The 57,671-nt window shown below is 61.3% G+C and carries 49 protein-coding genes (1 of these 49 running past the window's edge); 31 read left to right on the top strand and 18 right to left on the bottom strand.

Annotated elements, in window-relative coordinates; translation table 11 throughout:
* Nucleotides 1–402 carry part of the coding region annotated (locus Q4Q11_RS09170; RefSeq protein WP_498569297.1) for a DeoR/GlpR family DNA-binding transcription regulator on the top strand (this coding region is incomplete at its 5' end). The annotated region extends 380 nt beyond the left edge of the window, so 402 of the 782 annotated nt are shown.
* 138 nt (nt 403–540) lie between these two features.
* On the opposite strand, the gene Q4Q11_RS09165 is transcribed toward Q4Q11_RS09170, so the two are convergent.
* Nucleotides 541–1,485 (bottom strand): LysR substrate-binding domain-containing protein, encoded by a 945-nt coding sequence (locus Q4Q11_RS09165; protein ID WP_498569296.1) that lies wholly within the window; start codon nt 1,483–1,485, stop codon nt 541–543.
* Between the two features lie 117 nt (nt 1,486–1,602).
* Here Q4Q11_RS09165 and Q4Q11_RS09160 point away from each other — a divergent pair, with 117 nt between their 5' ends.
* Nucleotides 1,603–2,625 carry a YeiH family protein gene (locus tag Q4Q11_RS09160; protein WP_498569295.1) on the top strand — a complete coding sequence of 341 codons (1,023 nt, stop codon included), beginning with the start codon at nt 1,603–1,605 and terminating at the stop codon, nt 2,623–2,625.
* Here Q4Q11_RS09160 and Q4Q11_RS09155 read toward each other — a convergent pair.
* The 6 genes from Q4Q11_RS09155 to Q4Q11_RS09130 all read right to left on the bottom strand — a co-directional run bounded on the left by Q4Q11_RS09155 (nt 2,588) and on the right by Q4Q11_RS09130 (nt 13,250).
* Nucleotides 2,588–4,429 (bottom strand): GGDEF domain-containing phosphodiesterase, encoded by a 1,842-nt coding sequence (locus tag Q4Q11_RS09155; RefSeq protein WP_112503467.1) that lies wholly within the window; start codon nt 4,427–4,429, stop codon nt 2,588–2,590. The genes Q4Q11_RS09160 and Q4Q11_RS09155 overlap by 38 nt on opposite strands.
* A 265-nt stretch (nt 4,430–4,694) precedes the next feature.
* Entirely contained in the window at nt 4,695–6,479 is a 1,785-nt protein-coding gene (locus tag Q4Q11_RS09150; RefSeq protein ID WP_113213645.1) for an IlvD/Edd family dehydratase, read from the bottom strand.
* A 7-nt stretch (nt 6,480–6,486) separates the two neighbouring features.
* Complete coding sequence (locus Q4Q11_RS09145; RefSeq protein WP_498569294.1) at nt 6,487–7,371, bottom strand: NAD(P)-dependent oxidoreductase; 885 nt, start codon at nt 7,369–7,371, stop codon at nt 6,487–6,489.
* Nucleotides 7,372–7,754: 383 nt separating this feature from the next.
* Complete coding sequence (locus Q4Q11_RS09140) at nt 7,755–10,952, bottom strand: efflux RND transporter permease subunit (RefSeq protein WP_113213497.1); 3,198 nt, start codon at nt 10,950–10,952, stop codon at nt 7,755–7,757.
* Nucleotides 10,953–11,081: 129 nt separating this feature from the next.
* A complete protein-coding gene (locus Q4Q11_RS09135; RefSeq protein WP_113213498.1) occupies nt 11,082–12,269 on the bottom strand; it encodes an efflux RND transporter periplasmic adaptor subunit in 1,188 nt (395 codons plus the stop codon).
* A gap of 168 nt (nt 12,270–12,437) precedes the next feature.
* The gene (locus Q4Q11_RS09130) at nt 12,438–13,250 is read right to left on the bottom strand and encodes an alpha/beta hydrolase (protein WP_112503456.1); all 813 of its coding nucleotides are present in this window, start codon (nt 13,248–13,250) and stop codon (nt 12,438–12,440) included.
* A 234-nt stretch (nt 13,251–13,484) separates the two neighbouring features.
* On the opposite strand from Q4Q11_RS09130, the gene Q4Q11_RS09125 reads away from it, so the two are divergent.
* Nucleotides 13,485–14,396 (top strand): LysR family transcriptional regulator, encoded by a 912-nt coding sequence (locus Q4Q11_RS09125; RefSeq protein ID WP_112503453.1) that lies wholly within the window; start codon nt 13,485–13,487, stop codon nt 14,394–14,396.
* Nucleotides 14,397–14,487: 91 nt separating this feature from the next.
* On the opposite strand, the gene Q4Q11_RS09120 is transcribed toward Q4Q11_RS09125, so the two are convergent.
* Nucleotides 14,488–14,946: a carboxymuconolactone decarboxylase family protein gene (locus tag Q4Q11_RS09120; protein WP_498569293.1), complete on the bottom strand. Its 459-nt coding sequence runs from the start codon at nt 14,944–14,946 to the stop codon at nt 14,488–14,490.
* 133 nt (nt 14,947–15,079) lie between these two features.
* Here Q4Q11_RS09120 and Q4Q11_RS09115 point away from each other — a divergent pair, with 133 nt between their 5' ends.
* A complete protein-coding gene (locus Q4Q11_RS09115; protein WP_113222814.1) occupies nt 15,080–15,964 on the top strand; it encodes a sigma-70 family RNA polymerase sigma factor in 885 nt (294 codons plus the stop codon).
* Nucleotides 15,965–16,062: 98 nt separating this feature from the next.
* On the opposite strand, the gene Q4Q11_RS09110 is transcribed toward Q4Q11_RS09115, so the two are convergent.
* A complete protein-coding gene (locus Q4Q11_RS09110) occupies nt 16,063–16,284 on the bottom strand; it encodes a helix-turn-helix domain-containing protein (protein WP_498569292.1) in 222 nt (73 codons plus the stop codon).
* Nucleotides 16,203–16,823: an AraC family ligand binding domain-containing protein gene (locus tag Q4Q11_RS09105; RefSeq protein ID WP_498569291.1), complete on the bottom strand. Its 621-nt coding sequence runs from the start codon at nt 16,821–16,823 to the stop codon at nt 16,203–16,205. The genes Q4Q11_RS09110 and Q4Q11_RS09105 overlap by 82 nt, the downstream gene beginning before the upstream one ends.
* Before the next feature lie 137 nt (nt 16,824–16,960).
* Here Q4Q11_RS09105 and Q4Q11_RS09100 point away from each other — a divergent pair, with 137 nt between their 5' ends.
* The 7 genes from Q4Q11_RS09100 to Q4Q11_RS09070 all read left to right on the top strand — a co-directional run bounded on the left by Q4Q11_RS09100 (nt 16,961) and on the right by Q4Q11_RS09070 (nt 24,104).
* Complete coding sequence (locus Q4Q11_RS09100; RefSeq protein ID WP_113213501.1) at nt 16,961–17,920, top strand: DMT family transporter; 960 nt, start codon at nt 16,961–16,963, stop codon at nt 17,918–17,920.
* 97 nt (nt 17,921–18,017) lie between these two features.
* A complete protein-coding gene (locus Q4Q11_RS09095) occupies nt 18,018–18,740 on the top strand; it encodes a GntR family transcriptional regulator (protein ID WP_112503440.1) in 723 nt (240 codons plus the stop codon).
* A 102-nt stretch (nt 18,741–18,842) separates the two neighbouring features.
* Complete coding sequence (locus Q4Q11_RS09090) at nt 18,843–20,123, top strand: cysteine desulfurase-like protein (RefSeq protein ID WP_112503823.1); 1,281 nt, start codon at nt 18,843–18,845, stop codon at nt 20,121–20,123.
* Nucleotides 20,124–20,278: 155 nt separating this feature from the next.
* A complete protein-coding gene (locus Q4Q11_RS09085; protein WP_498569290.1) occupies nt 20,279–21,055 on the top strand; it encodes an HpcH/HpaI aldolase family protein in 777 nt (258 codons plus the stop codon).
* A 195-nt stretch (nt 21,056–21,250) separates the two neighbouring features.
* On the top strand, nt 21,251–22,459 hold the full coding sequence (locus tag Q4Q11_RS09080) for a pyridoxal phosphate-dependent aminotransferase (RefSeq protein ID WP_113213503.1): 1,209 nt from the start codon (nt 21,251–21,253) through the stop codon (nt 22,457–22,459).
* Nucleotides 22,460–22,539: 80 nt separating this feature from the next.
* Entirely contained in the window at nt 22,540–23,337 is a 798-nt protein-coding gene (locus Q4Q11_RS09075) for an ABC transporter substrate-binding protein (protein WP_112503434.1), read from the top strand.
* 92 nt (nt 23,338–23,429) lie between these two features.
* Nucleotides 23,430–24,104: an amino acid ABC transporter permease gene (locus tag Q4Q11_RS09070; protein ID WP_113336704.1), complete on the top strand. Its 675-nt coding sequence runs from the start codon at nt 23,430–23,432 to the stop codon at nt 24,102–24,104.
* Between the two features lie 9 nt (nt 24,105–24,113).
* Here Q4Q11_RS09070 and Q4Q11_RS09065 read toward each other — a convergent pair whose 3' ends face one another.
* A complete protein-coding gene (locus Q4Q11_RS09065) occupies nt 24,114–24,629 on the bottom strand; it encodes a MarR family transcriptional regulator (RefSeq protein ID WP_112503428.1) in 516 nt (171 codons plus the stop codon).
* A gap of 97 nt (nt 24,630–24,726) precedes the next feature.
* On the bottom strand, nt 24,727–26,295 hold the full coding sequence (locus Q4Q11_RS09060) for a phytoene desaturase family protein (RefSeq protein ID WP_498569289.1): 1,569 nt from the start codon (nt 26,293–26,295) through the stop codon (nt 24,727–24,729).
* Between the two features lie 390 nt (nt 26,296–26,685).
* Between Q4Q11_RS09060 and Q4Q11_RS09055 the strand changes: the two genes are divergently transcribed.
* From Q4Q11_RS09055 to Q4Q11_RS09045, 3 genes are all read left to right on the top strand, one after another.
* On the top strand, nt 26,686–27,468 hold the full coding sequence (locus Q4Q11_RS09055; protein WP_113336707.1) for a cyclase family protein: 783 nt from the start codon (nt 26,686–26,688) through the stop codon (nt 27,466–27,468).
* 71 nt (nt 27,469–27,539) lie between these two features.
* A complete protein-coding gene (locus Q4Q11_RS09050) occupies nt 27,540–29,129 on the top strand; it encodes a phytoene desaturase family protein (protein WP_112503420.1) in 1,590 nt (529 codons plus the stop codon).
* Between the two features lie 24 nt (nt 29,130–29,153).
* On the top strand, nt 29,154–29,660 hold the full coding sequence (locus tag Q4Q11_RS09045; RefSeq protein WP_112503418.1) for a MarR family transcriptional regulator: 507 nt from the start codon (nt 29,154–29,156) through the stop codon (nt 29,658–29,660).
* A 186-nt stretch (nt 29,661–29,846) separates the two neighbouring features.
* On the opposite strand, the gene Q4Q11_RS09040 is transcribed toward Q4Q11_RS09045, so the two are convergent.
* Both Q4Q11_RS09040 and Q4Q11_RS09035 read right to left on the bottom strand, forming a co-directional pair.
* The gene (locus Q4Q11_RS09040) at nt 29,847–31,406 is read right to left on the bottom strand and encodes an indolepyruvate oxidoreductase subunit beta family protein (protein ID WP_113213508.1); all 1,560 of its coding nucleotides are present in this window, start codon (nt 31,404–31,406) and stop codon (nt 29,847–29,849) included.
* Nucleotides 31,407–31,415: 9 nt separating this feature from the next.
* Nucleotides 31,416–33,569, bottom strand: coding sequence for a thiamine pyrophosphate-dependent enzyme (locus tag Q4Q11_RS09035; RefSeq protein ID WP_498569288.1), 2,154 nt, complete (start codon nt 33,567–33,569; stop codon nt 31,416–31,418).
* Nucleotides 33,570–33,924: 355 nt separating this feature from the next.
* Here Q4Q11_RS09035 and Q4Q11_RS09030 point away from each other — a divergent pair, with 355 nt between their 5' ends.
* From Q4Q11_RS09030 to Q4Q11_RS09005, 6 genes are all read left to right on the top strand, one after another.
* The gene (locus tag Q4Q11_RS09030) at nt 33,925–35,460 is read left to right on the top strand and encodes an ABC transporter substrate-binding protein (RefSeq protein WP_112503411.1); all 1,536 of its coding nucleotides are present in this window, start codon (nt 33,925–33,927) and stop codon (nt 35,458–35,460) included.
* Between the two features lie 220 nt (nt 35,461–35,680).
* Entirely contained in the window at nt 35,681–36,688 is a 1,008-nt protein-coding gene (locus Q4Q11_RS09025) for an ABC transporter permease (RefSeq protein ID WP_113213510.1), read from the top strand.
* Complete coding sequence (locus Q4Q11_RS09020) at nt 36,681–37,574, top strand: ABC transporter permease (protein WP_498569287.1); 894 nt, start codon at nt 36,681–36,683, stop codon at nt 37,572–37,574. The genes Q4Q11_RS09025 and Q4Q11_RS09020 overlap by 8 nt, the downstream gene beginning before the upstream one ends.
* Nucleotides 37,571–38,443: an ABC transporter ATP-binding protein gene (locus Q4Q11_RS09015; protein WP_498569286.1), complete on the top strand. Its 873-nt coding sequence runs from the start codon at nt 37,571–37,573 to the stop codon at nt 38,441–38,443. The genes Q4Q11_RS09020 and Q4Q11_RS09015 overlap by 4 nt, the downstream gene beginning before the upstream one ends.
* Nucleotides 38,440–39,291: an ATP-binding cassette domain-containing protein gene (locus Q4Q11_RS09010; protein ID WP_498569285.1), complete on the top strand. Its 852-nt coding sequence runs from the start codon at nt 38,440–38,442 to the stop codon at nt 39,289–39,291. Before Q4Q11_RS09015 ends, Q4Q11_RS09010 begins: the two co-directional genes overlap by 4 nt.
* A gap of 69 nt (nt 39,292–39,360) precedes the next feature.
* A complete protein-coding gene (locus tag Q4Q11_RS09005) occupies nt 39,361–39,924 on the top strand; it encodes a VOC family protein (RefSeq protein ID WP_113213514.1) in 564 nt (187 codons plus the stop codon).
* Nucleotides 39,925–39,949: 25 nt separating this feature from the next.
* Here the strand turns inward: Q4Q11_RS09005 and Q4Q11_RS09000 are convergent, their stop codons facing one another.
* Nucleotides 39,950–41,572 carry an AMP-binding protein gene (locus Q4Q11_RS09000; protein ID WP_498569284.1) on the bottom strand — a complete coding sequence of 541 codons (1,623 nt, stop codon included), beginning with the start codon at nt 41,570–41,572 and terminating at the stop codon, nt 39,950–39,952.
* 297 nt (nt 41,573–41,869) lie between these two features.
* Between Q4Q11_RS09000 and Q4Q11_RS08995 the strand changes: the two genes are divergently transcribed.
* The 8 genes from Q4Q11_RS08995 to Q4Q11_RS08960 all read left to right on the top strand — a co-directional run bounded on the left by Q4Q11_RS08995 (nt 41,870) and on the right by Q4Q11_RS08960 (nt 51,336).
* The gene (locus Q4Q11_RS08995) at nt 41,870–44,188 is read left to right on the top strand and encodes a bifunctional salicylyl-CoA 5-hydroxylase/oxidoreductase (protein WP_498569283.1); all 2,319 of its coding nucleotides are present in this window, start codon (nt 41,870–41,872) and stop codon (nt 44,186–44,188) included.
* A 7-nt stretch (nt 44,189–44,195) separates the two neighbouring features.
* A complete protein-coding gene (locus Q4Q11_RS08990; RefSeq protein ID WP_112503393.1) occupies nt 44,196–44,975 on the top strand; it encodes an SDR family oxidoreductase in 780 nt (259 codons plus the stop codon).
* A 5-nt stretch (nt 44,976–44,980) separates the two neighbouring features.
* Nucleotides 44,981–45,832 carry an enoyl-CoA hydratase family protein gene (locus Q4Q11_RS08985; RefSeq protein WP_112503391.1) on the top strand — a complete coding sequence of 284 codons (852 nt, stop codon included), beginning with the start codon at nt 44,981–44,983 and terminating at the stop codon, nt 45,830–45,832.
* A 1-nt stretch (nt 45,833) separates the two neighbouring features.
* Nucleotides 45,834–47,015 (top strand): acyl-CoA dehydrogenase family protein, encoded by a 1,182-nt coding sequence (locus Q4Q11_RS08980; RefSeq protein WP_498569282.1) that lies wholly within the window; start codon nt 45,834–45,836, stop codon nt 47,013–47,015.
* Between the two features lie 116 nt (nt 47,016–47,131).
* Nucleotides 47,132–48,313, top strand: coding sequence for an acyl-CoA dehydrogenase (locus Q4Q11_RS08975; protein WP_498569281.1), 1,182 nt, complete (start codon nt 47,132–47,134; stop codon nt 48,311–48,313).
* Between the two features lie 8 nt (nt 48,314–48,321).
* Nucleotides 48,322–48,753, top strand: a complete 432-nt coding sequence (locus Q4Q11_RS08970) for an acyl-CoA thioesterase (RefSeq protein WP_113222791.1) — start codon at nt 48,322–48,324, stop codon at nt 48,751–48,753.
* Nucleotides 48,731–49,126: a RidA family protein gene (locus tag Q4Q11_RS08965; protein WP_113336723.1), complete on the top strand. Its 396-nt coding sequence runs from the start codon at nt 48,731–48,733 to the stop codon at nt 49,124–49,126. Before Q4Q11_RS08970 ends, Q4Q11_RS08965 begins: the two co-directional genes overlap by 23 nt.
* 242 nt (nt 49,127–49,368) lie before the next feature.
* Nucleotides 49,369–51,336, top strand: coding sequence for a 3-hydroxyacyl-CoA dehydrogenase NAD-binding domain-containing protein (locus Q4Q11_RS08960; protein ID WP_498569280.1), 1,968 nt, complete (start codon nt 49,369–49,371; stop codon nt 51,334–51,336).
* 20 nt (nt 51,337–51,356) lie between these two features.
* Here Q4Q11_RS08960 and Q4Q11_RS08955 read toward each other — a convergent pair whose 3' ends face one another.
* From Q4Q11_RS08955 to Q4Q11_RS08945, 3 genes are all read right to left on the bottom strand, one after another.
* Nucleotides 51,357–52,568 (bottom strand): adenylate/guanylate cyclase domain-containing protein, encoded by a 1,212-nt coding sequence (locus Q4Q11_RS08955; protein WP_498569279.1) that lies wholly within the window; start codon nt 52,566–52,568, stop codon nt 51,357–51,359.
* Nucleotides 52,569–52,724: 156 nt separating this feature from the next.
* Entirely contained in the window at nt 52,725–53,627 is a 903-nt protein-coding gene (locus Q4Q11_RS08950; RefSeq protein ID WP_113337710.1) for an SDR family oxidoreductase, read from the bottom strand.
* An 83-nt stretch (nt 53,628–53,710) separates the two neighbouring features.
* Nucleotides 53,711–54,451, bottom strand: coding sequence for an SDR family oxidoreductase (locus Q4Q11_RS08945; RefSeq protein ID WP_113213649.1), 741 nt, complete (start codon nt 54,449–54,451; stop codon nt 53,711–53,713).
* 122 nt (nt 54,452–54,573) lie between these two features.
* On the opposite strand from Q4Q11_RS08945, the gene Q4Q11_RS08940 reads away from it, so the two are divergent.
* From Q4Q11_RS08940 to Q4Q11_RS08930, 3 genes are all read left to right on the top strand, one after another.
* Complete coding sequence (locus Q4Q11_RS08940) at nt 54,574–55,485, top strand: LysR family transcriptional regulator (protein WP_498569278.1); 912 nt, start codon at nt 54,574–54,576, stop codon at nt 55,483–55,485.
* Between the two features lie 138 nt (nt 55,486–55,623).
* Complete coding sequence (locus Q4Q11_RS08935; RefSeq protein ID WP_498569277.1) at nt 55,624–56,970, top strand: LLM class flavin-dependent oxidoreductase; 1,347 nt, start codon at nt 55,624–55,626, stop codon at nt 56,968–56,970.
* A gap of 24 nt (nt 56,971–56,994) precedes the next feature.
* Complete coding sequence (locus Q4Q11_RS08930) at nt 56,995–57,537, top strand: hypothetical protein (RefSeq protein ID WP_113337696.1); 543 nt, start codon at nt 56,995–56,997, stop codon at nt 57,535–57,537.
* The last annotated feature ends 134 nt before the right edge of the window (nt 57,538–57,671 follow it).

The raw sequence follows: 57,671 nt of genomic DNA, 5'->3' as shown, positions 1-57,671 counted from the left end.
GCGCTTGCCACCCGCAACGGCAATCGCGTCTTCTTTGCCGGCGGCGAGCTGCGCGGTCACGATGGCGGCACGTTCGGCATGGAAGCGGCAAACTTCCTGCGCCGTTTCAATGTGCGCCACGCCATCCTTTCGGTCGGCGCCATCAATGCCGCCTCGGGCTTCATGCTGCATGACCTGGAAGAAGCGGAATACTCACGCGAAGCGGCAAGCCGCGCCGAAAACCGCATCGTCGTCGCCGACAGCGCCAAGTTCGGCCGCAGCGCGCCGATCGTGCTGAGCGAGCCGGCCGCCTTCGACCTGCTGGTCACCGACGACGCGCCGCCATCGGACATCCGCGCCATGCTCGAGCGCAACGAGATCGAACTCGTCATCGCCAACCGGCAACGGGCGGAACGACAATAGCCGGCAGCAGATCCGTCCGAGCCCTATCGAGAAAGCTCCGAGACATTTACGGATAATCGTTCCATCTCTTCGCTTTTATGCAATTCCGGGCGGAAAGCGCTTTTCCGGAATTGAGCTGACAAAAAGGCAATATCGAAACTAGCCGCTCACAACCTCAGGTTCTTGGCCGCACTCATCCGCATCGAATGCGATGGACTTGCGATAATTCTCGCACATGGCTTCCAGCGTCTGGGCCGCCTTGCTGGCATGCCGCTCCTTGTGGCGCAATAGCCGGAAGCTGCGGGCGGGCAGATCGAATATCGCCTGAACCAGCAATCCCTGCCCGAGATAAGCCTTCGCCGCCGCGCTCGAAATAGCCGCCGCACTGCGACCCACGCAAACCGCCGACAGCACGGCTTCATTCGACGGCAGGACAAGAGCCACATCGAGATCGCGCGGCGAAGCGCCGAGTTTGGCGACCGCATTCTCGAATTCCGAACGGGTGCCCGAACCTTCCTCGCGCATCACCCAGGAAGTGCCGTCAGCTAGGTCGGCGGCCGTCAGTTGCCGGCCATCCGCCCAGGGATGGTGCGGCGGGACGACGATGACAAGCGCGTCCTGCGCGACGATCTTCATCGACAGCGTCGGCGCATCCACTTCGCCCTCGATGAAACCCAGTTCGGCGGCGCCGTCGATAACCGCCTCGGTGACGGTGCGCGTGTTGCCGATGGTGAGATCCAGCTCGATGCCGGGATAGTCGCGATGGAACCGCATCAGCAAGGGCGGCAGCCAATAGCTGGCGATGGTCTGGCTTGCGCAGAGGCTGAGCCGGCCGCGCTGCAGTCCGCCCAGTTCGGATAGCATGAGTTCCGCCGAACGTACGCGTGCGAGCGTCGCCCTGGCCTCCCCCAGGAAGGATCGTCCCGTCTCCGTCAGCTCGATCCGTCGACCGACGCGGTGAAACAGCTCCACACCGTAATAGGCCTCAAGATTCTTGATTGCGGAACTGACGGCGGAAGGCGTCAGGTTGATCGCTTCTGCGGCATTGGTCAGATGTTCTCGTTCGGCGACGGCGACGAAAATTGCGAGTTGTTCGAAAGTCATGGGAAATCATTCTAATTTATCGAACGAAACATAGGATAATATTCGATGGATGTCGACATCGGCAGATGAGACTTTCCAGCCGTCACCAAAGCGCAAACAAACGAATGACGGCACACCATGTCCATTGCTCAACGCGCGAATGCGATCTTCCCCGGCCTCGCGCTCACCTCGGCCGTAGCCTTTTTTGCCTATGTCGGCGAGCATGCTGAAATCGGCCTTCTCGGCGGCCGATGGATCGAAAGCCTGGTGCTTGCCATTGCGCTCGGCATCGCTGTCTGCACGATCAAACCTCTGAAACCGGCCATGAGGCCGGGTATCGATTTCAGCGCCAAGCTCCTCCTGGAAATCGCCATCGTCCTTCTCGGCGCTTCCATCAGCCTTTCAGCCATCCGCGGCGCCGGCGTCTGGCTGATCGCGGGCATCGCCATCGTCGTGGTGCTGTCGATCGCCGCCACCTACATTATCGGCCGGGCGCTTGGCCTGCCGCCGAAGCTGGCAACGCTGATCGCCTGCGGCAATTCGATATGCGGCAATTCGGCCATCGTTGCCGTTGCCCCCGTGATCGAGGCAGATTCGCAGGAGATCGCTGCCGCCCTCGCTTTCACCGCCGTCCTCGGCATCGCGGCCGTGTTCCTATTGCCGCTCCTCTATTTCCACCTCGGCATGAGCGTATCGCAATACGGCACCCTGGCCGGTCTTACCGTCTATGCCGTGCCGCAGGTGTTGGCTGCGACCGCCCCGGTCGGCCTGCTCGCCGTCCAGACCGGCACACTCGTCAAGCTCATCCGCGTCCTGATGCTTGGCCCGGTCATCTTCCTGCTCGGCATCATCACCAAGGCCGAAGCTGCGGGAACGGACGGACGCAGCGGCCAGCACTACTCCCTGGTTCCGTGGTTCATCTGCGGCTTTCTCGGGCTGGTGGGGCTTCGTTCGTTCGGGCTTATTCCGGATGCGCTGGTCGCACCGATGGAAGCGGTTTCGGGCGTCCTGACCGTCATCGCCATGGCAGCCCTCGGCCTGTCGGTGAACATCCGCTCCGTCGCCCATGCCGGCGGCAGGGTGATCGTGGCCGCGACGATGTCGCTGCTGGCACTCGGCGCCATCAGTTACGCTCTGATCGCCGCCTTGCAGATCCGGTAGCACCTGCGCCTGCGCCGGCAGGAGCTCGAGGAGATCGGCGCCGCCTCGTTGCCCGCACCGATTTCAGCAAAGCGGCAATCTCGCTTTCGGAAGAAGGATAGCCGATGGCATAGCCCTGAAGCTCGTCACAGCCGACCTCGGCCAGGACGCGCGCATGATCCTCGGTTTCCACCCCTTCGGCAACGACCTCCACGTTCAGCGCCCGTGCGATTTCGACGATGGAGCCGACGAGGCGACGTTGCTCGTCGGACATGGTTACAGCCGTTACAAGCTGCCGATCGATCTTCAGCCGCTTCGGCTTCAGCCGGACCAGGCCGAGAAGCGAGGCATGGCCCGAACCGAAATCGTCGATCTCGATATCGATTCCCATCTCTTTGATACCGGCGATATTGGCGAGCACCCTGGCATCGGGATCATCAAGGAAGATGGTTTCCACCAGCTCGAAAGCGATGGCCTGGCGGGGTATCCTGAGTGCCTGCAGTCCTTCGATCAGATCGGGATCGGCAAGCCGGCGACCGGAGATATTCACGGCGATGCGCGGCGGCGAAAGGCCCTGCGACATCCAGGCGGCGCGGTCCGCCAGCGCGCATTTCAGCACCGCCGCGTCGATCTCGGCGGTAAGCCCATACTCGTCGGCCACCTTGAGAAAGGCTGCAGGGTTCAGCAACCCTCTTTCCGGATGCCGCCAGCGCGCCAGCGCTTCCAGCCCGACGATGCAGCGGGTATGCGCATCCACCTGGATTTGGTAGAACGGCTCGATCTGACGCAGCATCGGCGCCAGCCGCAATTCGTCAGCCAGGCGGCGCTCCGCCTGCAGATCGGCTTGCAGCTTCGGCGTGAAGAATTCCACACGATTGCGTCCGAGCTTCTTGGCCTGAAAGAGCGCCACATCGGATTCCGCCAGCAGATTGCCCGCGCTGCCCGTCTGGCTCAAGGCCACGCCTATCGAAGCACCGATCCTCAGCATTTCATTGCCGAAGCGCACCTCGCGCCGCAAGCGCGAGAAGATATCATTCGCAATGGCTTCCAATTTCTCTGCATTGCCGACATTGACCAGGGCAGCAACGAACTCGTCACCACCGATACGCGCGACAACGTCGTTGGCGGTGATTGCACCCGAAATGCGGGCGGCTGCGCTCTGCAGGGTGGCGTCACCGGCTGCATGCCCCCATTTGTCGTTAATTTCCTTGAAGCCGTCGAGATCTATATGGACGACACCCACGGTTTCGACCGACGTATCCCTGCGCAATTCAGCCAGCCGCCTGTCGAAATAGCGGCGGTTGGGAAGCCCGGTCAGATAGTCATGGTCGGCGGCATGTTCGATGCGCGTCCGGCTCTGCTCCAGAGCAATAGCGCGCGCTTCCGCGATAGCCTTCTGGCTCGCCAGCTCCCGGTTGAGCAACACATCGGCTGTAACATCCCATTCGGCACCAATGAAGGAAGGCGAACCATCGGCATCTTCATAATAATGCGCCCGTGAACGCAGATGGCGCACTTCTCCGCTCGGCAGGATGATGCGGAACTGCGAGTTGTAGAACCCCTTTCCCTCAAGCGCGATCTGAAAGTCGCTGATCGCCCGGTCCAGATCCTCGGGGTGCAAAGCATTCATCCACACGTCGGACGCTACTCTGGCACTTCGCCTGCCGGTCCCGTAGAGCCTGTGCATCTGCGGATCCCAGAGCAATTCCTGGTCGTTGACATTATGCTGCCAGACGCCGATTTGAGATGCCTCCAGCGCCAGCTCCAGCCTCCTCAAAAGGTCCTGGAACTCTTCTTCGCTTCGCCCTGATGTCGCCTCTGCCAAAGAGCTCCACCCCCTTCGGAAACTGGAGAGACTAGCCAACCGTAGTCAAGTATAGTTGCACTACTCCCTTTCGCGAACTTTAATGACCGCGCAAGCTACCCAAATTGACAGCAGCGCTCCGATCCCTACCGAAACCCATCCCCGCCGATGCCAGCTGAAGGCGGGATGCCGAAAATGTCAGGGGATTCCGGGCGAAATCCCGCTAACTTCTTGATTTGGAGACGGATTCCGATTTCAGGCCGAATCGGCCTGAAATCATCCGGCCCTAGTGATTGTGCCGCGGCGGATTGGCAGCGATATCGCGGAAATCGGCTGCACCGTCGAGCACGGCACCATCGGAAAGCTGAGTGACGGAACGACGATAGATGCGCTGCCAGGGCGTCGCATCCGGCGGGACGGCCGGAACCCCGTCGCCCTTGCGGCGCGCGATCTCCTCCTCGGCCACCAGCATGTCGCAGCGCCCCTGATTGAAATCGATCCGGATGATGTCACCGTTCCTGAGCCAGGCAAGCCCGCCGCCTGCAGCACTTTCCGGCGAGGCGTTGAGGATCGAAGGACTGTCGGCCGTTCCGGACTGACGGCCATCGCCGATCGTCGGCAGGCTGCGGATTCCTTGCTTCAAAAGCGCGTCCGGCGGCTGCATGTTGACGACTTCGGCCGACCCCGGCCAGCCGATCGGCCCTGCGCCGCGGATCACGAGGATGGTCCTCTCGTCGATGCCGAGATCGGGATCGTTGATGCGCTTGTGATAATCCTCCGACCCGTCGAAGACGACGGCCCTGCCCTCGAATACGCCTTCGTTACCCGGCTCGCTCAGATAGCGGCTGCGAAATTCCTCCGACACGACGCTCATCTTCATGATGGCGAAATCGAACAGATTGCCCTTGAGAACCAGGAAGCCGGCACGCTCCTTCAGCGGTTCGGCGAAGGGGCGGATCACCTCGCGATCGGTCGCCTCCCGGCCCTTCAGGTTCTCCGCCATTGTCCTGCCGGTCACTGTCGGACAACTTCCGTTCAGCTTGCCGGCCCGCAGCAGCTCCCACATCACAGCCGGAACACCGCCGGCGCGATGGAAGCGTTCGCCGAGATAGGCACCCGCCGGCTGCACGTTGGCAAGCAGCGGAATGTCGAAGCCATGCGCCTGCCAGTCGTCGGGATAAAGCTCGGCGCCGGCGTGCTTGGCCATGGCGGCGAGATGCGGCTGCGCATTGGTCGAGCCGCCGATCGCGGAATTGACCCGGATGGCATTGAGGAACGCCTCGCGCGTCAGCACGTCCGAAGGCTTGATATCCTCCAGTACCAGCTCGACCGCGCGCCGTCCGGTGCGATAGGCCATCTGGCCGCGCTCACGATAGGCGCCGGGGATGGCGGCGCAGCCGGTCAGAGACATGCCGAGCGCTTCTGCCATGGCATTCATGGTCGAAGCGGTCCCCATAGTATTGCAATGGCCGATCGAAGGCGCCGAGGCAAGCGCCGCCTCCATGAATTCCTCCTCGCCGATCTCGCCCGCCGCCAGCTTGCGGCGCGAACGCCAGATCACCGTGCCGGAGCCGGCGAGCTCGCCCTCGTGCCAGCCGTCGAGCATCGGGCCGCCGGAGAGAACGATCGCCGGAATATTGACCGTGGAGGCCGCCATAAGCGCCGACGGCGTGGTCTTGTCGCAGCCGGTCGTCAGCACGACGCCATCGAGCGGGTAGCCATAAAGCACTTCCACCAGACCGAGATAGGCGAGATTGCGGTCGAGTGCCGCCGTCGGACGCTTGCAGTTTTCGAAGATCGGATGGGTCGGAAATTCGATCGGAATGCCGCCGGCATCGCGAATGCCATCGCGCACGCGCTTGGCAAGATCGAGATGATGACGGTTGCACGGCGTGAGATCGCTGCCGCTCTGGGCAATACCGATGATCGGCTTGCCCGACCGCAACTCCTCCGGCGTGATACCGTAATTCATGAAGCGCTCGAGATAGAGCGCCGTCATGTCGATATGATCGGGATTGTCAAACCAGTCCTGCGAACGCAGGCGACGCTTGGATGCACCCTTATCGCTCATCTTTTCTTCAAGCCTTTCCTCGGGCATTCTTGTCTTCCAGATGCTGCAGCAAGCCGCTGTGATCCTGCCCGCCGCCGCCATTTTCCACGAATTCGGCAAATTCGGTTCTCACAGCTTCGGTCAACGGGAGCCGCAGAGAGAAGCTCTCAGCTGCGGCAAGAACCGTATCGAGATCCTTCAACTGGTTGCTGGCGGTCCCACCCGGCTCGAAATTGCGTTCGATCATACGCTGACCATGCAGCTCCAGGATCCGGCTTTCGGCGAAGCCGCCGCGTATGGCGGCTCGAAACGCCTCACGCGATCCGCCGCCGGCTTCGACCAGCAGCATCGCCTCCGCAACGGCGCCGATGGTTACCGCAACGATCTGCTGATTGCCGAGCTTCGCGAGCTGGCCCGTACCGCTGGGGCCGACGCGCGTCACGCGTCCGAGTGGCGCCATGACATCGCGGACACTGTCTATGACATATGCATCGCCGCCGGCCATGATCGCAAGCGTTCCCGCCTCTGCCCCCACCACGCCGCCGGAGACCGGTGCATCGATATGGCGAATGCCACGCTCGGCGAGTTTGAAGGCGTGTTCGCGGGCAACGGCCGGCGATATCGAACTGTTGTCGATTACGGTCGAGCCGACCTCGAGCGCTTCCGCAACACCGCTGCCGAACAGGACCTCGCCGACCGCACCGCCATTGGTCAGCATGGTGAAAAGCACCGATGCGCCTCGTGCCGCCTCCACGGACGTATCCGCAACGACGGCGCCATCAGCAGCCAGAGGTTCGGCCTTGGTCCGGTCGCGATTCCAGACGGTCACGGCAAAACCGGCAGCCAGCAGCCGCCGCGCCATTGGCGCACCCATCAGACCTGTACCGAGAAAGGCGATCTTCCTGCCGCCCATAAACTATCCTCCGAATTGGACCGCGGTGGCTCCTGAAACAGTGTGGCGACCGATCATGCGTAAACATCCGGCAATGACCTATCGGCCTCAGAAACCCACCCGATCTGCGGGCGGCTCCTCACGCCCGACGTACGTCAATCAACTTCTTCCAAAAGCTTGATAAACCTATGGTGCCAGCATGCAAAGGAAATCGGCGACCACACGGCAAATTCTTCGAAAAGCGCATTGGAGCCGAATGCTGCCCAAAGCCGCTCACACTTTCAGCATCCCGCCCCAGCATTAAATTAGTATAAACAAAAATACGGATTGCAAGACATAAAGGGCGGGACCTTTCGGTCCCGCCCTTGGCGCGTCGAGCACTGGAGTACCGCTCGGCACGGCCCCTATTCGGCGGCGATCGGGAGTACCTCCGCCGAATGTTCGTTGTCGTTGTGCGGGTGCTGCTTCAGCGGACGGTTGCCGGTAACGCTGCGGATCAGCACATAGAAGACCGGCGTCATGAAGATGCCGAAGAAGGTGACGCCGATCATGCCGGCAAACACCGCGACACCCATGGCTGCGCGCATCTCCGCGCCGGCACCGGTCGAGGTGACGAGCGGCACGACACCCATGATGAAAGCCATGGAAGTCATCAGGATCGGGCGCAGGCGCAGGCGGCTGGCCTCGATCGCGGCCTGAACCGGCTTGCGGCCGTCGAACTCCAGCTCGCGGGCGAATTCCACGATCAGGATCGCGTTCTTCGCCGACAAGCCCACCAACACCATCAGGCCGATCTGCGTGAAGATGTTGTTGTCGCCCCCCGTCAGCCAGACGCCCGTCAGGGCAGCAAGCACGCCCATCGGCACGATCATAACGATCGCAAGCGGCAGGCTGACGCTTTCATACTGGGCAGCCAGCACGAGATAGACGAGCAGCAGGGCGAGCGGGAAGATGATGATGCCCGAGCTGCCGGCCAGAATCTGCTGGTAGGTCAGATCCGTCCATTCGAAGCCGATGCCCGGAGGCAGCGTCTCGTTGGCGATCTTCTCGACAGCGGCTTGCGCCTGGCCGGACGAGTAGCCCTGTGCCGGCCCGCCGTTGATATCGGCGGCGAGGAAGCCGTTGTAGCGCGTCGTCCGTTCCGGCCCTGTGCTGGCCTCGACCTTCAAGAGCGCCGACAGCGGGATCATCTGGCCCGACGCCGATCGAACCTTCAACTGACCGATATCGCTTGCATGCGAACGGAACTGGGCGTCCGCCTGCACACGCACGCTGTAGGTGCGGCCGAATGCGTTGAAGTCGTTGACATAGAGCGAGCCCAGATAGATCTGCAGCGTATCGAAGACATCCGTCACCGAGACGCCGAGCTGTTCGGCCTTGGCGCGATCGAGATCGGCAAAGAGCTGCGGCACGTTGATCTGGTAGCTCGAGAAGATGCCCGTAAGCGCCGGCGTCTGATAGGCCTTGGCGAGGAACGCCTTGTTGGCCTCGTCGAGCGCCTGATAGCCGAGGCCAGCGCGGTCCTCGATCTGCAGCTTGAAGCCGCCGGTCGTGCCGAGACCCTGGACAGGCGGCGGCGGGAACATGGCGATGAAGGCATCCTGTATCGCGCCGAACTTCTTGTTCAGCTGCATGGCGATGGCCCCGCCCGACAGATTGGGCGTCGTGCGCTCCTCGAATGCCTTCAGCGTCACGAAGACGATGCCGGCGTTGGAAGAGTTGGTGAAGCCGTTGATCGACAGGCCCGGGAAGGCGATCGCATGTTCGACACCCGGCTGTTCCAGGGCGATTTTGCTCATCCGCTGGATGACGTCATCCGTGCGGTCGAGGGTTGCGCCGTCGGGCAGCTGGGCAAAGCCGATCAGATACTGCTTGTCCTGCTGCGGAACGAAGCCGCCGGGGACAGCCTGGAACAGATAGTAGGTCGCGCCGATCAAGGCGAGATAGACGACCATGACCAGGCTCTTCACCGACAGGATGCCGCCGACGCCCTTGCCATAGGCAGACGAGCCGCGATGGAAGACCTTGTTGAAGCCGCGGAAGAACCAGCCGAACGCAAAATCCATCACGCGCGTCAGCATATCCTTCGGCGCATCGTGACCCTTCAGCAGCATTGACGCCAGTGCCGGAGACAAAGTCAGCGAATTGAAGGCCGAGATGACTGTGGAGATCGCGATCGTCAGTGCGAACTGGCGATAGAACTGGCCCGACAGGCCGGAAATGAACGCCAGCGGCACGAAGACGGCAACCAGCACCAGCGCGATCGCGATGATCGGGCCGGACACTTCCTTCATGGCGCGATAGGTCGCGTCGCGTGGGCTCAATCCGTTCTCGATGTTGCGTTCGACGTTTTCGACGACGACGATCGCGTCGTCCACCACGATACCGATCGCCAGCACCAGGCCGAACAGGCTGAGCGCATTGATCGAGAACCCGCAGATATACATCACCGCGAAAGTACCGATGATCGAGACGGGAACGGCGATCAGCGGAATGATCGAGGCGCGCCATGTCTGCAGGAACAGAATGACGACGATGACGACGAGCACGATCGCTTCGAGCAGCGTGTGCACGACCTTGTCGATCGACGCGCGTACGAACTGCGTGGTGTCGTAGACGATCTCGTACTTCACGCCGTCAGGCATTGCGGTCTGCAGCTCGTTCATCGTCTTGACGACGTTGTCCGAGATGGTGATCGCGTTGGAACCCGGCGACTGGAAGACCGGGATTGCGACCGCAGGCTTGCCGTCGAGCAGCGAACGCAGCGAATAATCGGCGGCGCCGAGTTCGATGCGCGCGACATCGCGCAGGCGCGTAATCTCGCCGTTGGTGCCGCTCTTGACGATGATGTTGCCGAATTCCTCCGGCGTCGTCAGACGGCCCTGGGCGTTGACGTTGAGCTGCACGTCGATGCCGGGGACGCTCGGCGACTGGCCGATGATGCCGGCAGCAGCCTGGATGTTCTGCGCGCGAATAGCGTTGGCGATATCGCTTGCCGCCAGACCGCGTTCGGCCGCCTTCTGCGGATCGACCCAGACGCGCATCGAATAGTCGCCCGAGCCGAACACGCGGACCTGGCCGACACCGTCGATGCGGGCGAGCCGGTCCTTGATGTTCAGGGTGGCATAGTTGCGCAGATAGGTGATGTCGTAGCGATTGTCCGGCGAGATGAGGTTGACCACCATCATCAGGTCGGGCGAGCTCTTGACCGTCGTAATGCCGAGATCGCGCACGTTCTGCGGCAAGCGAGGCTCTGCCTGCGAGACGCGGTTCTGCACGAGCTGCTGGGCCTTGTCCGGATCGGTGCCGAGCTTGAAGGTGACGGTCAGCGTCAGCAGACCGTCCGACGTCGCCTGGCTGCTCATGTAGAGCATGCCTTCGACACCATTGATCTGCTCTTCGATCGGCGTTGCCACCGTTTCGGCAATGACCTTCGGGTTTGCGCCCGGATACTGAGCGGTGACGACGATCGACGGCGGTACGACTTCCGGATATTCGGAAATCGGCAGCAGCTTCAGACCGATCAGGCCGGCGACCACGATGAGGATCGAAAGCACGCCGGCAAACACCGGACGGTCGACGAAAAATCTTGAGATGTTCATGGCAGAACCCTCTCCACGAGTGAATCAAGGGACACGAGGTCCAGGCCCGCGGCCCAAGAGGCGCCACGGGCATTGCAAAATTGAAGCATTGGAATGAACGGCCGGAAGCTTCAGCTTCCGGCCGGATAATTACTTGGCAGCGACCTTCTCTTCCGGCTTGGGATCGACGACGGCGCCTGGGCGAACCCGCTGCAGACCGTTGACGATGATCCGGTCACCGGCATTCAGACCCGACGTGACGACGCGCAGCCCATCCGACGTATCACCGAGATTGATCGGGCGATATTCGACCTTGTTGTCTGCGCCGACCACGAAGACGAACTTCTTGTCCTGGTCGGTGCCGATTGCGCGCTCGCTGATCAGCAGCTTGGTCTCTGCCTTCGGCTGGCCCATGCGAACCCGCACGAACTGACCAGGGATGAGACGTCCGCCGGGATTGTCGAAGACGGCGCGAACGCTGACGGTACCGCTTGCAGCATCGACTTCATTGTCGATCAGCTGCAGCTTGCCCTTGATCGGCGTGCCGTTGTCGCTTGCCGTGCCGATCTGAACAGGGATCTGCTCGACCGGCGGAACGGCGCCGCCGGTGGCGGGCAGTTCGGCCAGCGCGTGGGTCACTGTCTGCTCGTTGGCGCTGAAGCTCGCATAGATCGGATCGACCGAAACGAGCGTCGTCAGCGCCGGAGACGAGGAGCCGGCTGCCACGAGATTGCCGACGGTGACGGCGATCTTGCCGACACGACCGGCGATGGGCGCGCGGACCTGCGTATAGTCGAGGTTCAGCTGCGCCGTCTGCAGGGCCGCATCCGCAGCCTTCAGGTTGGCGACCGCCTCGGCATAGTTGCTGGCGCGTGTATCCATGTCGCTCTGTGAAATGGTCTTGTTGTCGGAGAGCTTCTGGCCGCGGTCGACTTCGACCTTGGCGAGATCGAGTTTGGCCTTTGCTGCACCAACCTGCGCCTGGGCCTGAGCGACGGCCGCCTCATAGGGTGCGGGATCGATCGTCACCAGCAGGTCGCCCTGCTTGACCAAGGCCCCTTCGCGGAAATGCACCGATTGAATCGCTCCCGCAACACGCGGCCGGACCTCAACGCGGTCGATAGCCTCGAGCCTGCCGGAAAATTCCTGCCAGGATGTGACGTCGCGCGGCTCGACAGCGGAAACGGTGACGGGAATGGCTGGCGGTGCCGCCTGACCGGCCGTTTCGGTTGCCTGAGCGCCGCGCGGCAGCTCCAGATAGAAGGCTGCGCCTGCAACTGCCGCAGCAACACCCATGCCGGCGCCCCACAGGACCCAGCTCTTACCGTTGGACTTCATGTTGGTCTCCTTTGGCTCCGTCTTGGGATACGGGACCGAAAATTCCTATCGTCTCAATAAATTAGGGGCCAGAAGCACTGCGCATCCGCGCAATTATCGCTCCGGTCTCATGCCTTCGACATCAATCCGATCCACGGCCATCCCCAGCGGACTGAATGCTCTTGTCGATCAAGCCTGCACGTCTTCGACAAAGCCCTTGAAACAACAGCAAATGTCCTGCTGCCATGAAGGCCTGTCCTTCGACTGCCCGCCGTAGAGAGTGGGCCAGCCTGTCCCGGCGGGGAGGACTTGCTGGCGAACACGGACGCCGGCCGCTTTCAGCCGACTGCCGTATTCCATGCTCTCGTCGCGGAGCGGGTCGTCCTCGGCCGTGAGCACCAATGCCGGCGCGAGGCCCGAAAGCCGCGAACAGTATCGAGGCGCTGCATAAGGGTGACAGACACCGCCCAGGAAACCCAGGTAACGGTTCCAACCCTCCGTCCAGCGCTCGCGCATGCCGCTTTCCTCCGCCTGGAGGAAAGATTTCGATCCCATGAAAGGATCAAGCAAAGGCGATATCAGCACCTGTCCGTCCAACGAACCGGGCATCTGATCGCGCGCCTTTAAAGCGACGCCCGCTGCAACATTGCCACCCGATTCCTCTCCGGCGACAAACAGCAGCGATTTTTTCGCTCCGCCCAGCGCAAGCATGTTCCGCTTGTTGCTGAGGTAGGCGAGAATCCCGTAGGCGCATTCGAGCACCTTCGGAAAGGCATTCTGATTGCCGCTCGTATAATCCGCGGCAACTACGATGGCACCGGCCTCGGCGAGGCTTGCGGCCACCGGTCTGTTGGTCGCATGATCGGTATCGAAAAAAGCGCCGCCGTGCAGATAGAGCACGAGAGGTGCCGCCTTCTTCAAACTCTCGCCGTTGTAGATCCGAGCTTCGACCGGCCCCGTAGGCACGTTTTCCAGCACAACATCTTTCCACGGCGCACTCATCGACCCAAATCCCTGTCTGCTCGAGCGAATATGTTCCAATCCGGAAGCGGTTTATCACGCTTTACGATCATATTCTCGAAAATGCGGTCTTTGGCGCCCCCATGCCGCATTGCAACAATCACGATAAAAACATATTGTTATTCCGCTTCGAGAATAAGTATCTTATATTCGATCAGACTATTCAGGATAACAAACAATCGACCTCCTTTCCTGACGGTCGAGGGACATCATAGAATGGATCAGTTGTCAGCAATGCGGGCATTCGCGCGCGTGGTGGAGACGGGTAACTTCACCCGCGCCGCGGCTGCCCTTTCCATGCCGAAGGCGACGGTGACGACGCTCATCCAGTCGCTGGAAGCGCATCTGCATGCGAAGCTTCTCAACCGGACGACCCGACGCGTCATGGTGACGACGGATGGCGCGCTCTATTACGAACGTGCGGTCCAGATCCTCTCGGAAATAGAGGAGCTGGACGGCAGCATCAGCAATTCGCAGAGCCTGCCGAGCGGCCGCCTGCGCGTCGAAATGGCCGGCGCCTTCGCCGAGAAGATCGTCATGCCGGCACTGTGCGATTTCCATCAGCGCTATCCCGATATCCATATCGATCTCGGCGTCGGCGACCGGCTGGTCGACTATCTGGCCGAAAATGTCGATTGCGCGCTGCGTGCCGGCATGCCGAGCGACCAGTCGCTGATCGCCCGCCGCGTCGGCGAAATACACCTCGTGACCTGTGCGGCTCCGCTCTATATCGAGAAGCATGGCGTCCCGGAACGGCCGGAAGAGCTGGAGACCAGCCACTATGCGGTCAGCTATTTCCGCGCGCAAACCGGCAGGACGATTCCTTTCCTTTTCGACCGAGGCAACGAATCGCTGGAAATCACCCCACGCTATATCCTTTCGGTGAACGACAGCCGCAGCTATGTTCAGGCGGCGATGCAGGGGCTCGGCATCGCACAGGTCCCGAGCTTCATGGTCAGGGATGCGTTTGCCGCGGGCGACCTCGTGCCCATTCTCGACGGCTGGACCCGACCTGCTCTGCCCATGCACATCGTCTATCCGCCCAATAGACATCTCAGCAACAAGGTCCGCGTTTTCGTCGATTGGCTGGCGAAATTGCTGGTAACCTCGCGGGTCGGGGAAGCGTGAGAGGCAGCCCGCCTTCTCCTTCAACGAAACGGGCCTGCCAGTGCCGAACAGCTCCTTCTCCCCAGGGGGAGAAGGACATTTCCGCAACCGGTCAGCTCCAGGAAGCGCCGGCCTGCTGGCGGACCGTCGAGTTCAACCGGTTCCAGACGTTGTCGAGCGCGATCGCAACGATGAGCGCGGACAGCGCCTTTTCGTCATAGTGTCTTGCGGCTTCATTCCAGATTTCGTCGGTCACGGCATCCGGCCGGTCGGCAAGCCGCGTGACAGCCTCGCCAAGTGCAAGCGCCGCGCGTTCGGCATCCGAGAAATAGGGCATCTCCTGCCAGGCGGACACACCGACGATGCGCTCCATGGTCTCGCCATCTTTCTGCAGCTTGCGAAAGCCCATGTCCGTGCAGACGCTGCAGCCGTTGATCTGGCTGACGCGCAGATGCACGAGGTCCATGATATTTTCCGACAGACCGCGATCCCTAATCGAATTGCTGACGGCCAAAAGCGCCTGCAGCGTTTCGGGCAGAACGAGAACCGGATTCTTCATACGAGCTTGCATATTTCTTTCCTCTGATTGTGAGAGCCTGTTGCGGCTCGTCTTACGACGATGCACCTTCCTGCCGATCCGATGTCACACCGGCCGGATTTCGTTCGTCATGGGTTTGACGGAGCAGGATGAGGAGATGTGACCGATGGACGAAAAAAAGTGGCAGGCTGAGAAATTCGAGGCGAACAGGCCGCACCTGCGCGCTGTCGCCTACCGTATGCTCGGCTCGCGCAGCGAGGCCGAAGATGCCGTGCAGGAGACATGGCTGCGTCTCATGAGGAGCGATACGTCCGAGGTTGAAAATCTGAGCGGCTGGTTGACGACGGTCACGGCGCGCATCTGCCTCGATCTGCTGCGGTCGCGCAAATCCCGCCGCGAGGAGCCGCTGACCATCCATGTTCCCGAACCTATGGTGGTGCATGAGGCCGGCAATGGCACCGACCCGGAACAGGACGCATTGCTGGCGGACTCCGTCGGCCTCGCTTTGCTGGTGGTCCTGGAAAAGCTCAATCCGGCCGAGCGGCTTGCCTTTGTCCTGCACGATATGTTCGACATATCGTTCGATGACATCGCCCCGATTCTGGGGCGCACGACGGTGGCGACTCGCCAGCTCGCAAGCCGCGCCCGCCGCCGCGTGCAGGACACGCCGTCGGCGACGGAGGCCGATCTCACCCGCCAGCGCCACGTCGTCGACGCCTTCTTCACAGCCTCGCGTGACGGTGACCTGCAGGCACTGCTCGCCGTTCTCGATCCCGAAGCCGTCTTCCGGCCGGATGCAGTTGCCGCCCGCATGGGATCGGCTGGCGAAATCCGCGGGCGCGCAGACGTCGCGAAGACTTTCCAGGGCCGCGCACGAGGAGCTCGATTGGCCGTTATCAACGGCGCGGTCGGTGCCATCGTGGTCATCGGTGGGCAGCTGCGCATCGCCCTTCGTTGCACCCTCAATGCAGATGGCATGATTACCGTCATCGACGCGATGGCCGATCCGGAAGAATTGTGCAAGCTAGAAATCGTGTTGATCGAGCCATAGAGCATTTCCGCTTTTCCTCGAATCGCGAAAACGCTCCATCCCTTTGTTCTTACGCTATTCCTGACGGAAGACCACTTTTCCTGGAAATGCTCCAAGACCTATCGCATCTGCGTCGGGCTAGTCCCGGTCAGCCTGCGGAACATAGCAATAAAGGCCGACGTATTGCTGTAGCCCAATTGCGTTGCGATCCGGTGCACAGGCTCGCCTGCCTCAGTCAGTGACAGCGCGGCGACAAGCTTTAGTCGCTGCCGCCACTCGTTGAAAGAAAGACCGAGATCGTTCTGGCACCGGCGCGACAAGGTACGCTCGGTCGTCCCCATCCTGCGCGCCCATTCCGCGAGGGAATGCCGTCGCCGGGGTCGGCCTGCAACGCATTGAGTATAGGGCCGAGCAGCGGATCGTCTGAAAGCGGCAGGTAGCTCTCGCAGCGCGGTGCCAGACGAATCTGATCGATCAAAACCTGTGCAAGCCGTAAATCCTCGGCTGTTTCCGGTATGGTGACATCGCGAGCCGCGAGATCGGCGGGGATCGCCTTCAATAGTGGACTGAGACTGAGCGTCGTGGGTCTGTTCGGCAGATCGATGCAGAGCGAACGTTCGACATAGACGGTTACATAGCGCAGATCATGCTTGTTATAGGCGCCATGCATCGTATCCGGTGGCAGCCAGATGGCATAATGTGGCGGCGACAGATAACGTACACCCTGAATGTCGAACTCGCAGACGCCGATAAGCGCATAATTGAGCTCGCCCCAAGGCTGGCTCTTGTTTGGAAAAACCGTGCCCGCCTTATAATTCTCGGTTCGGAAAGAAACCGGGGTCGGCGGATCGCCCTCGATGCGCGGAGGCCTGACGGACATGTCTTCATTTCGCTACCGTTGTCTTGATCTCGCTATATACCACAATTCGGACAGACGGTAGAAAAGCTTCCGGATGGCGACCTATGCCCGCCTCCTTCATTTCGTTCTGGGCTAGAAGACGACGAGAGACCATTCACATGAGCACCCAGCCGAACGCTTCCGCATCCATCGTCAGTGCGGCCGGACTTGCGCCCCTGCTCACCGTCTTGATCTGGTCCGGCAATACCGTGGTCACCAAGGCATCCGCCGGCGTAATCTCTCCAGGTTCCATCTCCTTCTATCGCTGGCTGCTCGCCTTCGTCGTGCTCCTGCCCTTTGTCGGCCGGGCGGCATGGCGCAATCGCGAGCTGCTCCGGCAGCACTGGATGAAACTCGCTGCGCTCGGTGCCCTTGGCATGGTGATCTATCAGAGCCTCGCCTATGAAGCGGCCAAGACCACCTCGGCCGTCAACATGGGCGTCATGATCGCCTTGATGCCGCTTCTCTCCACAGTGCTCGCCGGCATGCTGGCGGGCGAACGGCTCACCGTGGCGAGCCTGATGGGCGGCGCCATCTCGCTGATCGGGCTCGTCTATTTGACATCGCAGGGCGATCCGATGCGCCTTGTGAATGGCGGCTTCCATATCGGTGACGGGCTGATGATCATTGCTGTTCTCTCAAACGCACTCTATGGCGTGATGCTGAGGCGCTGGGCGATGCCGCTGCCGATGTGGCAGCAGCTTTTCTGGCAGATCGGCTTTTCGACCCTGTTGCTCATCCCGATCTTCCTGATGGGCGATATCTCGCCGGTCACCACGGCCAATCTGCCCCTGATCCTCTACGCGGCGATCCCGACCTCGCTTGTCGCGCCGTTCTGCTGGATGATCGGCATCCACAGGCTTGGCGCGAGCCGCACCTCGTTGCTGATCAATCTGCTGCCCATCATCGTTGCGGCACTGGCCTGGGCGCTGCTTGGAGAACAGCTGCATTCCTATCATGCCATCGGCGGTGCGCTTGCCCTCGTCGGCGTCGGCATTGGCTTACGAAAGGCCCCGCCGAAAGCTGATCAGACGACGTCTGCGGCAGATGGGACCAGTTGGGAGGCCGAGGAAGCCTGACCGGCGCTCCGAGAGCCCTTTCCTTTCGCCCGCCCTTCGTTCTACCATACCCTCGTTCTACCATGAGCGAGTCCCCATAAGCGAAGAGGAAGCGAGCGTGCGCATAGCCCTGGAACCGGTGTCCTCCAGAACGACGATCCAGGAGAGCGTCTATCAGCAGCTCAGAAATGCGCTTATGGCCGGCAATTTCGATCCCGGCCAGACGCTGACCATCGCCTCGCTGGCCGAAACCTTCGGAACCAGCAACATGCCGGTGCGCGAGGCGCTGCGCCGGCTCGCGGCTGAAAATGCGCTGGAGGTCGCAGCCAACGGTTCGGCCCGCATCCCGATCGTCACGCTTGCCCGGCTGAACGATCTTTGCCGCGCCCGCATCGCCGTCGAAGGTCTGGCTGCCGAACTCGGTTTTCCGAACCTCACCGTCAGCGACATTGAGGCGCTCGAGCGTATCGCCAGAGAGCAGCATGTGATCGGTCGCGGCGCCAATGTGTATGACCTCATGGCCAAGAACCAGCAGTTTCATTTCACCGTCTACCGCGCCTCCGGCTCAGAGGTGCTGCTGCAGTTGATCGAGACCCTGTGGCTACGCTTCGGCCCGTACATGCGCATGCTCTCCGCCTCGGTAGAGCCTTTGATGCGCAACGGCGAACTCGATCCCGCCGGTGAGCACGTTACCATCGTCAATGCGTTGAAGGCGGGGGACTTCGCCGCCGCCCGCGACGGTATCGTCGCCGACATCAGCCGCACCCACGAAATCCTGCAGGATTACTGTCCGGCCACGCAGGATGAGCCGCGCAAGGGCTCAAGCTCCGGTCGCCGCTAGCTTCCTCCAAAAAACAGACGGAGGAATTTGGTTGAACCTTAAAGTATTTTGTGATCAAATGATCAAAACTGAGATTTCAATCCCGTTCAGAGCGAGATCCCCATGAGCTCCTCCCCTTCCGCATCGCAATTCGCCGGCCACAACAGTTTCCCGATTGATGAGATCCGCGCCATGTTTCCGGCCATTCGGAAGGCTGGCGATTTCGTCTTTCTCGACAATGCGGGCGGGGCGCAGGTGCCGCAGACAGTGGTGGATGCGGTTGCCAACCACCTCATCGATTTCAATGTCCAGCGCATGGCAAAATACCAGCATAGTCAGGGCGTCGACCGCAATCTGGAAGAAGCGCGCGAAAGCGTCGCCATGCTGGTCAACGCCTATCGCCCGGAGGAAATCTCCTTCGGCCAGAACGCCACCTCCTTCATCCGCCTTGTCAGCCTCGGCATTGCCAAGCTGCTCGGCGAGCGCAACGAAATCGTCGTCACCGATATGGATCACGATGCCAACATCGCCACCTGGATGGCGCTGGAAGCCGACGGCGCCAAGATCGTCTGGTGGCGCATGCGTGAGGACGGCGCCCTGCATGTGGAAGACCTGAAGCCGCTGCTGAACGACAGGACCCGGCTCGTCGCCTGCACCGTCACGGCCCACTCCATCGGTACGATCGTCGATGTCGCAGCCGTCTGCAAACTGGCCCAGGCGGCCGGCGCCGAAACCTTCCTCGATTGCGTTCATTACGGACCGCATGGCCTGATCGACGTGCAGGCCTGGGGCTGCGATTATCTCGTCTGCTCCGGCTACAAGAATTTTTCGCCGCATATGGGCTTCCTCTGGGGCCGCTACGACGCGCTGGTCAAGCTTCCCACATTCAAGGAAAACTTCATTCCGGACGTGCCGCCCTACAAGATCGAAGTCGGCACCTTCACCTATGAAAATGTCGCCGGCATGAATGCCGCGGTCAAATATCTGGAAGGTCTCGGCCGTCGCTTCCTGCCTGATGGCAACCATAGCCGCCGCCAGGCGCTTGCCGCCGCCATGGGCGCGATCCGCCAATACGAGCTGATGCTGTCACGCGAGATGATCGCCGTTCTCAAGCGCCACGGAGCTACTATCTACGGCATCTCCGACGAGAACCGCCTGGAGCAGCGCGTACCCACGATCTGTTTCAACATGCCAGGCATCACGCCGCAGGAATTCGCCGATGAGATGGGCAAACGGCGCATCGGCCTGCGCGATGGTCACATGTTTGCCCCGCGCCTGATGAAGCGCCTGGGCCTTTCCATGGAAACGGGTGCCATCCGTGTGTCGCTGGTGCATTATAATAAGGTCGAGGAGATCGCCCGGTTCGATGCGGTCCTGACCGAGATCATGGCGCGGCGCAGGTAAGCCGCGCCTGTGAGCGGTGGCGGCGCCCGAACAACTCCGCCACCGCAAATGCCTCCGTGCCACAGTTGTTTAGAACTCAAAGCAGATTGCCGTTCCGCAGTTGTATCTTTCGGTCTATCCCTCGCGGGAAGAGCCATTGAAATAAGAGGATGACGATGAGCGATTTCCGCCGGAACTGCATCGAGCAGAAGCTTCTCATCGGTACGTTTGCGGCTATCCCGCATCCAGTCGCCATCGAAGTCACGGCAGCCGCAGGCGTCGATTTCCTTTGCATCGACTGGGAGCATTCGCAGATCGGCCGCGAACGTATCGAGGATCTGATCCGCGCCGCCGATGTCCATCGCGTTCCCGCCATGGTCCGCGTACCGGGACATGCGGCGGAAGATATTGCGGCCGTTCTGGATGCAGGTGCTGCGGGCGTTCTCGTGCCTCGTGTTTCGACGGCGGAGCAGGCTCGCGCCGCCGTGAAGGCTACCCGCTACCCCCCGCTCGGCACACGCGGTGTCGGCCCTGGCCGTGCTGCGGCCTATGGCTACCGCATTCCGGACTATCTCGCCAAGGCCAATGACGAACTGCTACTTGCGATCCAGGTCGAAACGGCCGAGGGGCTTGCCAATGTCGCCGAGATCGCTGCAGTCGACGGCATCGACCTCATCTTCGTCGGCCCTGGCGATCTGTCGGTTTCGATCGATGCGATGGGTCCTGCGGGCACGGACAGGCTCGATGCCGCGATCAGATCAATCACGCAAACGGCTTTGTCCGCCTGCCGCGCGGTCGGCATCTTCCGTCCTTCATCGGATGATATCGGCGCATGGTCGGAAGCAGGCATAAGCTTCTTCATGCTGGCAAGCGACACGATGTTTCTAGGCGCCAGCCTGGCCGCCGGGGTTGATGCTGCAAGAGCGGGCAGACGGGGCGGCGGGAGGAAATAAAGCTGATTTTTATCAGATGCTTATCTCAAAGGAATGGCAACGTGAAATCGAGCAGGGAGGCAGACTTTTTAAGCTTAAAATTTGTCCTTGAAATACAATTGTTTTTGGATAACCATTCGAAATTGAGGGGTCGCCCGACTGAGAGCGTCCGCGACCGTTTGAACCCCTCAGCACCGAATTCCCAGGGGAAATTCCTTGTCTCTTCTGCCGCAGCATAACTTGCCGAACGCAATATCAGGCCGCGATGCCCTCGAAGGTATCCGCGCCCAGATCCGCGACATGCGCACGGACAATATCGCCGTGCTGGCCAAGCGCGCCCGCGAGCTCGGCGGCGTCATTCCGCTCTGGTTCGGCGAAGGGGATATCGTAACGCCAGAGTTCATCCGCGATGCCGCGAAGAAAGCGCTCGACGATGGCGCAACCTTCTACGTTCCAAACATGCGCGGATTGGCGACGCTGAACGAAGCCCTGTCGGACTATCAGACGCATTGGCATGGCCGCCCCATCCCGATCGAGCGCACGACGGTCGCGCCCGGCGGCATGCAGGCGCTCTACATGGCGCTCGAACTGCTCGTCGATGTCGGCACCAACGTCGTCTACGTCGCACCGCAATGGCCGAACATCCACAACGCCATCCATCTCATTGGCGGCGAGCCCCGCGCCGTATCGCTCGATTTCGATACCGACTGGCGGCTCGATCTCGACAAGCTTATCGCCCGCTGCGATGCCCGCACGCGCGCCATCTTCCTGTCGACGCCCTCCAATCCGACGGGCTGGACAGCCTCGCGCGAGGAGATGCAGGCGCTGCTCGACTTCAGCCGCCGCACCGGCATCTGGATCATCTCCGACGAAGTCTATGCTCGCCTCTACTTCGATAGCGAAATCGCGCCGTCGATCCTGCAGGTTGCCGAGGATGGCGACCGCGTGATCGCGATCAACAGCTTCTCGAAGGCCTGGGCGATGACCGGCTGGCGCGTCGGCTGGCTGACGCACCCATCGGCTGTCGCCGATCAGCTGGGTGCCATGACGCAGTATATCAACAGCGGCACATCGGCCATGGTCCAGGCAGGTGCTGCCGCCGCTCTGCGCGAAGGCGAGCCGCTGGTCGCCGAAATCCGCGGCCGGATCAAGGCCGGCCTCGATCTGGCCTATGAAAAATTGCCCAAGATACCGGGCATGATCCTGCCGGAAAAGCCGCGCGGCGGCATGTATGCCTTCTTTGCGCTGCAGGGCGAGCCCGATGCGACGGCACTGTGCGAGCGCATTCTGGAGACAGCCCGCGTCGGTTTGGCGCCGGGATATCACTTCGGCGAGTCGTCGCGTGCATTCCTGCGCATGTGCACGTTCCGCGAAACCGAACAGATGCGCATTGCGCTCGATCGCATGGTCAACGCGATGACATGATACGGCCGCCGGTCTGGCGGACGGGAATACCGCGGGTGAGAGGAAAAGCCCGCAGCCATAATCAGAGGGAGACTAAGAACATGCCCATTACTCGTCGCAGTCTGCTGGTCCTTGCGACCGCCGTCGGCCTGGCCGGCGGAAGCCACTTAGCGTATGCCGCCGATGTTCTGAACGTCGGCTCCTATCCGAACAACCCGCCCTTCGAATACAAGACCGCCAATGGCAGCTTCGAAGGCTTCGAGGTCGATATCGTCAACGAAGCGGCCAAGCGCGCCGGCATGACGACCAATATCGCCGACTACGGCTTCCAGGCCCTGTTCGCGGCAACGAGTTCCAAGCGCATCGACGTGGCGATCTCGTCCATCACGATTACGCCGGAACGCCTGAAGTCGCAGTCCTTCACCCAGCCGTATTACGATTCCGACATGGGCGTCGCCGCCAAGGACGGCAGCTCGATCAAGACGCTTGCCGATCTCAAGGGCACGGTCGTCGGCGTGCTTTCCGGCTCCACGGGTGAAAAATGGGCCAATGACAACAAGGCCGCCCAAGGCTTTGCCGACGTCAAGGGCTACAACTCGCAGCAGGACATGTTCCTCGACCTCGGCGCCGGCCGCATCGATGCCGTCGTCAGCGATATTCCGGGCATGCAGTATCTCTTCGTCAAGACCAAGGGCTTCGCCATCAAGGATCGCATCAAGACCGGCGAACAGTACGGCCTGATGATGACGAAGGATTCGCCGCTCGTCGCCAAGATCAACGATGCGATCACCGCGATGAAGAAGGATGGCTCGCTGGAAAAGATCCACGAGAAGTGGTTCGGCAGCAAGGCGCCGGCAGGCTCTTCCACCGTGACTGAATTGCCTATCCCCAAGGCGTGATCAAAAGATCATTATTAAAATGAGCTGCGCCGGTCGCAACGACCGGCGTGGACGTGAGAAATCATATCTTCGTCCTGCACACGGGAGCGCCGATGTCTTTCGTCGATACCTTCTTCAATACCGACGTCATGATTTCGGCCTTCCCGCAGTTGGTGCGCGGGCTCTGGATGACCATCGCGCTCGGAGTGGTCAGCATCCTGATCGGCGTGACCGGCGGCCTCGTCATCAGCCTGATCCGCCTCTATGCACCCAAGCCTTTGCAGCTTCTGACGATCGCCTATATCGACATCATGCGTGCCATGCCGATGCTGGTCGTGCTGATCCTGATCTATTACGCCCTGCCCTTTGTCGGGATCAGCTTTTCCGCATGGTGGTCGGCGATCCTCGGCTTTTCCATCGTCCTTGCCGCCTATTCGGCGGAAGTCTTCCGCTCGGGCATCGAAAGTGTGCCGCGCGGCCAATTCGAGGCGGCCGCAGCCCTCGGCATTCCCTTCCTGATCACGCTCTACAAGGTCGTGCTGCCGCAGGCGGTCCGCATCGTCATCCCGCCGACGACGAGCAACTGCGTCTCCATGTTCAAGGATACGTCGCTCGCTTCGACCGTGGCACTGCCCGAATTGCTCAAGGAGGGGCAGAACGCACAAGGCTTCTATGCCAATCCCTCGCCGCTGATCATGGCCGCACTGATCTACATCATTCTGCTTTGGCCGATGGTGCGCCTCGTCAGCGTGCTGGAAAAGAAATTCAAGAACGAGCGCGCCAGATAAGCGCCACCATCAATCGAAATCGGTGCCCGACAGATGGTTGCTCACCGATGATTTCACCGCGCCGATATCCCGCCACAGCTCCCTGACGATGGCGGGATCGACATCCGCCATCATGTCACGCAGCCAGCCCTCATGGGCCGCGGCCATGGCGCTGAACGAAGTCTCGCCCTTTGCCGTGAGCTTCGCGACCGTCACGCGCCGGTCGCCATCGGGCGTCACGCGCTGCACAAGGCCATCCGCTTCCAGCCGTTCGACCAGCCCCGTGACATTGCCGTTGGTGACCATGGTGCGCTTCGACAGCTCCCCAAGGCGCAACCCCTCGCGCTCGCGATAAAGCTGCGCCATCAGATCGAATTGCGGCAGGGTCGCCCCGAACTCGTTGCGCAGCCGGCGCCGGATTTCCTGCGAGATCAGCTTCGTGGTCGACAGCATGCGCAGCCAAAGCCGCAGCTCCAGCTTTTTGCCTTCCTGCGCGCCCTGGACGATGATCTCCAGATCAACGATTGCACTTTCGGACTCTGCCATGACGTCGCCTCGATCTATCGTTCCGCATCGCTCATCTGAGCGATCTAGGGGACGATATTTGAAATGTCAAAGGTTTGGGCGTCAAGTCGTATGAGGGTCACCTGGCCAGCATTTTCCCCAACATGAAACCCGAACCGGCACCCGTACCAGCACCCGGCCATGTCGAAGCCCCGCACATGTAAAGCGATCCCACGGGCGTCTTGTAGCGCGAATAGCCCGCGACGGGGCGGAACAGGAAATTCTGGTCGAGATGATGGCTACCCGAAAGGTTGTCGCCGCCGACAAGGTTCGGATTCTCGCGCTCCAGATCGACGGGCGAAAAGACCGAGCGCCCCAATATCTTCCCGCGCAAGCCTGGAGCACAGCGCTCGATGAGGTCAAGGACGCGCTCCGCATAGGCATCCTTGACCTCGTCCCAGCTCGCACCGGTGATTTGACCCGTCGCGTCGCCATGGAACTGCGCCGGCAGAACGCGCACTTGAATCCAGAGCACATGCTGCCCGGAAGGTGCACGCGACGGATCGATGGCTGTGGGCTGCCCGACCACCAGCGCAGGCTCGGCCGGCAGCAGACCGCCCATCGCCTCGGCATAGACGCGCGACATCATCTCGAGATCGGGTGCGATATGGACATAGGCGAAATTCTGGAGCGCCTTGCCCGCCGTCCAGTCCGGAAGGCCCGACAGCGCCAGATGGATCATCATCGTGCCCGGTCCGGCGCGAAAGCGCGATATCTTTGCGTCGAATTCCTGGCGTGCGGGATCCCCATCGAGGAGCTTGCCGAACAGAACCTGCGGATGGACATTGGCGATGACGGCACGTTTCGCCTCATAACGGCGTCCATCGGCAAGGACGACACCTGTCGCCTTGCCGCCAGCCGTGACGATCTTGTCGACACGAGTACCCAGCATCAGCTCGCCGCCCTTGCTTTTCAACACGGCCACCATCGCCTTGACGATCGTATCCGCACCGCCCTTGCCGATCACCATCCCGAAGGCCTGATTGGCCATGGATTCGAGATAGGGAAACAGCGCGCCACCGGCGACGTCAGGCGCAAAATCGAGATGCAGCCCCCAGGCAGCCATCATCGTCTTCAGCTTGGCATTCTGGAAGCGGGCATCGAGAAAATCGCGCGGCGAGGCGAAGAGCATGCGTGCGGTATCGTAAAGCCAACCGGTTCCCTTCTGCCTCCAGGCTTTCCAAACGACTTTGGCCGCGGCCATCGATGGCATGGGCGAACCGAGAAGACCGAAGATGTGCGGTGCGTCCGCACCGAACGCCGAGAGCATGTGCCGCCAGGCTGCGGCATCGTGCGGCGAGATGTCGGCGATCGCGCCTGCGGTCTTTTCCAGATCGGTGCTGACGCCGAGATAGGTGTTGTCGCGGAAGACGCTGGCAAAACAATCCGCAGCAGGCACGAAGTCCAGCCCTTCCGCCGAGAGTTCGTTCCTGTATTGCGCAAAGAAAGCCGAGCCGGCAAACATGGAGAGGTTCATGGCACAGAGATCGTGCCTGAAACCGGGCAGCGTCACTTCGCGGGTCTTCACCGCACCGCCGGGTTCCGCATTGCCCTCGATGACGGCAACCTTCCAGCCCTTGGAAGCCAGATGCACCGCCGCTGCCAGGCCGTTGTGGCCGGCTCCCACTATGATCGCATCATAGCTCATCGCTTGCCCTCTCTCGTCGATTATTATTGTCACATGCATACATCTTGAGTTTTAAGCTTCAAGTATCAATCGGCACGAACTTTCGGAAGAGGACGCAATCAAGAGTAGCAACGTCTCGAATTTTATCGAGTTTTGCTACATTGTTTCAGCGACTTGCCGATATCCCCGTCGTAAGAAGGACAGTCCACCTTTGCCCTCTGGGAGCATTCGGGAATGCTTGCAATATCATATATTGTGACATAGGCTCCCTGCATTCTGCCACCGCGCGGACCAAGTGTCAGGAGGAAAGGCACCCGCGCCCGGCGATACCGACTTCACGCCCGATCCTGACCAAAAGAGCCCAAACGGTTCTTCACATGGGATCATGCGATAACAAGGGGAACTAGAAAAATGACCGCTACCGCACTCACCAGCCTCGCCTCGGCCCTGCTTTCGGGCTCCGTCAAGGTGGTCGATCTTACCGCGCCGCTCGGCCCGGATACTCCGGTGCTCTACCTGCCGCCGCAGTTTGGGAAGAACACGCCGAACGTCAAGGTTCATACGATCTCCGAATACGATCAGGACGGCCCGTTCTGGGCTTGGAACTGGCTGGAACTCGGCGAGCATACCGGCACTCACTTCGATGCCCCCTGTCACTGGATCACAGGCAAGGACAATCCGAACAACACGACGGACACCATCCCGCCGCAGAATTTCGTGGCACCGGTCAACGTCATCGACCGCTCCAGGGAAGCCGCTGCCAATCCCGATTACCTGCTGACGGTTGACAGCATCAAGGAGTGGGAAGCTCAGCATGGGACGATCGAAGCCGGCAGCTGGGTGCTGCTGCGCACCGACTGGTACAAGCGCAACGGTTCCACCGAAACTTTCCTGAACGCTGACGAAAACGGCCCGCACTCCCCCGGTCCGACCGCCGAGGCGATCGAATATCTCTTGACCAAGGGCATTATCGGCTGGGGTTCGGAAACGATCGGCACCGACGCCGGATCGGCCGGCGGCATGAACCCGCCCTTCCCGGCGCATAACCTCATGCACAAGGCCAACCGCTATGGCCTCGCCAGCCTCTCCAATCTTGACCAGCTTCCGGCCAAGGGCGCCGTGCTGATCGCCGCGCCGTTGAAGTTCGTCAAGGGCACCGGTTCGCCGGTTCGCGCACTGGCCTTGATTGCATGATAGGCTGGAAAGGCGGGAGCCTGGGGCTGGCTCCTCCTTTCCGTTCATCTTACCAATGAGGGGCGGCGGCAATGGGCGATCATGATTACATCATCGTCGGCAGCGGCATAAATGCGCTTGTCGCTGCTGCGATGCTTGGCAAAAAGGGCCATAAGGTGCTCGTCCTCGAGCGCAACGACCGCATCGGCGGTTGCCTGCGCACCGAGGAGATCACCGAGCCCGGCTTCATCCACGACGTCATGGCGACGACCATGGTGCTGTTCCTCACCTCGCCGGCCTATGGCGCCATCGGCAAGGATCTCGAGGCACGAGGCCTGGAATTCGCACATGCAGACCTTCCGACAGCCGTGCTGCGGCCCGACGGTTCGCACGTCATCTTTTCCAAGGACAGGCGGCGAAACATCGCCACCTTCGACGAACTTGCGCTCGGTGACGGGCAGACCTTCTCCCGCGAGATGGAGGCGCTAGCCGCCGACGCTCCTTTCCTCTTTTCCCTCCTCGGCGGCGCGCTATGGTCGGGATCGATCCTGAAGACAGTCGGCAAGCAAGGCTGGAACCGCGGCCTGCGCAAGCTAGCAGCCTGGTTTGGCGATGCCCTGACGCCGGCACGTGGTTACCTCGAAACCAACTACAGGTCCGAGGACATTCACGCACTCTGGGCGCCCTGGGTGCTTCATTGCGGCCTCGGACCGGAAAGCGCCTATTCTGCGGAAATGCTGAAGGTGATCGGCTTTGCGCTGGAGCTGGGCGGCGCGCCGATCGTCAAGGGCGGCGCCGCGAACCTGCTGACGGCCTTCGAACGGCTGATTGCCGATCATGGCGGCGAAATCCGTGTAAACGCCGATGTCGAAGCCATTATTCCAGGCCCCAATCGCCGCGCCGATGGTGTCCGCCTTGCGAATGGCGAAACGTTGAGCGCAAAGACAGGCGTAATCTGCTCCGTCACCCCCAACCAGCTTTATGAGCGCCTGATAGCCGATTGGCCGGATCCGCTGCCGGCAGAAGTCCAAACGGGTGTTGCCAGCTATCGCTACGGCAAGGGCGACATGCAGATTCACTATGCGCTCTCCGAGCCGCCGCGCTGGAAAGCCGACGACGAACTCGGCAAGGTCGCGCTGCTGCATCTGACCCCCGGTCTCGACGGCGTGTCGCGCGCCGCCAACGAATGCGAGCGCGGGCTATTGCCGGCCGAACCGACCGTCTGCGTCGGCCAGCCGGTCGCTCTCGATCCCAGCCGCGCGCCGGACGGAAAATCGATCCTCTGGCTGCAGCTGCCCGAAGCGCCGCGTCATATCAAGGGCGATGCCGCCGGCGAGATCGAAACGCCTGAGGACGGCCGATGGACAGAGGAAGTGCGCGAGCGCTACGCCGATCGCGCCGAAGCCCTGCTTGCGAACCAGATCGAGAACTTTTCCAGCATAAAGCTGGCACGTCGCGCCTATTCTCCGGCTGATCTCGAAGCAATGAACATGAACCTTGTCGGCGGCGATCCTTATGGCGGCTACTGCGGCCTCGACCAGTTTTTCATCTGGCGTCCCTTCAAGTCATCTGTTAACCACCGCACCCATATAACGGGCCTATACCATATCGGCGCTTCCGCGCATCCCGGTCCAGGCCTTGGTGGGGGCTCCGGCTTCCTGCTCGCATCATCGCTGAAGTAACACGTTTCCTAGGGAGTATCGTCGATGGAGGAGCGGTTTTCAGGCACCGTTTTGAGGCGCAAGCGGGATGAGAACGCGAAACGCCCGACCATGGGCGAAATCGGCCTCAATCACTTCGCGCCCTACCTGATGAACCGGCTGATGGCGCGCTGGAACGCCAATCTGCTGGAGGAGCTACGCGAATACGACATGACGACCGCGAAGATGCGGGCGCTCGCCGTTCTCAGCGTCTCTTCCAGCCTCACGATCAACGAGCTCTCCGTCTTCGCCGTGACCGAGCAGTCGACCATGAGCCGCACCTTGGACTCGCTCGAACAACAGGGCTATATCCGCCGCCAGCCTCGTGCCGAAGACATGCGCATCCGCGACGTCTCGATTACGGAGGAAGGCCGCGCCGCCTTCGAGAAGGTATGGCCGACCATGTACGACCTCTTCCTGCAAATGTTCGACGGCGTCGACGAGGCTGAATACCGTACCTTCATCTCGACGCTGCACAAGGTACTGCACAACATCAGGAAGCATGAGATCTGAAGAGATCGGAGTGTCTGTGGCCGCCCCGTCCTTCGAGGCATCTTTCCGCTGCGCTTCAAGATGCACCTCAGGATGAGGCGGAGCGAATTTCGTAACCAGCGCAAAAGGCTAGCCCTAATAGTGAGGTGCGGAGGGCCGAAGGACCGGAGCCTCGAACCACGAGGGTGAGTGGTTGAAACGACTCCATCACAGCGTCTCCACAGTCTTCAGCGCCCCATCAAGCGCAACACCCTTCTCGTCCAGAAGTGCAGCCTGCCTCAGCCGCTTCATCCAGGCGGCCCCGTCCTCGCGATCGCGCAGCATCGGCAGGGCAGACATGACGCGATCGAATTTCGAAAGCCCGCGCGCATGCGTATCGGAATAGCCTTTGACAAGGCGGCGGTTGCCGAGCACCTCGACGGCAAGATCGTAATTCGCGGCCAGCAGATTGGAGGCCGCCGCGAGCCAGGCTTCCCGATGCTCGACCTCTCGCGCATGCCGCAACGTGCCGCGACGGATACGGCGTAGCGCCGAAAGCATGTGGAGGCCGAAGAACCAGAACAGCGTGCCAGTCTGAACGCGGCGTCCCTTATTGACGAAGCGGTCGAGCCGGGCAAAGAGGCGGGGCCGGTTTTCGATCCAGAGTCCCATCGCCTTCGGCATCGTGCCGCAGACCTCATCCATGCGAGGGTGCATGTATTCGGTCATGTAGACGATCTGATCGTCCTTGGCGCCGACCTCCTTGCGAACACGCTCGAAGCGCGAGCCACGCACCTTCAGATCGGCGACGCGAATGACGTCGTCGTAGGCCATGGCCACAGCCACATATTTCGCTGCCTGCGCGGTGAAGGCAAAGTCCCTGCTTGCGCCGCCCGCCTTGCGATCAAGCGCATGAAGCGCCGCGACACGGCTCAGATATTCGTCGGCATAGGCCGGGTCCTGATAGTCGGTCAGCTTCTTGACGCCGGCAAACAGCAGGGGCCAGGCAACTTCCGGAAATTCGGAGCGGATGCGATTGACCAACCGATCCAGAGCCGGATGACCGGCTGTCTCCGGCAGGGCATCGAAATGCTTCGGCGGCGTTGCGGAAACCGCATCGCGGGGCTTTTCCTTGACCCTCTCGAAGGCGGCATTGAACGCCTTCAGGCTGGGCTCGATACCCTTGCCGCCGGCGCGGATCATCGCCTCGAAAGCCTGCTTTGCGAACGGCAGCGCGCCGGAACCGGCCAAAGCGCCGAACATGGATGCGGAAATCACGCTGCCATTCCTGACGGCCATCGTCTCCATATCGAACGCGATAGTCCGCTTTGCCGCGAAATCCGTCGCCTCGACCACCACTCCGGGATTGCCGATGCCATCGCCGGGCTTCTCTTTCTCGCCGACCGCAAAGGAGCGGTGCGTCGAGGCGATCAGCACGGTCTTGTCCGGCGTCACCAGGCCACGCAGCACGGAACGGCCGGCCTCCATCAGTTCGGCCGCCATGACGACATCGACATCGCCGGGTGTCGGCATCAGCGAAAAGATCGGGGCGTGACCATCCTTCGCCGGCAGCATTTCGATATAGTAGATTGTCGCGCCCGTCCGCTGCGCGACGCCGGGCACGGACGTCGTCTGCGCCATCCAGCCTTCGGCTTCGGCAAGCCCGACGATCCAGTCGGCCAGCACGCCGCCGCCCTGCCCGCCCATGGCGAGAATGGCAAGCGACAGCGGCTTGTCCGTCGAAAGCCTGTTGGTCCCAAGATCACCCATGCTCACATGCTCGTTCATATCGCCCTCTCAATCTGAAAAGACGATGCGGCCGGCACGGCGACGCGCCTGCAGCCAGCCGATTACGCGGGAACGCAGGCGGGCGACGAAACGATCCCAACCCGTCGGATTGTGGATGATATCGGCCCGGTAGAAGGAGGGACAGAGCACCGCCGCCTCCGAGACCTCGCCGCAATTGCCGCAGCCGACGCAATTATTGTCGATCGCCGCCACCGGATCGTCCTTCAGCGGATCGTCGGTATGCTTGACCGACAGCGACGGACAGCCGGAAAGGCGGATGCAGGCGTGATCGCCGGTGCAGACATCTTCGTCCACGCCGAAGCGCTCCTTGACCATGCGCTTGCCGTCCTTGACAGCCTTGGCGAATTGCGGCTTTACGCGGCGCTGCTTGTTGAGCATGCATTCCGAAGAAGCGACGATGATCTTCGGCCCCGACTCCTTCGAGGTCAGCGCCTCGCGCAGCGTGTCGCGCATCTTGCCGACATCATAGGTGCGGTCGATCTGGCGCACCCAGGTCGCGCCGATGCCCTTGACGGCATTGACGATGGAATTGTTCGTCTTGCGACGGGGATTGAGCGCACGCGAGGACGGTATGTCCTGCCCGCCGGTCGCCGCCGAATAATAGTTGTCGACGACGAGGATGACGCCGTCCTGCTTGTTGAAGACGGCATTGCCGACTGACGTCACAAGACCGTTGTGCCAGAAGCCGCCGTCGCCCATGACCGAGATCGCGCGCTTGTCGGCCGCGACGTTGAAGGCCGACGCAGCCGCCGGCCCGAGCCCATAGCCCATGGTCGTGCTGCCGAGATTGAAGGGCGGCAGGATCGAGAACAGATGACAGCCGATATCGCCTGATATGTGATGCTGCCCGAGCTCGCTCTCGACCAGCTTCATTGCCGCAAAGATCGGCCGCTCGGGACAGCCGATGCAGAAGCCCGGCGGACGTGGCGGCACGACATCGGCCAGGGCCTTGACTTTCGGATCGTTGAGGATCGGTGTCGGGTCCGGTAGCGGCGGCTGGTTGCCGAGCAGCACGCGCTGGTGAACTTCCAGGAAATTCTTGATGCCCTTCATCAGCACCGGCGCGGTATATTCGCCGCCCATCGGCAGAACATCCTTGCCCGCAACCTTGGTCTGGATGTCGCGGCGCCGCAGGATGGTATTCAGCGATTGCTCGATATAATCGGGCGCCCCCTCCTCCACCATCAGCACCGCCTTCTTGCTGGTGCAGAACTCGGCGATCTGGTCATCGACCAACGGATAGGCGACATTCAAGATATAAAGCGGCACGGCGGAATTGCCGTAGACGTCCGCGAGGCCAAGCTGCTGCAGTGCGCGCATGACGCCATTGTACATGCCGCCAAGCAGGATGATGCCGACATCGCCTTCCGAGGGGCCGAAATACTCGTTGAGCTGACGCCTCTTGATGAAGTCGACGGCAGCCGGCCAGCGCTTCTCCAGCTTCTCCTTCTCGTGCAGGAAGGATGCCGGCGGCAGCACGATACGGTTGACGTCACGAACAGGCTTTTCCAGCGCCTGCTTCAGCGTATAGGCCGGGCGCTTGTTGTCCTTGGCAACGAACTGGCCATGAACGTGGCAGCTGCGGATACCGACCTGCAGCATGACGGGCGTATTCGAAGCCTCCGAAAGCTCGAACCCCTCCTCGACGGCCTGCACGATCGACGGCAGGTTCGGGCGCGGATTGAGCAGCCACATCTGCGATTTCATCGCATAGGCATGGCTGCGCTCCTGCATGATCGAGGAGCCCTCGCCGTAATCCTCGCCGATGATGATCAGCGCACCGCCGGTGACACCGCCCGAAGACAGGTTGGAAAGCGCGTCGGAAGCGACATTCGTGCCCGCCGTCGATTTCCAGGTGACGGCGCCGCGCACCGGATACATGACGGAGGCCGACAGCATGGCGGCAGCAGCCGCTTCCGATGCCGATGTCTCGAAATGGACGCCCAGATCCTCCATCACGTCCCTGGCGTCGGCCAGCACGTCCATGAGATGGGAGATCGGCGATCCCTGATAGCCGCCGACATAGGAAACGCCGGACTGCAGAAGTGCCTTGGTGATCGCGAGAATACCCTCGCCGCGGAAGATATCGCCTTCCCCGAGCTTCAGATCCTCGACCTCGCGCGCAAATGATCGCTCGGCCATGAACGTTACCCCTTTGCCCTTCAGGGCTTCTTTAAATCGTTTGCAAAATCATATTTTGAACTTCCTTGAACTGTCAACGAACAAATATGAGATTCCGCTGAATGGATTGCCGATCGAGGGCAGAAGCGATGCATTCATTTTCCGAAATCAGAATCCCATCACGATGGCGGCCGGCATATATATGCACATGCATGGAATATATGTGCCACACGAACGCTGGATTTTTTAAAAGAACCAGAGAAAGCGCTTGCCGCTCCGAAAGACGTATTTTAAGATTAAAACATTCCGACAATAAATCGCCAGCGGCAGTTGAGCGTTATGCTTTTCTGTCGCTTAACAGGGGAACGGAGTGACCATGACAACGCTTACTCGGCGCGAGGCCCTGAGCCTCGGCGCGGCAGCATTCATGACTGGGATTTTAGCCGGCAGAACACGCGTGGAAGCGGCCGAATCCGGCACGCTGACCATCGCCTTCAACGTGAACCTGCCATCCTTCGATCCGACGACCGGCCCATCCGCCGTCAACCCGACGATCCAGGCGATCTATCGCTCGGTCTTCGACCAGTATATCGGCCAGGGACCGGACTTGAAATTCCAGCCGGGCCTTTTGACCGCCTGGGGCTGGAACGACGACAAGACCAAGGTCTGGATGGACGTGCGCGAAGGCGTGACATGGCACGACGGTTCCAAGTTCACACCGGATGACGTCGTCTGGTCGCTGGAGCGCGCCGCCAAGCAGGAGACGGGCAATCCGATCCAATTCATCTGGTCTACCGCCAATAATTACAAGGTGGAAGGCAACCGCATCACCGGCGATGTCGTTCGCTTCGAGCCGACCTTCTTCAAATGGATGGCGTTCCTCACCGGCTACGTCTTGCCGAAGGGTTATTACACCAAGGTAGGCGCACAAGGCTTCGAAAAGAAGCCGATCGGCACCGGCCCCTACATGGTCGATGCCTATGAGGGCAATTCCTATCTGCGCCTGAAGGCAAACCCGAACTATTTCGGCGGCAAGCCGGCCTTCGATACCGTTATCTTCAAGTTCGTGCCGGATACGACAAGCCGTGTCGCCGAAATCGAGTCCGGTTCGTCCGACGTGACGCTGGAAATCCCCTATGAGGATTTCGACCGGCTGAAGAAGAAGTCGGGGCTATCAGGCGTCACAACTCCGATCTCCGACATCGGGATGATCTTCATCAGCAATGTCGATCCGATGCTCGACAAGAACGTCCGCCTGGCCGCCAATATGGCGATCGACAAGGAAGCAATCATCAAGCGGCTACTGCGCGGCTACGGCAAGCCGCTGTCGACGCTGGAAGCGCCGGAATACGAGGCTTACGACGCCTCCGTCAAAATCCCTTACGATCCGGAACAGGCCAAGAAGCTTCTGGCCGCCAGCGGCTACTCGCCGGAGAAGCCGGTAAAGTTCGGCATCAAGACGACCCGCGGCTTCAAGCCGAAGGATTACGAGATGATCCAGGCGATCGTCGGCATGTGGCGCAAGGTCGGCATCGAGGCTGAAATCGAAGTTTACGAAATCGCCAAGCACTACGAGCTGCGCGCCGCCCATCAACTCGGGCCGGCCGCCTTCTACAACTGGGGCAACGCCATCGGCGATCCGACGACCTCGACGGGTTTTGCCATGTTCGGCCCCTCGCCGCACTCGGCCTGGAAGACCAAGGATGTCGACGACATGCTGGGACCGCTCTGGGTGGAAAAAGACGAGACGAAGCGTATTGCCGGCTGGAAGGCGGCGATCAAGTACATTGCCGAACAGGGCTATGTGATCCCGCTGCTGCAATATGCGCAGCCGATCGTCTACAAATCGAGCCTCAAGGTCACGCCGAACGTCTCCGGCGCCCTGCAGCCGACGCTGGTGTCGAAGGCTTAGTGCCGTTCTTGTAGGCTTGCTCCTCACCCTAGCCCTCTCCCGCTCGCGGGAAGAGGGAACGACCTCTTTACCGTCGTCTGGAAAGATGCTCGGAAGGAAGGCTGCGGGTGCGTCTATCCCCTTCTCCCCGTTAAAACGGGGAGAAGGTGGCCGATAGGCCGGATGAGGGGCTGGCAAGCTCCATGTTACAGTCAGCACATGCGATCGGAACTCATAACGCATGATAGCAGTCTCCATTCTCAACCGGCTGATCATGGCCGCGATTACCCTCTTCGGAGTGGCGGTGATCGTCTTCGTCCTGCTGCGTGTCGTGCCGGGCGATCCGATCGCTATGATGATCTCGCCGGGCGCAAGCCCTGCCGACATTGCCGCACTCCGCGCCCATTACGGTCTCGATGCGAGCCTGACCACGCAATTCTGGCTCTGGCTGAAATCGGTCCTGACCGGCGATTTCGGGACATCGATATCCTTGAAGCGCGATGTGCTGTCCCTGCTCGGGGAACGGCTACCCGCAACGCTGGAGCTTGCCTTCGCAGCCCTGATACTTGCAGTTCTCCTCGGCGGCGCGGTCGCCATCGTCGGCACGCTTGCCCGCCGCACGATTTTCGAGCCCATCATTGACAGTCTCAACGGCCTTTTCCTTGCCGTGCCGGATTTCGTCTGGGCGCTGGCTCTCGTGCTGGTCCTCGGCGTCCTCTTTCCGCTTTTTCCGCTCTCCGGCCGCATTGATCCGAGCATCGACGCGCAGTTCATGACCCCCTTCTATCTCCTCGAAAGCCTGGTGACGCTTCGCCTCAGTATCTTCGCCGATATCTGCGCGCACATGGTCATGCCGGTCCTGGCGCTCGGCCTGCCGCTCGCCGCCATCATCGCCCGCGTGCTGAAAGCCGCACTTTCCGAGGCCATGGTGCAGGACTATATCCTGCTCGCCAAGCTGAAGGGCATGTCCGAACTGCGGCTGGTGCTGCAGGAGGCGCTGCGCAACGCCGTTGGCCCGACCATAGCGCTGACTGGCGTGCAATTTACCTTTCTGATCGGCGGGACCGTCATCGTCGAGCGCATCTTCGCCTATCCCGGCATCGGCAATATGGCGATCGATGCCGTCGTCAACCGCGACTTGCCGCTGATCCAAGGGCTTGTTCTCGTATTTGGCGCCCTCTTCATTCTCGTCAATCTGGCGGTCGATCTGCTGGTTGCGGCCTTCAATCCGAGGCTCGCCCATGGCTGACACTACCTCGCCCGCCATGCCGCGCTCGCCCTCCCGAATGGCGAAACGCATCCACGCGCTACTTTCCGAGCCGAAGGTGATCTTTGGCGGAGGTTTCATTCTTATCCTCCTCATCCTCGCGATCTTTGCGCCTTACATCGCGCCGAAGGACCCGCTGGAGCAGGATCTGATGTCCGGCACCTTGCTGCCGGCATGGATCGAAGGTTCCGATCCCGGCTTCCTGCTAGGCACGGACGATCTCGGCCGCGACGTGCTCTCCCGCGCCATCTTCGGCACGCGCATCGCGCTTACGGTCGCCTTTGTCGCAGCCGGGCTCGCGGCCCTGATCGGCACCCTGCTCGGCCTCCTTGCCGGCTGGTACGGCGGCTGGATCGATAAGGTGATCTCCCGCCTCGTTGATATCTGGATGGCCTTCCCGCCGGTGCTTCTCTCGATCTTGCTCGTCGCCGTCTTCGGCTCCGGCGTGCACTCGGTCATCGCTGCCATCGTCATCATCGACTGGACGCGCTTCTGCCGCGTCGTGCGCTCGGAAACGCAGGCGCAGGCGCGAATGGATTATGTGACCGCCGCCCATACGATCGGCTTTTCGCGCGCCAAAATCCTCTTCAGCGAAATCCTGCCCAATGTGACGCCCGTGCTGATCGCCCTTGTCAGTCTGGAAATGGGTATTGCCGTCATCGTCGAAGCCATTCTGTCCTTCGTCGGCCTGTCGGTCGCCTCCGACACCCCGACCTGGGGCGGCATGATCGCCGAGGGGCGTCAAATGATCTATCAGGGCTGGTGGGTGCTGGTCGTGCCGCTGATCGCGCTCTTCGCGACGGTGCTTGCCTTCAATCAACTCGGCGACGGCTTACGCCGCGCTCTCGATCCGGTGATGCGCCGATGACGTCTCCACTCCTCTCCATTGCCGGCCTCGGCGCCACATCCGACCGCGACGGCGGCGCGCCGATCCTGCGCGACGTTTCTCTGACACTTGAGCGTGGCGAAGTGCGCGGGCTCGTCGGCGAAAGCGGCGCCGGAAAATCGACCATCGCCAAGGCCCTGCTCGGCATCCTGCCGCGCAGCGTCCGCATTACCAGCGGATCGATATTGTTCGAAAGCCGTAATCTCCTCACTCTCTCAGCGAAGGAATTGCGCGGCATTATGGGCAGCGATATCTCGCTGATCCCGCAAGATCCGCAAACCGCGCTCAATCCCGGCCGCCGCATCGAGGCGCAGCTGACCGATGGCCTGCGGTTGAAGCGGGGCATGTCCTCAGGTGATGCTCGCCGGCGCGCTCTGAAGCTGCTGGAGGAAGTGCATATCCGCGATCCCGAGCGTGTGCTGAGCGCCTATCCCCACGAATTGTCCGGCGGCATGCGCCAACGCATCCTGATCGCCGCCGCCTTCGCGCTGGAGCCGAAACTGGTCGTTGCCGACGAGCCGACCACGGCGCTCGACGTCACCGTGCAGAAACAGATCCTGCGGCTGATCCGCCGCCTGCAGGAAGCGCACGGCACCGCCGTGATCTTCGTCACGCATGATCTCGGTATCGTTGCCCAGATCTGCGACAGCGTCACTCTGCTCTACGCCGGCAAGATCATCGAAGAGGGGCGCACGAGCGACGTACTCACCCATCCCCGGCACATCTACACGAAGTCGCTTCTTGCCGCCGGTCCTCGCTACGACCGGCCAGATGCCGGGCTGAAGCCGGTGCCGCAGACGGTCTTCGAGCAATTGCGTCGCGAAATCGGTATTCCGGAGGGCGGCCGATGAGCGTTTCCGATAATCTCCTATCCGCCAAGGGCATCGAGGTGATCTACGGCGCCAAGCCGCATCTCTTCGGACCGCCTAGCCACGGCATCAAGGTGCTGCACGGAGTCGATATCGATATCCGCCGCGGCGAGACGGTAGGAATCGTCGGTGAGAGCGGCTCGGGCAAGACGACGCTCGGCCGCGCCTTGCTGCGGCTGGTCGACGTGACTGCCGGCAGCATTCATTTCGACGGTCGAGACATCACGCGCCTGCCCGATACGGAGATGCGGCCACTGCGTCGTCGCATGCAGATGATCTTTCAGGACCCGATGGCTTCGCTCAATCCACGCCACACCATCCGCCGCATCCTCGTCGAGCCGCTTCTGCTGCACAAACTCGCTTCGGACAGAAAAGAAGCTGAGTATCATGTCGCTGCAATTCTCGAGCGGGTGACACTGCCGCAAGCCTGCCTCGACCGCAATCCGCATGAACTCTCGGGCGGCCAGCGCCAGCGCATCGGCATTGCGCGTGCCGCCCTGCTGAAGCCGGATTTCGTGCTTGCCGACGAGATCGTCTCCGGCCTCGACGTCTCGACGCAGGCGCAAGTGCTCAATCTGCTGAAGGAGCTTTCGCGCGATCTCGGCCTGTCCATGGCCTTCATCAGCCACGATCTCTCGGTCATCCGCGCCGTCTGCGACCGCGTCTACGTCATGCGCCACGGCCGGGTCGAAGAGGAAGGCGATTGCGAGCGCGTCTTCACCGCACCCGCCTCCGCCTATACCCGCATGCTGCTGGACGCCATCCCCCTGCCGGAAGTCGATCCGCACTGGCTCGGTCGCGAAAGCGTGATGGAAGCGTCCGATGCATGAAGGCTATCAATTGCGCTGCGGGTGTTAGCGAGACTGCGACAATAACGGCATATGAAAGGGGAAGTCGCTATGAAAGGTCCTGTTTCAGTAGCAACAAAGACCACAGGATTGCCCGGTCTTCGTGGTCACGACCATACGGGACTGACGGTGCCGGATATGAAGCAGGCTGTCGATTTCTTCGAGAACGTGCTCGGCTGCGAGGTCATTATGTCGTTCGGCCCGTTTGCCGACGACAAGGGCACGTTCATGACGGATTTGCTTGGTGTCGATCCCAAGGCTCAAATCAAGCAGATAACTCAGGTGCGGTGTGGCTTCGGATCGAACATCGAACTGTTCGAATATTCGGCGCCCGATCAGCGGGATCTCAAACAGAAGAATAGCGATATCGGCGCGTTTCACATCTCGCTCTATGTAGACGACATTGACGCGGCAAAGGCCTATCTGGACAGCAACAACATCGAGACACGGCTGGGACCATTCTCGGTCCAAGATGGCCCGGCCGCCGGCCAATCGATCCTTTATTTTCAGGCGCCATGGGGTCTGCAGTTCGAAGCGATCAGCTATCCCAAGGGCATGGCTTATGAAAAAGATGCAAAGACCGTGTTGTGGGATCCGAAGAATCCAGGCAGATGAGCGGCGCCAGAAAAGCGCCGCCTGATCAGGCCGCCGGCGTCTTCAGACGGAAACGCTGTATTTTACCCGATTCCGTCTTCGGCAATGCTTCGACAAAGACGATGGAGCGCGGATATTTATAGGGTGCAATCACGGCCTTGACGTGCTCCTGCAAGGCCCTGACGAGCAGATCCGATGCGGTGACGCCTGCCGCCAGCACAACATGGGCCTGCACGATATGGCCCCGTTCTTCGTCCGGCTTGCCGATGACGGCGCACTCAAGCACATCGGCATGCGAAAGAAGGGCTGCCTCCACTTCCGGCCCGGCAATATTGTAGCCGGCCGAAAGAATGATGTCGTCGGAACGGGCCGCGAAATGAAAGTAGCCTTCCTCGTCCTGAATGAAACTGTCGCCTGTCACATTCCAGCCATCCCGCACATAGTCGGCCTGCCGGTGGTCGGCGAGATAGCGGCAGCCGATCGGTCCGCGAACGACGAGCTTGCCGATCGTCCCTCGCGCAACCTCGTTCATCTCGTCATCGACGACGCGGGCCTCATAGCCCCTCAGCGGCTTGCCCGTGCAGTTCGACCTGGCATTGGAGAGATGATTGGAGATGAAGATGTGCAGCATCTCTGTCGAGCCGATGCCGTCGAGGATGGGCTTTCCGGTCTTGCGCGTCCACTCCTCGAAGATCGGCCCCGGCAGCGTCTCGCCGGCGGACACCGCGACCCGAAGCGAGGATAGATCCGCCCCCTCTTCCATTGCCGCCAGCATGGCGCGATAGGCTGTCGGCGCGGTGAAGCTGATGGTCGCGCCGTATTCCTGGATGATCTCGACCATGTTCTTCGGCGAGGCGTTTTCGAGCAGTGCCGTCGATGCGCCGAAGCGCAAGGGGAAGACGACCAGACCGCCGAGCCCGAAGGTGAAAGCGATCGGAGGCGAACCTATGAAAACGTCCTCCGGCGTCACCTGCAGCACCTCCTTGGCGTAGGCATCGGCAATGATCAGGATATCGCGATGGAAATGCATCGTCGCTTTCGGCACACCCGTCGAGCCCGAGGTGAAGCCTAGCAGCGCCACATCATCCCGTCCGGTCTTCACCGGTTCGAAACGAACGGGCTTGTTGAGCGCGATCCGGTCGAGCTCGGCATCGTGATTGGCCGTACCGTCGAAGCCGACGACCTGCTTCAGGAAGCGGCTGTCCTTGGCTGCGGTAACGAGTTCCTCCAGCAGCCTCGTATCACAAAGCGCAAACGAGATTTCCGCCTTGTCGATGATCTTCGAAAGCTCGCCCGCCCGCAGCATCGGCATGGTGTTGACGGCGACGGCCCCGACCTTCGTCACCGCCAGCCAGCAGGCGATCATGGCGGGGTTGTTGCCGGAGCGGATAAGGATGCGATTGCCGGGCTTGATGCCAAAATTCTCGACGAGAGCATGAGCGATGCGGTTGGTCCAGTCCGCCAGCTCCTTGTAGGTGCGGCGGCGGCCGTTGCCGATCAGAGCCACGTGATCGGCGAAACCCTTCTCCACCATCCGGTCGCTGAGTTCGAAGCCGGCATTCAGCCATTCGGGATAGTCGAAACCCTCCATCCGCAGTTCGGGCCATTCATCGAAAGGCGGCAGATTGTCTCGCGTGAATGTATCGGTATGACCGGTCGGTCCCAGCATGGCCTTGCTCCCGCATTCTTATCGATCAATCGCCACGACAGCCGTTTCCCCACGGCATATGCAGCGCTGCCAAAAAAGATCGCACCGAAGCGCATAATGTTCAAGCAAGAAATTTTAAGCCTAAACTACTTTGGAATTCCCATTGTTTTTGAAGAGAAATTTTCATTTCCCGTGGTATTATGACTATCCGGCGTCGGCACATTCAGGCACGAAACGCCTTGACGAATGGCAACAACAATATATTTTAAACTTAAATTATTTCGAGATCGGCTCCGACCGAACGAGGAGGGAAAAGCGATGCGCATCGTCTGTGTCGGCGGCGGCCCCGCAGGGCTCTACTTCGCGCTTCTGATGAAGAAGCTCCATCCCGAGCACTCCATTCGCGTCGTCGAGCGCAACCGCCCCTATGACACCTTCGGCTGGGGCGTCGTCTTCTCCGATGCGACCATGGTTTCGATGCGGGAATGGGATCCGGAAAGCGCTGCCGAAATCGAAGACGCCTTCAATCATTGGGACGATATCGAGGTCCTGTTCAAGGGCACGCGCCAGCGCACCTCGGGACACGGTTTCGTCGGCATCGGGCGCAAGAAGCTTTTGAACATTTTGCAGAAGCGCTGCGAGGCGCTGGACGTGGAATTGATCTTCGAGACGGACGTCAATTCCGATCTCGATTACCCCGACGCCGATCTGGTCATCGGCTCGGACGGCCTCAATTCCAAGATCCGCAATCATTACCCGGAAGTCTTCCAGCCTGACATGATCACCCGGCCGAACCGCTATATCTGGCTCGGCACCAACAAGCTTTTCGACGCCTTCACCTTCGATTTCCGCCGCACCGATCACGGCTGGTTCCAGGCGCATATCTACAAGTTCGACGACAAGACCTCGACCTTCATCGTCGAGACGACGGAAGAAGCCTACCTCGCCCATGGCCTCGACAAGATGGACCAGGACGGCTCTATCGCCTTCTGCGAAAACCTGTTTTCCGAAGTGCTCGAAGGCGCGTCATTGATGACCAATGCCCGCCATATCCGCGGCTCGGCATGGCTGAATTTCAACCGCCTGATCTGCGGTAAGTGGAGCCATTTCAACGGCAATTCCCATGTCGTGCTGATGGGCGATGCCGCCCACACCGCCCATTTCGCCATCGGCTCCGGCACCAAGCTCGCCATCGATGACGCCATCGAGCTGACCCGCCAATTCCAGATCCACGGGCATGAGAAGGACAAGATACCGGCCGTTCTCGAAACCTACGAAGAAATCCGCCGCGTCGATGTCGCCCGCATCCAGAATGCCGCCCGCAATGCCATGGAATGGTTCGAAGTCGTCGGCCGCCGCTATGCCGATACGCTGGAGCCGCCGCAGTTCATGTATTCGATGCTGACCCGCTCGCAGCGCATCAGCCACGAAAATCTGCGGCTGCGCGACAAGACCTGGCTCGAAGGCTATGAGCGCTGGTTCGCCGAGAAATCCGGCCTTGCCGTCGGCAACGACCGCTGCCTGCCGCCGATGTTCACACCCTATCGCCTTCGAGACGTCCAGCTCGTCAACCGCATCGTCGTCTCGCCAATGGCTATGTATTCGGCCACGGATGGCGTGATGAACGACTTCCACATCATCCATCTCGGCTCACGTGCGCTTGGCGGTGCAGGATTGATCTTCGCGGAAATGACCTGCGTCACTCCGGATGCCCGTATCACCCCCGGCTGCCTCGGTCTTTGGAACGAGGAGCAGGCGGCGCAGTGGAAGCGGCTTGTCGATTTCGTTCACACCAACAGCGCTGCCAAGGTCGGCATCCAGCTCGGCCATGCCGGACGCAAGGGCGCGACGAAACTCGCCTGGGAGGGTATCGACCAGCCGCTGGCCGAAGGCGACTGGCCACTGATCTCGGCCTCGTCAGTTCCCTATCTCAAGAACAGCCAAGTGCCGAAGGCTATGGATCGTGCCGATATGGAGCGCGTCAAGGCCGACTTCGTACACTCAACCAAGCTGGCGATCGGGACCGGCGCCGACTGGCTGGAACTGCATTGCGCCCACGGCTATCTGCTGTCGAGCTTCCTGTCGCCGCTGACCAATCTGCGCGACGACGAATATGGCGGCAGCCATGAAAACCGCGCCCGCTATCCGCTGGAAATCTTCCATGCGATGCGCGCTATCTGGCCTGCGGACAAGCCGATGTCAGTCCGTCTTTCCTGCCATGACTGGACTGATGGCGGCAACACGCCGGAAGATGCGGCGATCTTCGCGCGCATGTTCAAGGAGGCCGGCGCCGACCTGATCGACTGCTCTTCGGGCCAGGTCTCCAAGCAGGAAAAGCCGGTTTACGGCCGCCTGTTCCAGACGCCCTTCTCGGACAAGATCCGCAACGAGATCGGCATCCCGACGATCGCCGTTGGTGCGATCTCCGAGGCAGACCATGCCAATTCGATCATCGCTGCCGGCCGCGCCGATCTTTGCGCCGTCGCCCGTCCGCATCTGGCGGACCCGGCCTGGTCGCTGCATGAAGCGGCCAGGATCGGCCTGACTTCCATTCCCTGGCCGAAGCAATATCTTTCCGGCAAGGCGCAGTATGAAACCAACCTCGCCCGTGCGGCCGCGGCAGCACCAGCGAAGTGAGTATGAGATGACAACTTCGGGCAAATTCGCCGGCCGTCACGCCCTCGTCACCGGGGCGGGCAGCGGCATTGGCACCGCGATCGCCAAGGCGCTCGCCGCCGAGGGTGCACATGTCAGCCTGGCCGGGCGTCGTCGCGAGCCGTTGGAAGCGGTTGCCGCCGAGATCGGCGCGGCTGCTTTCGTGGTCGATGGCTTCGATGTCACGAGCCCCGAAGCCGTTACGGCAGGCCTTGCAAAGTCGCGCGAAAAATTCGGCCTCGTCGATATCCTCGTCAACAATGCCGGCGAAGCGCCGAGCGCGCCCTTCGAAAAGACGAGCCTGGGGGCCTGGAACCATGTCCTCACGGTCGATCTGACCGGCGTTTTCCTGGTGACGCAGGCAGTTCTTCCCGACCTGAAGGCTCGTGGCGCCGGTGCGCGCATCATCAACATTGCCTCGACCGCGGGCTTGAAGGGCTATGGCTACGTCTCGGCTTACGTGGCAGCCAAGCATGGCGTCGTCGGCCTGACGCGCTCGCTGGCGCTGGAACTGGCGAAAACCGGCATCACGGTCAATGCCGTCTGCCCCGGCTTTACAGACACGCCGATCATCCAGCGCTCAATCGAAACGATCGTCGCTAAGACCGGGCGTTCGGCCGAGCAGGCGCTTGCCGAGTTCACGAAATCCAATCCGCAGGCGCGTCTTATCAAGCCGGAAGAGGTCGCCGATACCGTGCTATGGCTAGCCTCGCCGGCCGCGGCATCGATCAATGGACAGGCAATCGCGGTTGCCGGTGGGGAGATTTGAACGCCATGAGCGATCGGGACATGACTATGAAGGGGCACCTGAAGCCCTTCAGGGATTACAAGCCGGAACACTTCCTCTGGGATGTCAGCGAAGACGGCCGCGTCGCCACCATCCGCCTGAACCGACCCGAGCGTAAGAACCCGCTGACCTTCGACAGCTATGCCGAGCTGCGCGATCTCTTCCGCGATCTCGTCTATGCGTCGGATATCCGCGCCATTGTGCTGACGGGTGCCGGCGGCAACTTCTCCTCCGGCGGCGACGTCTTTGAGATCATCGAGCCGCTGACACGCATGGCTATGCCCGAGCTTCTGGCCTTCACGCGCATGACCGGCGATCTCGTCAAGGCGATGCGCAAATGCCCGCAGCCGATCGTCTCGGCGGTGGACGGCATCTGCGCCGGCGCCGGTGCCATCCTGGCCATGGCCTCCGACCTGCGACTCGCAACACCGGAAGCCAAGACGGCCTTCCTCTTCACCCGCGTTGGCCTGGCCGGCGCCGATATGGGCGCTTGCGGCATCCTGCCCCGCATCATCGGCCAAGGCCGCGCCGCCGAACTTCTCTTTACCGGCCGTTCTATGACAGCAGCGGAAGGACAGGCCTGGGGCTTTTATAGCGGACTGCACGCGAGCGCCGACCTCGAGAGCGAAGCAGTCAAGCTCGCCCGCTCGCTGGCCGATGGTCCTTGGTTCGCCCATAGCATGACCAAGACCATGCTGAACCAGGAATGGGCCATGGGCATCGAGGAGATGATCGAATCCGAAGCGCAGGCGCAGGCGATCTGCATGGCGACACAGGATTTCCGCCGCGCCTTTGAAGCGTTCGCCGCCAAGCGCCGGCCGGAATTCCAGGGGGATTGAAGTGATACCAACGGCAAGCAGCCTCTCCGGCCCGACCCGCGATCATCTGGACTGGCCCTTCTTCGAGGAGCGTCATCACCGTTTCGCCGCCGAAGTCGATGCCTTTGCAAAGTCCGGCGTCATGGCTTCTATCGATCACGCCGATGTCGATAGCGCATGCCGAAAGCTGGTCAAGGCGCTGGGAGACGCCGGGCTTCTGACCGCCGCGACAGGCTCGTCCGACAGCGAACCGCTGATCGATTCCCGCATGGTCTGCCTCGCCCGCGAAACGCTCGCCTGGCATGACGGTCTTGCCGATTTTGCCTTTGCCATGCAGGGCCTCGGCACCGGTGCGATTGGCCTTTCCGGCTCACTCGAATTGCGCTCGGCCGTTCTGCCCAAGGTGCGCTCGGGCGATTGGCTTGCCGCCTTCGCACTGTCGGAAAAAGACGCCGGCTCCGATGTGGGTGCCATGAGCTGCGCAGCACGCCTCGATGGCGATCATTACGTTCTCAACGGCGAAAAGACCTGGATTTCCAATGGCGGCATAGCAGATGTCTATACCGTCTTCGTGCGCACCGGCGAAGCACCGGGAACCCGCGGCATCTCTGCTTTCGTCGTCTTTGCCGATGATCCCGGCTTCTCGATCGCCGAACGCATCGAGGTGATCGCACCACATCCGCTGGCGACGATCCGCTTCGACAATTGCCGCATTCCCGCATCGCGCCGCCTCGGCGCAGCAGGCGAAGGCTTCAAGATCGCCATGCGCACGCTCGATATCTTCCGCGCTTCGGTCGCCGGTGCCGGCCTCGGATTTGCCCGCCGTGCGCTCGATGAATCGCTTGCCCATGCGCGCTCACGCTCCATGTTCGGCGCGGCCCTTGCCGACCTTCAGTTGACGCAGGCCGCCCTCGGCGATATGGCGACCGGCATCGACGCGGCGGCATTGCTGACCTACCGGGCAGCCTGGCGCCGCGACGTGCAGCGCTTGCCGACAACCCGAGAAGCGGCCATGGCCAAGATGACGGCGACGGAAACCGCGCAAAGCGTCATCGACCACGCCGTCCAGCTTTTCGGTGGACGAGGCGTCAAGGCGGGAGAAATAACGGAAAAACTCTATCGGGAGATCCGCGCGCTTCGCATCTATGAAGGTGCGACGGAGGTTCAGAAACTCATCGTCGCGCGCGAACTTCTGAAGGCATAGAGCAATTCCAGGAAAAGTGCGAAGCGGTTTTCCATCCGGAATTGCGTAGAACAAAGAACTTGAGCGGATTAGTGCTAACTGAAAACACTGAACCGCTCTAATGGGAGATTGATAGCATGAGCCGCGAGATTTTCGACTGGGCCGACCCGTTCAGGCTGACGGAGCAGCTGAGCGACGACGAACGCATGGTGCTGGATACCGCGCATTCCTACGCGCAGGAAAAGCTCGCGCCCCGCGTCCTCGAAGCCTTTCGCCACGAAAAGACCGATCCGGCCATTTTCCGCGAAATGGGCGAACTCGGCCTGCTCGGCCCGACGATCTCCCCGGAATATGGCGGTGCCGGCCTAAGCTACGTTGCCTACGGCCTGATTGCCCGCGAAGTCGAGCGCGTCGATAGCGGCTATCGCTCGATGATGAGCGTGCAGTCCTCGCTCGTCATGGTGCCGATCGAGACCTTCGGTTCGGATGCGCAGAAGCAGAAGTACCTGCCAAAGCTTGCGACCGGCGAATGGATCGGCTGCTTCGGCCTCACCGAGCCGAACCACGGCTCCGATCCGGGTTCCATGGTCACACGCGCGAAGAAGGTCGACGGCGGCTACAGCCTGACGGGGGCCAAGACCTGGATCTCCAACGCACCGATTGCCGATGTCTTCGTCGTCTGGGCGAAGACCGAGGACGGCCTCATCCGGGGCTTCATCCTCGAGAAGGGTTGGAAGGGCCTTTCCGCACCCGCGATCCACGGCAAGGTGGGCCTGCGCGCATCTATCACCGGCGAAGTCGTGATGGATAATGTATTCGTGCCCGAAGAAAACCTGGTGCCGAACGTGTCTGGCCTCAAGGGTCCCTTCACCTGCCTCAACTCGGCGCGCTTCGGCATCGCCTGGGGTGCGCTTGGCGCTGCCGAGGATTGTTACGCCAAGGCACGGCAATATGTGCTCGACCGCAAGCAGTTCGGCCGGCCGCTTGCCGCCAACCAGCTGATCCAGAAAAAGCTTGCCGACATGGTGACCGAGATCACGCTCGGCCTGCAGGGCTGCCTGCGCCTCGGCCGCATGAAGGAAGAAGGCCATCCGCCCGTCGAACTGACCTCCATCCTCAAGCGCAACAGCTGCGGCAAGGCGCTGGATATTGCCCGCGCTGCCCGCGACATGCTGGGTGGCAACGGCATTTCCGACGAATTCGGCATCGCGCGCCATCTCGTCAACCTCGAAGTGGTCAACACCTATGAGGGCACGCACGACATCCACGCCCTCATCCTCGGCCGCGCCATCACCGGCATCGCCGCCTTTTCGAACTGAGGCCCGCCTTGGCATTCAAGACCACGAGACCCCTGCGCTTCGGAGATTGCGATCCCTCCGGCATCGCCTATTTCCCATCGTACCTGAACATCCTCGTCGGGGTGCTGGAGGATTATTTCGCTTCGATCGGCTTTTCCTGGCGAAAGCTGATCGACGACCGCCGCCTGGGCGTGCCTACGGTGCGGCTGGATCTGACCTTCGTGAAGCCGGGTCTGCAGGGCGACGAGCTTGAATTCCGGCTTTCGGTCCATGGCGTCGGCCGTTCCTCGCTCGATCTCGAACACCAGGTCTCGGCCAATGGCCATGTGCTTTGGACGGCCAGACACCGTGTCGTCGCCACCTCGCTTGACACGCATAAATCCGTGGAATGGCCGGATGATCTCCGCGCCGCGCTCACCTCTCATCTGGAGACGAACGATGCATACCATCCTGCAACCTGAAGGCTGGGCCAAGCCGATCGGCTATGCCAATGGCGTAGCAGCGACGGGCCGCACGGTGTTCGTTGGCGGGCAGGTCGGCTGGAACGCCGCCTGCGAATTCGAAAGCGACGATTTCGTCGAGCAGGTGCGCCAGACGCTGAAGAATGTCGTCGCCATCCTTGCCGAGGGCGGCGCCGAGCCGAAGCATATTACGTCCATGACCTGGTATTTCACCGATAAGCAGGAATATCTCGGCAATCTGAAGGGTATCGGTCAGGCCTATCGCGATATCATCGGCCGCCATTTCCCGGCCATGGCCGCCGTGCAGGTCGTCGCTCTCGTCGAGGATCGTGCTAAGATCGAGATCCAGGCGACCGCCGTCATCCCAGAATAAAACACAGGGGCATTGCATATGGGGCGGATCGGCACTGGAAATTCCTTCCCCCAGCGGGGAAAAGGTGGCCCGAAGGGTCGGATGAGGGGGCATCGATTTGAATTCATGGATTTTCGTAGTCTTGGCGGGCACCCCCTCATCCGCCTGGCGGCACCTTCTCCCCGCTGGGGAGAAGGGGGCACCTGCGATTTCCGTTCATATGCGATACCTACGGAATAACATTTGGATGGGCAGATAGTATCATGTCGGCATTGCGCTTTTCGGACACCATTTCGGCGGCGCTGGCCGATGGGACCCTTATCGTCACCATAGACAACGCGCCCGTCAACGCGCTCTCTGCCGATGTCAGGACCGGGCTGATGCGCGCATTCGAGCATGCGGAGAAGGATGGCAATATTGCCGGCATCGTGCTGACCGGCGCCGGCAGCAGCTTTGTCGGCGGCGCCGATATCAAAGAGTTCGGCAAGCCGCTGGTCGAACCGCATCTACCTGATGTTATCGCCCGCATCGAAGCCTTTGCCAAACCCGTCGTCGCCGCAATCAACGGCGTGGCCCTCGGCGGCGGCCTGGAAGTGGCGCTTGCCTGCCATCGCCGTCTTGCCGCGCCGGCCGCGAAACTCGGTCTTCCCGAAGTCAAGCTCGGCATCGTGCCCGGCGCCGGCGGCACGCAGCGCCTGCCGCGGCTCGCCGGCATCGCCGCCGCCATCGACATGATTGCCAATGGCCGCATCGTATCGACGGCCGAAGCGTTGAAGCTCGGTGTCGTGGACAGCGTGTCTCCCGATACTCTGCTCGCAGATGCCATCGCGGATGCAAAGTCGATCAATGCCGCTGCATTGCGCCGCACCGGCCATCTATCCATTCCTGCGGAAGCGGTCGAAGCCATCGACAAGGCGGCATCGGACGCACTGCGCAAATCACGCGGCCAGCACGCGCCTGCCGAGGCCGTCCGTCTCGTGCGCCTGGCGGCGAGCGTCTCTTTATCGGAAGGGCTTGCCGAGGAACGCCGCACCTTTATTGCCCTTCGCGACAGCGAAGAGGCTGCCGCCCTGCGCCACGTCTTCTTCGCGGAACGTGCCGCGGGCAAGGTCGAAGGACTGGAGGCCTTCGCTCCGCGCAAGATCGAAACCATCGGCATCGTCGGCACTGGCCTGATGGGTTCCGGCATTGCCGTCTCCGCCCTCAATGGCGGTTACCGCGTCATCGGCGTCGAGCAGAATGCCGAAGCCGCCCAAAAGGGCCGCGACAGGATCGCCGGTCTGCTCGACAAGGCCGTGCAGTCCGGTCGCCTTGATGCGGCGGGTCGGGAAGATCGCTCAGGCCGGCTGACGGTCACCGCCGATATGGAGCAGTTGGAACAGGCCGATATCGTCATCGAAGCCGTCTTTGACGATCTCACAGTCAAGACCGAGCTGTTCCAGCGTCTCGATGCGATCGTTCGCGCCGATGCGATCCTTGCGACCAACACGAGCTATCTCGATCCCGACGTGATCGCTGCCGCAACACGGCTGCCGGAGCGTGTCGTCGGGCTGCATTTCTTCTCGCCAGCCAATATCATGCGTCTCCTGGAAGTGGTGAATTGCAGGAAGACGGCGCCCGATGTGCTGGCGACGGCCCTTGTCCTCGCCAAGCGGTTCGGCAAGCTGCCCATCGTCTCGGGCGTCACCGAAGGCTTCATCGGCAACCGCATCTTTTCCGCCTATCGCCGCGAAGCCGAATATATGGTCGAGGACGGCGCTTCGCCGCAGGAGATCGACGCTGCGCTGGAGGCCTACGGCTTTCCGATGGGGCCGTTCGCCGTCTTCGATATGGCGGGGCTGGAAATCGCCTGGGCACGCCGCAAGAGGCAGGCCGCGACACGCGATCCTGCGGAACGCTATGTGATCATCCCCGACCGGCTCTGCGAAGCCGGCCGCTTCGGCCAGAAGACCGGCCGCGGCTGGTATGCCTACCCCGACGGCAAACGGACTGTTGATCCCGAGGTAACGGCCATGATCGAAATCGCTCGCGCCGAAAAAGGTATCGTGCCGAAGAGCTTCACCAAGGAAGAGATCGTCAGCCGCCTGCTGAAAGCCATGGTTGACGAAGGCGATGCCCTGCTTTCGGAAGGCATCGCCGCGCGCGCCAGCGATATCGATCTCGTGATGATCAACGGCTATGGCTTCCCCGCAAGCAAGGGCGGCCCGATGTTCGCCGCCGGCCGTCGCTGAAAGCGGGCGGCGCAGACGGGTCAGGCTGCCGAAGACAGCAGCGTAAACAGTTCCTGCGGCCGGTTGACGCCGCGCAGCGCGTAACGGCCGACCGAAACGAGATCGTTGCTCTGCTGCCCCGACAGCGCCTCGACGAAATTCGACGACATCAGGATGTTGCGGTCGGCCGATCGGCACATCGAAGCGATGCGGCTGACTTCATTCACCGCCGGCCCGATGACCGTGAAATCCAGCCGGTCCATGCTTCCTATATTGCCGTAGAAGACATCGCCGATATGCAGGCCGAGATAGACGTCCGTCACCGGCCGGCCTTCGATCTGCCGCTGCGAATTGAGATCGCGCAGCCGCTGGCGCAAAAGCGATTCCGCCATCAGCGCCGCAGCACAGGCATCGGCAGAATTCCTGGCCTTGAAGATCGCCAGCGTGCCATCGCCGATCAGCTTCAACACATTGCCGCCGGCCTCGTGGATCGAGGAGATGACCGCATCGGCATAGGCATTCAGCATCGGGATGATTTCGTCCGGCTCGGCCGTATCCGAGATGCGTGTGTAGTTGGCGAGATCGGAAAACCAGAGTGCCGCCGAAATCCGCTCCGTCTTGCCTCGGGTAATCTTGCCTTCGAGCACATGCCGCGCGGCATCCTCGCCGAGATAGACCTCGGCAATGGTGCGGGCGATGCGGCTCATGCCCGTGCACTTGATCGCCAATGCGAGAGCCGGGGTCAGCTTGCGCAGCACGCGCAGATCTTCCTCCGGAAAGCCGACCTCATGTGCGGTGGCAAAGTTGGAATAAAAGCAATCCATCTCGCCGATCGTGCCGCCCTCTTCGAAACGGTGGATCATGGCAATGTAATCGGTGTGACCGTCGGCCAGCAGCGTGTCTAGCCCGTAGAAATCGGCCGACTCGCCAAAACCAATGCGCCGGCGCACCTCGTCGTCACCTGTCGTCAGCATGTGATAGAAAGCGGAGCGCTGCCAATTCTCCGAGGCAATCCCTTGCTGAGTCGGGCCATATTGGAACTCCCGCTCGATGATCTGGTTGCCATCCCAGCGGAAGGCGCGCCCTTCATAAACCGGATGCAGCGTATCCATCAGCGCCATGGCCCGATCGAGGTTAAGACCATGCTGGCGGCATTGCTCGCAGAAACCGGCCAGTATGTCGGCCTCCGCCATGCCCTTGAGGCCAGCCTGCATGAGCCAGCTGGCAATCTCACCAATGTCCTTCGCGTCCATGGATGTCTCCTGACCCTTTGAAGGATTCGCTTTAGTATGAAACGTGTAGGCTGGGAATGCCGTACGATGCAAAATAGCCCGGATGCAAGCAACAGATCGCCGCCTCTGTGACACAGAAGCGGCGATTTGACACGCTCAAAGGGTGGTGACGGAGCGTCAGGTCCTCGGCCGCGGCTTCAGCAGGTCTTCCAGCCCGATGCGCCGGAAAAGTTCCGCGCGAACCCGATCGGCAACACCGTTGACGATTTCCGCACCATCCTCGGAAGGGTCTATATGGGTACGGAATGGTCGCGTTCCAAACGGCATATCGACAATATTCACGATTGCTGTCGCCACGGAAGCGGCATCGGCATCCGCCGGTTCCAGCGAGGCAAGTCCCTTCAATGCCTGATCGGGAACGCCGGCATAGGGGCCGTTATCATATTCGGCCGCACGAGTCTTGTCGGCCGGTGAGCCGGAATGGGCAAAGTGGCTGGTGCCCTTCGTGAAGGCGCCCGGCACGATGATGGCGGTCTCGATGCCCCAGCGCGTCAGCTCCGACGCATAGGAAACGGCAAGCGAGTCCATGGCCGCCTTGGCCGCGAAGTAGGGCGAAAGGTACGGCGGCGTGCCGCCGCGCGTGCTGGAGGAGGAAACCCAGACGACCAGTCCTTTCCCTTGCCTGCGCATGTAGGGCAGCACGGCGCGATTGACGCGCTGGGTGCTGAGCACGTTGATATCATACAGCTCGGCGAACTGCTCCGGTGTGAACGCCTCGGCCGGGCCGAAGGACATGTGGCCGGCATTGTGGATGATGATGTCGACGCGACCCTGCTCGGCGATGACGACAGCAATACCGGCTTCGACAGAGGCGTTCGAGGCGACATCGAGTTCGACGGTCCGCAGATCGACGCCATTCTCCTTTGCAAATGCCGCCGCTGTCGCGACTTGCGCCGCGTTGCGTCCTTGGGTCTCCCGAATGCCCGCATAGACCGTATGGCCTGCCTTGGCGAGCGCCCTTGCCGTCAGAGCGCCGAAGCCGCTCGATGCCCCCGTGATTACGATGACTTGCTTGCTCATGATCCTGTTCCTTTGAAATTGGCTGTCGTTGACGATTGATCAGGGGAGGTCGGCGGCAGGCGTGACCCTGCCGCCTCGCAGGCTCAGATCATGCCGCCATTGGCTCGCAGCGTCTGGCCGTTGATCCAGCCGCCGTCGGGACCGACAAGGAAGGAGACGGCAGCGGCGATATCCTGTGGTGTGCCCAGGCGCTCCAGCGGGTTCATCTTGGCCATGTGGTCGATCAGCTCGTCGCTCTTGCCGTTCAGGAAGAGATCGGTGGCCGTCGGGCCGGGTGCGACAGCATTCACTGTGATGGATCGGCCACGCAGTTCCTTGGCCATGATGCCGGTCAACAGCTCGACCGCAGCCTTCGTCGCAGCATAGACGCCGTAGGTTTCAAGCTTCAGGCCGACGATGCTGGTCGAGAAGTTGACGATGTGGCCGCCGGTCCGCAGCCGCTTGCCGGCTTCGCGCAGCGTATTGAAGGTGCCCTTGAGGTTGATGGCGATATGACGATCGAAATGCGCGTCGTCCGCATCGGCAATCTTGGCCAGTTGCATGATGCCGGCGTTGTTGACGAGGACATCGATACCGCCGAAGGCAGTTTCCGCAGCGTCGAACATACGGCGCACGGCTTCGGCATCGGAAACATCGGCCTTCGCGGTCAGCGCCTTGCCGCCCTTTTCCTCGATCTTGCGAGCGAGTTCCTCGGCTGCCGCCTCGCTGCCGGAATAGTTGATGACGACGGTGAAGCCATCCTCTGCCAGGCGCTCTGCAACGGCGGCGCCGATGCCGCGGGATGCGCCGGTGACAATCGCTACCTGATTGGAATTGCTGCTCATTTTCTTCATCCTTCGCTGTTTTGCGCCGCAGCGCGTTTCGATGAGGAGAAGATGCTCCTTTTCATTCGGCGGATAATCATCCATTAATCGGCATCACTATCCGAGATCGGCGAACAAATAAGATGGACAGATTCGATGCCATGCGGGTATTCTGCCGGGTCGTAGAGCGGCGCAGTTTCACACTGGCGTCAGAAGACACGGGCCTGCCCCGTTCAACCGTGACAGATGCCATCAAGCAGCTCGAGTCTCGGCTCGGTGTACGCCTGCTGCAACGCACGACGCGGCACGTCAGCCCGACGCTCGACGGCGAAGCCTATTACCAGCGCTGTCTCCGCATCCTCTCCGATATCGAGGATGCCGAAGGCGCCTTTGCCGGTGCGAAGCCTAAGGGAGTACTGCGCGTTGACGTGCACGGCACGCTGGCGCGGCACTTCGTGCTGCCGAACCTGCCTTCCTTCCTCGAAACCTACCCGGACATCGAGCTACAGATCACCGAGGGCGACCGGTTCGTCGATCTCATCCGCGAAGGGATCGATTGCGTGCTGCGCGTCGGCACACTTCAGGATAGCGATATGATTGGCAGGCGCGTTGCGATGCTGGAGGAAGTAACGCTTGCAGCGCCCGCCTATGTCGAACGCTTCGGCATGCCGGCCCATCCGGATAGGCTCGACGGCCACCGCATGGTCGGCTTCCGTTCTTCCGCAACGGGCGGGCTCCTGCCGCTGGAATTCCAGATCGGCGGTGTGGTGCGCGAGATCACGCTACCGGCCACCATCTCCGTCAATGCGGCAGAAAGCTATTTCGCCGCCGCCAGACTCGGCCTCGGACTGATCCAGGTTCCGCGTTACCACACCGAGGAAGCCATACGATTGGGTGAACTACTGCATGTGCTCCCGGACTATCCACCCACACGGACGCCTGTCTCGATGCTCTATCCGCGCAGCCGCCAGCTTTCACCACGAGTCCGTGTCTTCATAGACTGGCTCGTCAAGGTTTTCGCCGGACAGAACAGCACGGAAATGCCGGCAGGATGAAAATTCCATGAAAGCGATCAAATAAATGAAATCGGCTCTTTGAATGCGCGGCTGGCACGCCTACGTCGTAAGGCATTATCCCGCTGGCGATGCCGTTTCGACGTCAAGGCCAGCCTGGCGATTTTCGAGAGAGAGCCGATGACCGAACAGAAGCAATTGAAGCTCGGGGCCTTCATGCGTCCCGTCAGCCTGCATACCGGTGCCTGGCGTTATCCCGGCGCCTATCCGGACGCCAACTTCAATTTCCAGCACATCAAGAGCTTCGCGCAAGAACTGGAAAAGGCGAAGTTCGACGCCTTCTTCATGGCCGATCATCTGGCTGTCCTCAACATGCCGATCGAAGCCTTGAAGCGCAGCCAGACCGTCACCTCCTTCGAGCCCTTCACCCTGCTTTCGGCGCTCGCTGCCGTCACCGACAGGATCGGCCTCGTCGCCACCGCCTCCACGACTTTCGATCTGCCCTATCACATCGCCCGCCGCTTCGCCTCGCTCGACCATATCAGCGGCGGCCGCGCCGGCTGGAACATCGTCACGACATCCAATCCCGATGCCGCCCTCAATTTCGGCCTCGAAGAGCATATGGAACATGGCGAGCGCTATCATCGCGCCCGCGAATTCTACGATGTCGTCACCGGCCTCTGGGACAGCTTCGCCGACGATGCCTTTCTCCGCGATCCCGAAAGCGGCATCTTCTTCGATCCCGAGCGGATGCATGTCCTCGGGCACAAGGGCGAGGAACTGAGCGTCCGCGGGCCTCTTAACATCGCGCGACCGCCCCAGGGCTGGCCCGTCATCGTCCAGGCCGGGCAATCGGATGCCGGCCGCCAGCTTGCCGCAGAAACGGCCGAGGCGGTGTTCGCGGCCCCCCGCAATCTCGTCGACGGCAAGTCGATCTTCGCCGATATCAAGGGGCGGATGAAGGCGATCGGCCGCAATCCGGATCATCTGAAGATCCTGCCCGCCGCCTTCATCGTCGTGGGCGACACGATCGAGGAAGCAAAGGCCAAGCGGGCGAAGCTTGACAGCCTCGTCCATTACGACAGCGCCATTGCGTCGCTATCGATCGCGCTTGGGCATGATGCCTCCAGCTTCGATCCGGATGGTCCGCTGCCGGAAATTCCGGAGACCAATGCCAGCAAGAGCGGCCGCGAGCGCGTCATCGCCCTTGCCGAAGCGGAAAAGCTTACCGTACGGCAGCTTGCCCAGCGTCTCGGCGGCTATGCCGGCCTCGCCTTCGTCGGCACGCCTGAGAGCATCGCCGACGAGATGGAGCAATGGCTGCATGAAGAAGGCTCCGACGGTTTCAACGTCGTCTTCCCCTTCCTGCCGCAAGGGCTGCTTGACGTGACCACCCGCGTCGTTCCAGAGCTGCAGCGCCGCGGCATCTTCCGCCGCGATTACGAAGGCACGACATTGCGCGAACACCTCGGCCTGCCGCGCCCGGAAAACCGCTTCTTCAAGGCTGCCGCCGAAGCCGCGCAGTAAGAGAGCCCAGTAAAAGAGATTGACATGAGCCATATCACGCCGATCGACTATGAAACCGCTTCGGACGCCGTGCGCGCCGAACATGACCGCGAAGTGCAGCTGCGCGGCCGCATGACCAACATGAAGCGGACATTGCTGCACTCGCCGGTCGCGCATCGCATCTATGCGGAATGGTTTCCCCTGCGCGAAGAACTGCGCCCGGCACTCGACGATCGCGCCGTCTGGCTGCTTTGCCATGCCATCGCGCTCGAATGCCGCTCGATCATCCCGGTCGGTTTCTTCCGGCGCGCACTGATCAACGCCGGCCTGGCGCCGGAAACGATCGTGCCGACAGAAGACGAAGCCCTGCTGATCGAATTCGGCACGGCAATTGTCAGGGATTCGAACGCCATTCCGGAAGAGGTCTGGGCGCAGCTAAAGGCCCGCTATGACGAGCCGACGCTTGCGAATCTCGTCGCTTTCGCCGGCATCATGATCGCGACGGCGATCTATAACAACGCCGTGAAGGTGGATATCGATCCTGAACTTGCGCCTTATCTCGAAGGGTTTGAGTTTCCGGCGAAGTAAGGAGCCGCGGCTGCCACAGGGCCATCTTGCCCTTGGCGGGCGAGAAAGCAATTTCATTGGTTGTCTAATCGCATTGCGTTGGTCAAGGGGTCTGGGCGTTGTGCCTCATCACCGTGTTGCAGAACAGGCAACGC

This window comes from Rhizobium sp. UFLA01-1127, assembly GCF_059803845.1.
This window is presented reverse-complemented; position numbering and strand designations above follow the sequence as displayed.

Coding starts and splice junctions, on each gene's coding strand:
- Q4Q11_RS09165 (WP_498569296.1), bottom strand. CDS start 1,485: ATGACTTTCGAACAACTCGCAATTTTCGTCGCCGTCGCCGAACGAGAA.
- Q4Q11_RS09160 (WP_498569295.1), top strand. CDS start 1,603: ATGTCCATTGCTCAACGCGCGAATGCGATCTTCCCCGGCCTCGCGCTC.
- Q4Q11_RS09150 (WP_113213645.1), bottom strand. CDS start 6,479: ATGAGCGATAAGGGTGCATCCAAGCGTCGCCTGCGTTCGCAGGACTGG.
- Q4Q11_RS09145 (WP_498569294.1), bottom strand. CDS start 7,371: ATGGGCGGCAGGAAGATCGCCTTTCTCGGTACAGGTCTGATGGGTGCG.
- Q4Q11_RS09140 (WP_113213497.1), bottom strand. CDS start 10,952: ATGAACATCTCAAGATTTTTCGTCGACCGTCCGGTGTTTGCCGGCGTG.
- Q4Q11_RS09135 (WP_113213498.1), bottom strand. CDS start 12,269: ATGAAGTCCAACGGTAAGAGCTGGGTCCTGTGGGGCGCCGGCATGGGT.
- Q4Q11_RS09130 (WP_112503456.1), bottom strand. CDS start 13,250: ATGAGTGCGCCGTGGAAAGATGTTGTGCTGGAAAACGTGCCTACGGGG.
- Q4Q11_RS09125 (WP_112503453.1), top strand. CDS start 13,485: ATGGATCAGTTGTCAGCAATGCGGGCATTCGCGCGCGTGGTGGAGACG.
- Q4Q11_RS09120 (WP_498569293.1), bottom strand. CDS start 14,946: ATGCAAGCTCGTATGAAGAATCCGGTTCTCGTTCTGCCCGAAACGCTG.
- Q4Q11_RS09115 (WP_113222814.1), top strand. CDS start 15,080: ATGGACGAAAAAAAGTGGCAGGCTGAGAAATTCGAGGCGAACAGGCCG.
- Q4Q11_RS09110 (WP_498569292.1), bottom strand. CDS start 16,284: ATGGGGACGACCGAGCGTACCTTGTCGCGCCGGTGCCAGAACGATCTC.
- Q4Q11_RS09105 (WP_498569291.1), bottom strand. CDS start 16,823: ATGTCCGTCAGGCCTCCGCGCATCGAGGGCGATCCGCCGACCCCGGTT.
- Q4Q11_RS09100 (WP_113213501.1), top strand. CDS start 16,961: ATGAGCACCCAGCCGAACGCTTCCGCATCCATCGTCAGTGCGGCCGGA.
- Q4Q11_RS09090 (WP_112503823.1), top strand. CDS start 18,843: ATGAGCTCCTCCCCTTCCGCATCGCAATTCGCCGGCCACAACAGTTTC.
- Q4Q11_RS09085 (WP_498569290.1), top strand. CDS start 20,279: ATGAGCGATTTCCGCCGGAACTGCATCGAGCAGAAGCTTCTCATCGGT.
- Q4Q11_RS09075 (WP_112503434.1), top strand. CDS start 22,540: ATGCCCATTACTCGTCGCAGTCTGCTGGTCCTTGCGACCGCCGTCGGC.
- Q4Q11_RS09070 (WP_113336704.1), top strand. CDS start 23,430: ATGTCTTTCGTCGATACCTTCTTCAATACCGACGTCATGATTTCGGCC.
- Q4Q11_RS09065 (WP_112503428.1), bottom strand. CDS start 24,629: ATGGCAGAGTCCGAAAGTGCAATCGTTGATCTGGAGATCATCGTCCAG.
- Q4Q11_RS09060 (WP_498569289.1), bottom strand. CDS start 26,295: ATGAGCTATGATGCGATCATAGTGGGAGCCGGCCACAACGGCCTGGCA.
- Q4Q11_RS09055 (WP_113336707.1), top strand. CDS start 26,686: ATGACCGCTACCGCACTCACCAGCCTCGCCTCGGCCCTGCTTTCGGGC.
- Q4Q11_RS09050 (WP_112503420.1), top strand. CDS start 27,540: ATGGGCGATCATGATTACATCATCGTCGGCAGCGGCATAAATGCGCTT.
- Q4Q11_RS09045 (WP_112503418.1), top strand. CDS start 29,154: ATGGAGGAGCGGTTTTCAGGCACCGTTTTGAGGCGCAAGCGGGATGAG.
- Q4Q11_RS09040 (WP_113213508.1), bottom strand. CDS start 31,406: ATGAACGAGCATGTGAGCATGGGTGATCTTGGGACCAACAGGCTTTCG.
- Q4Q11_RS09035 (WP_498569288.1), bottom strand. CDS start 33,569: ATGGCCGAGCGATCATTTGCGCGCGAGGTCGAGGATCTGAAGCTCGGG.
- Q4Q11_RS09030 (WP_112503411.1), top strand. CDS start 33,925: ATGACAACGCTTACTCGGCGCGAGGCCCTGAGCCTCGGCGCGGCAGCA.
- Q4Q11_RS09025 (WP_113213510.1), top strand. CDS start 35,681: ATGATAGCAGTCTCCATTCTCAACCGGCTGATCATGGCCGCGATTACC.
- Q4Q11_RS09020 (WP_498569287.1), top strand. CDS start 36,681: ATGGCTGACACTACCTCGCCCGCCATGCCGCGCTCGCCCTCCCGAATG.
- Q4Q11_RS09015 (WP_498569286.1), top strand. CDS start 37,571: ATGACGTCTCCACTCCTCTCCATTGCCGGCCTCGGCGCCACATCCGAC.
- Q4Q11_RS09010 (WP_498569285.1), top strand. CDS start 38,440: ATGAGCGTTTCCGATAATCTCCTATCCGCCAAGGGCATCGAGGTGATC.
- Q4Q11_RS09005 (WP_113213514.1), top strand. CDS start 39,361: ATGAAAGGTCCTGTTTCAGTAGCAACAAAGACCACAGGATTGCCCGGT.
- Q4Q11_RS09000 (WP_498569284.1), bottom strand. CDS start 41,572: ATGCTGGGACCGACCGGTCATACCGATACATTCACGCGAGACAATCTG.
- Q4Q11_RS08995 (WP_498569283.1), top strand. CDS start 41,870: ATGCGCATCGTCTGTGTCGGCGGCGGCCCCGCAGGGCTCTACTTCGCG.
- Q4Q11_RS08990 (WP_112503393.1), top strand. CDS start 44,196: ATGACAACTTCGGGCAAATTCGCCGGCCGTCACGCCCTCGTCACCGGG.
- Q4Q11_RS08985 (WP_112503391.1), top strand. CDS start 44,981: ATGAGCGATCGGGACATGACTATGAAGGGGCACCTGAAGCCCTTCAGG.
- Q4Q11_RS08975 (WP_498569281.1), top strand. CDS start 47,132: ATGAGCCGCGAGATTTTCGACTGGGCCGACCCGTTCAGGCTGACGGAG.
- Q4Q11_RS08965 (WP_113336723.1), top strand. CDS start 48,731: ATGCATACCATCCTGCAACCTGAAGGCTGGGCCAAGCCGATCGGCTAT.
- Q4Q11_RS08960 (WP_498569280.1), top strand. CDS start 49,369: ATGTCGGCATTGCGCTTTTCGGACACCATTTCGGCGGCGCTGGCCGAT.
- Q4Q11_RS08955 (WP_498569279.1), bottom strand. CDS start 52,568: ATGGACGCGAAGGACATTGGTGAGATTGCCAGCTGGCTCATGCAGGCT.
- Q4Q11_RS08950 (WP_113337710.1), bottom strand. CDS start 53,627: ATGAGCAAGCAAGTCATCGTAATCACGGGGGCATCGAGCGGCTTCGGC.
- Q4Q11_RS08945 (WP_113213649.1), bottom strand. CDS start 54,451: ATGAGCAGCAATTCCAATCAGGTAGCGATTGTCACCGGCGCATCCCGC.
- Q4Q11_RS08940 (WP_498569278.1), top strand. CDS start 54,574: ATGGACAGATTCGATGCCATGCGGGTATTCTGCCGGGTCGTAGAGCGG.
- Q4Q11_RS08935 (WP_498569277.1), top strand. CDS start 55,624: ATGACCGAACAGAAGCAATTGAAGCTCGGGGCCTTCATGCGTCCCGTC.
- Q4Q11_RS08930 (WP_113337696.1), top strand. CDS start 56,995: ATGAGCCATATCACGCCGATCGACTATGAAACCGCTTCGGACGCCGTG.